Origin of the sequence: Pseudomonas sp. NFACC51, assembly GCF_900103575.1 — a bacterium.
Taxonomy (GTDB): Bacteria; Pseudomonadota; Gammaproteobacteria; order Pseudomonadales; family Pseudomonadaceae; genus Aquipseudomonas; species Aquipseudomonas fluorescens_Q.
The window spans coordinates 122,760-178,325 of record NZ_FMXH01000003.1; the positions used below are offsets into that span (position 1 = coordinate 122,760).

At 61.9% G+C, this 55,566-nt stretch carries 53 protein-coding genes, 1 other RNA gene and 1 pseudogene (2 of these 55 running past the window's edge); 32 read left to right on the forward strand and 23 right to left on the reverse strand.

Annotated elements, in window-relative coordinates:
• From BLT00_RS07420 to BLT00_RS07445, 7 genes and pseudogenes are all read left to right on the forward strand, one after another.
• Nucleotides 1–276 carry the final stretch of a LytR/AlgR family response regulator transcription factor gene (locus BLT00_RS07420; protein ID WP_003206780.1) on the forward strand. Its footprint begins 471 nt before the window's first position, so only the last 276 of its 747 coding nucleotides appear in the window; the start codon falls outside the window, past its left edge; it ends in the stop codon at nt 274–276.
• 137 nt (nt 277–413) lie between these two features.
• Complete coding sequence (gene hemC / locus BLT00_RS07425; protein ID WP_063323841.1) at nt 414–1,355, forward strand: hydroxymethylbilane synthase; 942 nt, start codon at nt 414–416, stop codon at nt 1,353–1,355.
• Nucleotides 1,352–2,098: pseudogene (locus BLT00_RS32105) on the forward strand (uroporphyrinogen-III synthase); the annotation flags it as partial. The gene hemC and the pseudogene BLT00_RS32105, both read left to right, overlap by 4 nt.
• Before the next feature lie 36 nt (nt 2,099–2,134).
• Complete coding sequence (locus tag BLT00_RS32110; RefSeq protein WP_256571678.1) at nt 2,135–3,268, forward strand: uroporphyrinogen-III C-methyltransferase; 1,134 nt, start codon at nt 2,135–2,137, stop codon at nt 3,266–3,268.
• Nucleotides 3,265–4,512, forward strand: a complete 1,248-nt coding sequence (locus BLT00_RS07435; protein ID WP_072343040.1) for a heme biosynthesis protein HemY — start codon at nt 3,265–3,267, stop codon at nt 4,510–4,512. Before BLT00_RS32110 ends, BLT00_RS07435 begins: the two co-directional genes overlap by 4 nt.
• 396 nt (nt 4,513–4,908) lie before the next feature.
• Nucleotides 4,909–5,451: a disulfide bond formation protein B gene (locus BLT00_RS07440; RefSeq protein WP_092148226.1), complete on the forward strand. Its 543-nt coding sequence runs from the start codon at nt 4,909–4,911 to the stop codon at nt 5,449–5,451.
• Between the two features lie 174 nt (nt 5,452–5,625).
• Nucleotides 5,626–6,084 carry an Rsd/AlgQ family anti-sigma factor gene (locus BLT00_RS07445; protein ID WP_003206770.1) on the forward strand — a complete coding sequence of 153 codons (459 nt, stop codon included), beginning with the start codon at nt 5,626–5,628 and terminating at the stop codon, nt 6,082–6,084.
• A gap of 59 nt (nt 6,085–6,143) precedes the next feature.
• Here the strand turns inward: BLT00_RS07445 and BLT00_RS07450 are convergent, their stop codons facing one another.
• Nucleotides 6,144–6,809, reverse strand: coding sequence for an FKBP-type peptidyl-prolyl cis-trans isomerase (locus BLT00_RS07450; RefSeq protein ID WP_092148223.1), 666 nt, complete (start codon nt 6,807–6,809; stop codon nt 6,144–6,146).
• Between the two features lie 191 nt (nt 6,810–7,000).
• On the opposite strand from BLT00_RS07450, the gene BLT00_RS07455 reads away from it, so the two are divergent.
• Nucleotides 7,001–8,161 (forward strand): AlgP family protein, encoded by a 1,161-nt coding sequence (locus BLT00_RS07455; RefSeq protein WP_092148220.1) that lies wholly within the window; start codon nt 7,001–7,003, stop codon nt 8,159–8,161.
• Here the strand turns inward: BLT00_RS07455 and BLT00_RS07460 are convergent.
• Entirely contained in the window at nt 8,158–8,622 is a 465-nt protein-coding gene (locus BLT00_RS07460; RefSeq protein ID WP_072343028.1) for a TIGR02444 family protein, read from the reverse strand. The genes BLT00_RS07455 and BLT00_RS07460 overlap by 4 nt on opposite strands.
• Nucleotides 8,623–8,672: 50 nt before the next feature.
• Between BLT00_RS07460 and BLT00_RS07465 the strand changes: the two genes are divergently transcribed.
• The 3 genes from BLT00_RS07465 to rhtB all read left to right on the forward strand — a co-directional run bounded on the left by BLT00_RS07465 (nt 8,673) and on the right by rhtB (nt 11,899).
• Nucleotides 8,673–10,583 carry an ATP-binding cassette domain-containing protein gene (locus BLT00_RS07465; RefSeq protein ID WP_092148217.1) on the forward strand — a complete coding sequence of 637 codons (1,911 nt, stop codon included), beginning with the start codon at nt 8,673–8,675 and terminating at the stop codon, nt 10,581–10,583.
• Nucleotides 10,583–11,164, forward strand: coding sequence for a mechanosensitive ion channel family protein (locus BLT00_RS07470; RefSeq protein WP_092148214.1), 582 nt, complete (start codon nt 10,583–10,585; stop codon nt 11,162–11,164). Before BLT00_RS07465 ends, BLT00_RS07470 begins: the two co-directional genes overlap by 1 nt.
• 102 nt (nt 11,165–11,266) lie before the next feature.
• Complete coding sequence (gene rhtB, locus BLT00_RS07475; RefSeq protein WP_092148211.1) at nt 11,267–11,899, forward strand: homoserine/homoserine lactone efflux protein; 633 nt, start codon at nt 11,267–11,269, stop codon at nt 11,897–11,899.
• Between the two features lie 143 nt (nt 11,900–12,042).
• Here rhtB and BLT00_RS07480 read toward each other — a convergent pair whose 3' ends face one another.
• From BLT00_RS07480 to BLT00_RS07495, 4 genes are all read right to left on the reverse strand, one after another.
• Entirely contained in the window at nt 12,043–12,786 is a 744-nt protein-coding gene (locus tag BLT00_RS07480; protein WP_092151245.1) for a penicillin-binding protein activator LpoB, read from the reverse strand.
• A 3-nt stretch (nt 12,787–12,789) separates the two neighbouring features.
• Nucleotides 12,790–13,377 (reverse strand): penicillin-binding protein activator LpoB, encoded by a 588-nt coding sequence (gene lpoB, locus BLT00_RS07485; RefSeq protein WP_072343012.1) that lies wholly within the window; start codon nt 13,375–13,377, stop codon nt 12,790–12,792.
• A 206-nt stretch (nt 13,378–13,583) separates the two neighbouring features.
• On the reverse strand, nt 13,584–13,955 hold the full coding sequence (locus BLT00_RS07490; protein WP_003206754.1) for a YcfL family putative periplasmic lipoprotein: 372 nt from the start codon (nt 13,953–13,955) through the stop codon (nt 13,584–13,586).
• Nucleotides 13,956–13,973: 18 nt separating this feature from the next.
• Nucleotides 13,974–15,368 (reverse strand): COG3014 family protein, encoded by a 1,395-nt coding sequence (locus BLT00_RS07495; RefSeq protein ID WP_092149204.1) that lies wholly within the window; start codon nt 15,366–15,368, stop codon nt 13,974–13,976.
• Between the two features lie 315 nt (nt 15,369–15,683).
• Here BLT00_RS07495 and BLT00_RS07500 point away from each other — a divergent pair, with 315 nt between their 5' ends.
• Both BLT00_RS07500 and BLT00_RS07505 read left to right on the forward strand, forming a co-directional pair.
• Nucleotides 15,684–17,582, forward strand: coding sequence for a cytochrome c/FTR1 family iron permease (locus BLT00_RS07500; protein WP_092149198.1), 1,899 nt, complete (start codon nt 15,684–15,686; stop codon nt 17,580–17,582).
• A gap of 109 nt (nt 17,583–17,691) precedes the next feature.
• The gene (locus tag BLT00_RS07505) at nt 17,692–18,147 is read left to right on the forward strand and encodes a YaiI/YqxD family protein (protein WP_060740113.1); all 456 of its coding nucleotides are present in this window, start codon (nt 17,692–17,694) and stop codon (nt 18,145–18,147) included.
• Between the two features lie 54 nt (nt 18,148–18,201).
• Here the strand turns inward: BLT00_RS07505 and elbB are convergent, their stop codons facing one another.
• A complete protein-coding gene (elbB, locus tag BLT00_RS07510) occupies nt 18,202–18,870 on the reverse strand; it encodes an isoprenoid biosynthesis glyoxalase ElbB (RefSeq protein ID WP_092149195.1) in 669 nt (222 codons plus the stop codon).
• Between the two features lie 123 nt (nt 18,871–18,993).
• On the opposite strand from elbB, the gene BLT00_RS07515 reads away from it, so the two are divergent.
• Complete coding sequence (locus BLT00_RS07515; RefSeq protein ID WP_092149192.1) at nt 18,994–20,229, forward strand: sterol desaturase family protein; 1,236 nt, start codon at nt 18,994–18,996, stop codon at nt 20,227–20,229.
• Here BLT00_RS07515 and BLT00_RS07520 read toward each other — a convergent pair.
• Complete coding sequence (locus tag BLT00_RS07520) at nt 20,210–20,833, reverse strand: DedA family protein (protein WP_003206742.1); 624 nt, start codon at nt 20,831–20,833, stop codon at nt 20,210–20,212. The two genes, BLT00_RS07515 and BLT00_RS07520, sit on opposite strands and share 20 nt — an antisense overlap.
• A gap of 205 nt (nt 20,834–21,038) precedes the next feature.
• Between BLT00_RS07520 and hemB the strand changes: the two genes are divergently transcribed.
• Entirely contained in the window at nt 21,039–22,052 is a 1,014-nt protein-coding gene (gene hemB, locus BLT00_RS07525) for a porphobilinogen synthase (RefSeq protein WP_063323855.1), read from the forward strand.
• Nucleotides 22,053–22,069: 17 nt separating this feature from the next.
• Nucleotides 22,070–24,286, forward strand: a complete 2,217-nt coding sequence (gene ppk1, locus BLT00_RS07530) for a polyphosphate kinase 1 (RefSeq protein ID WP_063323856.1) — start codon at nt 22,070–22,072, stop codon at nt 24,284–24,286.
• 147 nt (nt 24,287–24,433) lie between these two features.
• Here the strand turns inward: ppk1 and ppx are convergent, their stop codons facing one another.
• The 5 genes from ppx to BLT00_RS07555 form a co-directional block, all read right to left on the reverse strand.
• Entirely contained in the window at nt 24,434–25,936 is a 1,503-nt protein-coding gene (gene ppx, locus BLT00_RS07535; RefSeq protein ID WP_092149189.1) for an exopolyphosphatase, read from the reverse strand.
• 250 nt (nt 25,937–26,186) lie between these two features.
• Nucleotides 26,187–26,921 carry an amino acid ABC transporter ATP-binding protein gene (locus BLT00_RS07540; protein ID WP_092149186.1) on the reverse strand — a complete coding sequence of 245 codons (735 nt, stop codon included), beginning with the start codon at nt 26,919–26,921 and terminating at the stop codon, nt 26,187–26,189.
• The gene (locus tag BLT00_RS07545) at nt 26,908–27,558 is read right to left on the reverse strand and encodes an amino acid ABC transporter permease (protein WP_003206735.1); all 651 of its coding nucleotides are present in this window, start codon (nt 27,556–27,558) and stop codon (nt 26,908–26,910) included. Before BLT00_RS07545 ends, BLT00_RS07540 begins: the two co-directional genes overlap by 14 nt.
• On the reverse strand, nt 27,555–28,235 hold the full coding sequence (locus BLT00_RS07550; RefSeq protein WP_003206733.1) for an amino acid ABC transporter permease: 681 nt from the start codon (nt 28,233–28,235) through the stop codon (nt 27,555–27,557). The genes BLT00_RS07545 and BLT00_RS07550 overlap by 4 nt, the downstream gene beginning before the upstream one ends.
• 21 nt (nt 28,236–28,256) lie before the next feature.
• Entirely contained in the window at nt 28,257–29,042 is a 786-nt protein-coding gene (locus tag BLT00_RS07555) for a transporter substrate-binding domain-containing protein (RefSeq protein ID WP_014340791.1), read from the reverse strand.
• Nucleotides 29,043–29,296: 254 nt separating this feature from the next.
• Here BLT00_RS07555 and BLT00_RS07560 point away from each other — a divergent pair, with 254 nt between their 5' ends.
• From BLT00_RS07560 to BLT00_RS07590, 7 genes are all read left to right on the forward strand, one after another.
• On the forward strand, nt 29,297–30,004 hold the full coding sequence (locus tag BLT00_RS07560; RefSeq protein WP_092149182.1) for a FadR/GntR family transcriptional regulator: 708 nt from the start codon (nt 29,297–29,299) through the stop codon (nt 30,002–30,004).
• 121 nt (nt 30,005–30,125) lie between these two features.
• A complete protein-coding gene (gene trxA, locus BLT00_RS07565; protein ID WP_063323860.1) occupies nt 30,126–30,455 on the forward strand; it encodes a thioredoxin TrxA in 330 nt (109 codons plus the stop codon).
• Between the two features lie 241 nt (nt 30,456–30,696).
• Nucleotides 30,697–31,956: a transcription termination factor Rho gene (gene rho / locus BLT00_RS07570; protein WP_003206716.1), complete on the forward strand. Its 1,260-nt coding sequence runs from the start codon at nt 30,697–30,699 to the stop codon at nt 31,954–31,956.
• Nucleotides 31,957–32,092: 136 nt separating this feature from the next.
• Entirely contained in the window at nt 32,093–34,048 is a 1,956-nt protein-coding gene (locus tag BLT00_RS07575) for an acyltransferase family protein (RefSeq protein ID WP_092149179.1), read from the forward strand.
• A gap of 79 nt (nt 34,049–34,127) precedes the next feature.
• Nucleotides 34,128–35,594: a 4-hydroxy-3-polyprenylbenzoate decarboxylase gene (gene ubiD, locus BLT00_RS07580; RefSeq protein WP_063325203.1), complete on the forward strand. Its 1,467-nt coding sequence runs from the start codon at nt 34,128–34,130 to the stop codon at nt 35,592–35,594.
• Nucleotides 35,594–36,562 carry a CDP-6-deoxy-delta-3,4-glucoseen reductase gene (locus BLT00_RS07585; protein WP_092149175.1) on the forward strand — a complete coding sequence of 323 codons (969 nt, stop codon included), beginning with the start codon at nt 35,594–35,596 and terminating at the stop codon, nt 36,560–36,562. Before ubiD ends, BLT00_RS07585 begins: the two co-directional genes overlap by 1 nt.
• A 291-nt stretch (nt 36,563–36,853) precedes the next feature.
• Nucleotides 36,854–37,522 carry a gamma-glutamylcyclotransferase gene (locus BLT00_RS07590; RefSeq protein WP_063323863.1) on the forward strand — a complete coding sequence of 223 codons (669 nt, stop codon included), beginning with the start codon at nt 36,854–36,856 and terminating at the stop codon, nt 37,520–37,522.
• On the opposite strand, the gene glpT is transcribed toward BLT00_RS07590, so the two are convergent.
• Complete coding sequence (gene glpT / locus BLT00_RS07595; RefSeq protein WP_092149172.1) at nt 37,498–38,847, reverse strand: glycerol-3-phosphate transporter; 1,350 nt, start codon at nt 38,845–38,847, stop codon at nt 37,498–37,500. The two genes, BLT00_RS07590 and glpT, sit on opposite strands and share 25 nt — an antisense overlap.
• A gap of 340 nt (nt 38,848–39,187) precedes the next feature.
• Here glpT and BLT00_RS07600 point away from each other — a divergent pair, with 340 nt between their 5' ends.
• Entirely contained in the window at nt 39,188–39,775 is a 588-nt protein-coding gene (locus BLT00_RS07600; RefSeq protein WP_256571680.1) for an energy transducer TonB, read from the forward strand.
• 50 nt (nt 39,776–39,825) lie between these two features.
• Here the strand turns inward: BLT00_RS07600 and BLT00_RS07605 are convergent, their stop codons facing one another.
• On the reverse strand, nt 39,826–40,803 hold the full coding sequence (locus tag BLT00_RS07605) for an NADPH:quinone oxidoreductase family protein (protein WP_063323866.1): 978 nt from the start codon (nt 40,801–40,803) through the stop codon (nt 39,826–39,828).
• A gap of 150 nt (nt 40,804–40,953) precedes the next feature.
• Here BLT00_RS07605 and BLT00_RS07610 point away from each other — a divergent pair, with 150 nt between their 5' ends.
• Entirely contained in the window at nt 40,954–41,370 is a 417-nt protein-coding gene (locus BLT00_RS07610) for a flagellar basal body-associated protein FliL (protein WP_063325204.1), read from the forward strand.
• Nucleotides 41,371–41,437: 67 nt separating this feature from the next.
• On the opposite strand, the gene BLT00_RS07615 is transcribed toward BLT00_RS07610, so the two are convergent.
• The 4 genes from BLT00_RS07615 to BLT00_RS07630 all read right to left on the reverse strand — a co-directional run bounded on the left by BLT00_RS07615 (nt 41,438) and on the right by BLT00_RS07630 (nt 46,772).
• Nucleotides 41,438–42,556, reverse strand: coding sequence for an ABC transporter permease (locus tag BLT00_RS07615; RefSeq protein WP_092149166.1), 1,119 nt, complete (start codon nt 42,554–42,556; stop codon nt 41,438–41,440).
• Entirely contained in the window at nt 42,556–45,279 is a 2,724-nt protein-coding gene (rbbA, locus tag BLT00_RS07620; protein WP_092149163.1) for a ribosome-associated ATPase/putative transporter RbbA, read from the reverse strand. The genes BLT00_RS07615 and rbbA overlap by 1 nt, the downstream gene beginning before the upstream one ends.
• A complete protein-coding gene (locus BLT00_RS07625) occupies nt 45,276–46,241 on the reverse strand; it encodes an HlyD family secretion protein (RefSeq protein WP_092149160.1) in 966 nt (321 codons plus the stop codon). The genes rbbA and BLT00_RS07625 overlap by 4 nt, the downstream gene beginning before the upstream one ends.
• 81 nt (nt 46,242–46,322) lie before the next feature.
• Nucleotides 46,323–46,772 carry an EVE domain-containing protein gene (locus BLT00_RS07630; RefSeq protein WP_092149158.1) on the reverse strand — a complete coding sequence of 150 codons (450 nt, stop codon included), beginning with the start codon at nt 46,770–46,772 and terminating at the stop codon, nt 46,323–46,325.
• 194 nt (nt 46,773–46,966) lie between these two features.
• Between BLT00_RS07630 and BLT00_RS31815 the strand changes: the two genes are divergently transcribed.
• Nucleotides 46,967–47,113 carry a hypothetical protein gene (locus BLT00_RS31815; RefSeq protein ID WP_092149156.1) on the forward strand — a complete coding sequence of 49 codons (147 nt, stop codon included), beginning with the start codon at nt 46,967–46,969 and terminating at the stop codon, nt 47,111–47,113.
• A gap of 35 nt (nt 47,114–47,148) precedes the next feature.
• Here BLT00_RS31815 and BLT00_RS07640 read toward each other — a convergent pair whose 3' ends face one another.
• The 4 genes from BLT00_RS07640 to BLT00_RS07655 all read right to left on the reverse strand — a co-directional run bounded on the left by BLT00_RS07640 (nt 47,149) and on the right by BLT00_RS07655 (nt 48,602).
• Nucleotides 47,149–47,754: a 5-formyltetrahydrofolate cyclo-ligase gene (locus BLT00_RS07640; RefSeq protein WP_063323871.1), complete on the reverse strand. Its 606-nt coding sequence runs from the start codon at nt 47,752–47,754 to the stop codon at nt 47,149–47,151.
• Between the two features lie 114 nt (nt 47,755–47,868).
• Nucleotides 47,869–48,048: non-coding RNA, 6S RNA (ssrS, locus tag BLT00_RS07645), on the reverse strand.
• 30 nt (nt 48,049–48,078) lie between these two features.
• A complete protein-coding gene (locus tag BLT00_RS07650) occupies nt 48,079–48,396 on the reverse strand; it encodes a cell division protein ZapA (RefSeq protein WP_003177364.1) in 318 nt (105 codons plus the stop codon).
• Nucleotides 48,393–48,602 (reverse strand): TIGR02449 family protein, encoded by a 210-nt coding sequence (locus BLT00_RS07655; RefSeq protein WP_003177365.1) that lies wholly within the window; start codon nt 48,600–48,602, stop codon nt 48,393–48,395. Before BLT00_RS07655 ends, BLT00_RS07650 begins: the two co-directional genes overlap by 4 nt.
• A gap of 129 nt (nt 48,603–48,731) precedes the next feature.
• Here BLT00_RS07655 and BLT00_RS07660 point away from each other — a divergent pair, with 129 nt between their 5' ends.
• From BLT00_RS07660 to BLT00_RS07685, 6 genes are all read left to right on the forward strand, one after another.
• Nucleotides 48,732–49,286 (forward strand): YecA/YgfB family protein, encoded by a 555-nt coding sequence (locus BLT00_RS07660; protein WP_072342955.1) that lies wholly within the window; start codon nt 48,732–48,734, stop codon nt 49,284–49,286.
• A gap of 25 nt (nt 49,287–49,311) precedes the next feature.
• On the forward strand, nt 49,312–50,646 hold the full coding sequence (pepP, locus tag BLT00_RS07665) for a Xaa-Pro aminopeptidase (RefSeq protein WP_063323873.1): 1,335 nt from the start codon (nt 49,312–49,314) through the stop codon (nt 50,644–50,646).
• Nucleotides 50,643–51,830 (forward strand): 2-octaprenyl-6-methoxyphenyl hydroxylase, encoded by a 1,188-nt coding sequence (gene ubiH / locus BLT00_RS07670; protein WP_063323874.1) that lies wholly within the window; start codon nt 50,643–50,645, stop codon nt 51,828–51,830. Before pepP ends, ubiH begins: the two co-directional genes overlap by 4 nt.
• Before the next feature lie 67 nt (nt 51,831–51,897).
• The gene (locus BLT00_RS07675) at nt 51,898–53,115 is read left to right on the forward strand and encodes a 2-octaprenyl-3-methyl-6-methoxy-1,4-benzoquinol hydroxylase (RefSeq protein ID WP_175456251.1); all 1,218 of its coding nucleotides are present in this window, start codon (nt 51,898–51,900) and stop codon (nt 53,113–53,115) included.
• 227 nt (nt 53,116–53,342) lie between these two features.
• Complete coding sequence (locus BLT00_RS07680; protein ID WP_063323876.1) at nt 53,343–54,347, forward strand: extracellular solute-binding protein; 1,005 nt, start codon at nt 53,343–53,345, stop codon at nt 54,345–54,347.
• Between the two features lie 224 nt (nt 54,348–54,571).
• Nucleotides 54,572–55,566, forward strand: partial view of an ABC transporter permease gene (locus BLT00_RS07685; RefSeq protein WP_063323877.1) — the 5' portion only. 622 nt of this gene lie beyond the right edge of the window; only the first 995 of its 1,617 coding nucleotides appear in the window; it begins with the start codon at nt 54,572–54,574; its stop codon lies beyond the right edge, outside the window.

The window sequence follows — 55,566 nt, forward strand, 5'->3', positions numbered from 1 at the left end:
GTGGTCTATTTCATTGCCGACCACAAATACGTGACCTTGCGCCATGAGAGTGGCGAGGTGTTGTTGGATGAGCCTCTCAAGGCCCTCGAAGACGAGTTCGGCGAACGTTTCGTACGCATCCACCGCAACGCCCTCGTGGCCCGCGAGCGGATCGAGCGTTTGCAACGCACCCCCCTTGGGCATTTCCAACTGTTCCTCAAGGGCCTCAATGGCGACGCGCTGATTGTCAGCCGGCGACACGTGGCCGGCGTGCGCAAGATGATGCAGCAGCTTTAATGCGGCGGTCCAAGGCGTTCGATGCGTTTCAATTCGAGGATTTGGCGGCCAGGGAGGCCTTAGGGTCGTGATTCAAATCAAAGCGGTTTTGGCTGAGCTGTTATTATCTGCCGTATCTTTTAAGTACGGATTGATCCATGTCCCCTCGCGAGATCCGCATCGCCACCCGTAAAAGTGCCTTGGCCCTCTGGCAGGCCGAATACGTCAAAGCCCGCCTGGAAGCGGCCCATCCCGGCCTGATCGTGACCCTGGTGCCCATGGTCAGTCGCGGTGACAAGCTGCTGGATTCGCCGCTGTCGAAGATCGGCGGCAAGGGCCTGTTCGTCAAGGAACTGGAAACCGCGTTGCTGGACAACGAAGCCGACATCGCCGTGCATTCGATGAAAGACGTGCCCATGGACTTCCCCGAAGGCCTGGGCCTGTTTTGCATCTGCGAGCGGGAAGACCCCCGCGATGCGTTCGTCTCCAACACGTTCTCCAGTCTTGACGCACTGCCCGCCGGGAGCGTGGTGGGTACTTCCAGCCTGCGTCGCCAGGCACAGTTGCTGACTCGCCGCCCGGACCTGCAAATCCGTTTCCTGCGCGGTAACGTCAATACGCGCCTGGCCAAGCTCGATGCCGGTGAGTACGACGCGATCATTCTCGCCGCCGCCGGCCTGATCCGCCTGGGCTTTGAAGATCGCATCACCTCGGCCATCAGCGTCGACGACAGCCTGCCGGCCGGTGGACAAGGGGCGGTGGGCATCGAGTGCCGTAGCGCCGACAGCGACATCCATGCCTTGCTGGCGCCGCTGCACCATGAAGACACCGCTACGCGGGTATTCGCCGAGCGCGCCCTTAACAAACACCTCAATGGCGGTTGCCAAGTGCCGATCGCCTGTTACGCCGTGCTGGAAGGCGAACAGGTCTGGTTGCGTGGCCTGGTGGGGGATCCCAACGGTGGCCGGCTGCTCAGCGCCGACGCCCGGGCGCCGCGCCACGATGCCGAGGCGTTGGGCGTGCGGGTGGCCGAGGATCTGTTGAGCCAGGGCGCCGCCGACATCCTCAAGGCCGTCTATGGCGAGGCCGGCCACACGTGACGGGTTGGCGGCTGCTGCTCACCCGGCCGGCGGACGAGTCGTCGGCGCTGGCGGCTGTCCTGGCCGAAGCGGGGATCTACAGCAGCAGCCTGCCCTTGCTGGATATCGAGCCGGTCCCGCTGTCCGATGCCGGGCGGGCGATACTCCAGGTGCTGGACCAATACTCTGCCGTGATCGTCGTCAGCAAACCGGCCGCACGCCTGTGCGTCGAGTTGCTGCGCCAATACTGGCCCCAGCCTCCAGACCAACCATGGTTCAGCGTGGGGGCGGCCACCGGACAGATTCTCGTCGATGCCGGCCTCACGGTGTTTTATCCCGATAACGGCGATGACAGCGAAGCCTTGCTGGAACACCTGGTCTTGCGCCAGGCTGTTGCGCGGCCCGACCCCAAGGTTTTGATCGTGCGCGGTGAAGGCGGGCGTGGCTTGCTGGCAGAGCGTTTGCGCGAGCAAGGTGCTAGTGTCGATTATCTGGAATTGTACCGCCGCCACTTGCCCGATTACGGCGAAGGGGCGTTGCCGGCGAAAGTCGAAGCGGAACACTTGAACGCACTGGTGGTCAGCAGTGGGCAGGGCTTCGAGCATCTGCAGCGGCTGGCCGGCGATGCGTGGCCGGCCTTGGCGCGGTTACCGTTGTTTGTTCCAAGCCCAAGGGTTGCCGAGATGGCGCGTGCCGCCGGGGCCCGAACAGTTGTGGATTGTCGTGGCGCCAATGCCGCGGCTTTGCTGGCGGCGTTACGGGAACACTCCGTGCCGTTTTCTAATGCAAAGGATGGATACGTGAGCGAAACAGCCTTGCCAAAAGAAGATCTAGACCAGCCAGCGATCGATGCGCCGGTTGAAACTCCGCCCCCGGTGGCGCCGCGTCGCGGCAACGGGTTGGCCATAGTTGCATTGCTGCTCGGGGCCGCTGGCGTGGCCGTGGGCGGTTGGGGCGTGTGGCAGGTGCGTCACCTGCAAACCAATAACCAGCAGCAGTCCGCCCAGGTCCAGGCACTGAATGACCAGGCCCAGAGCCTCAAGCTCAACGAGCAACGCCTGAGCGAGCGCCTGGCGCAATTGCCTCCGGCCGAAGAGCTGGAGGGGCGGCGGCGCCTGGTGGCCCAGTTGCAAAGTGACCAGCAGCACCTGAACCAGCGCCTGGAAACCGTGCTCGGTGCCAGCCGCAAGGATTGGCGCCTGGCGGAGGCCGAGCACTTGTTGCGCCTGGCCAGCCTGCGTCTTTCCGCCCTGCAGGACATCAACAGTGCCCAGGCGCTGGTCCAGGGGGCTGACGAAATCCTGCGCGAGCAGAACGACCCCGGTTCGTTCGCCGCCCGCGAGCAACTGGCCAAGACCCTCGCCGCGTTGCGCAGCACCGAGCAACCGGATCGCACCGGGCTGTTCCTGCAACTGGGCGCCTTGCGTGACCAGGTCCTGGAGCTGACCGAACTGGCGCCCGAGTACAAGGACCGCGGTGAATCCTTGCTGGGCCTGACCGCCGACGGCGATGGCGCCAGTCGTTGGGCGCAGTGGTGGGACCAGATCTCGCGCTATATCCGTATCGACTTCAACGCCGATGAAAATGTTCGTCCGCTGCTGGCCGGGCAAAGCCTCGTGCAAGTGCGCCTGGCCTTGAGCCTGGCGCTGGAGCAGGCGCAGTGGGCCGCCCTCAATGGTCAGGCGCCGGTCTACACCCAGGCGCTGACCGAGGCTCGGGACGTGTTGAAGAACAACTTCAACCAGGACAACCCGCAAAGCAAGATCATGCTCGAGCGCGTGGTCGAGCTGTCCAAGCAGCCGGTGACGGTGGTTACCCCGGACCTGACGGGCACGCTGAGCAGCGTCCAGGCTTACCTTGAGCGCCGCAACCTCAATGCCCAGGAATCGGTCAAGCCGTTGCCCGCGCCTGGCGCGCAGGAGGCCACGCCATGAAGCGTCTCTACGTGATTCTGTTCGTGGTCATCGCTGCCGCTGCCTTGCTGGGCGTGGCGATTGCCGAGCATTCGGGTTACGTGCTGGTGGCGTACAAGAACTTCCGTTATGAAGCTGGCCTTTGGGTCACCCTGGCGCTGGTGGCGGTGCTCTGGCTGGTGTGGCGAGGCCTGAGGGCACTGATCGGGCTGGTGACTACGTCGAGCGGCGTGGTCAACCCGTGGTCGCGGCGCAACCGCAGCCGGCGGGTGCAAGTGGCGATCGAGCACGGCCAGTTGGACCTGGCCGAAGGTCGCTGGGCCAGTGCCCAACGACACCTGCATCGTGCTGCCGAAGCCGAGCGCCAGCCGCTGCTGTATTACCTTGGTGCCGCCCGTGCGGCCAACGAACAAGGTCTCTACGAACAGAGCGACAGTTTGCTCGAGCGCGCCCTGGAGCGTCAGCCCCAGGCGGAACTGGCCATTGCCCTTACGCACGCGCAACTGCAGACGGACCGAGGCGACACCGACGGCGCGTTGACCACGCTCCAGGCCATGCATGAGCGGCATCCCCATAACGTCCAGGTCCTGCGCCAACTGCAACGACTGCATCAGCAGCGCGGCGACTGGTCGGCATTGATCCGGCTGTTGCCGGAGCTGCGCAAGGACAAGGTCCTGCCACCCGCTGAACTGGCGGAACTGGAACGTCGTGCCTGGGGTGAAAACCTCACCCTGGCAGCCCACCGTGAGGAGGACGGCAGCGTCGGTTTGCAGTCGCTCAATCGCGCCTGGCAACAACTGACCTCCGCGCAGCGCCAGGAGTCCGCGCTGGTGCTGGCCTATGCCGAGCAGTTGCGTCAGTTGGGAGCCCAGGTCGAGGCCGAAGAGGTACTGCGAAGTGCGCTCAAGCGTCACTATGACAGCCATCTGGCGCGCCTGTACGGGTTGGTTCGAGGCAATGATCCGATCCGCCAGTTGCAAACGGCCGAAGGCTGGCTCAAGGATCATCCGGCGGATCCAAGCCTGCTGCTGACCCTGGGGCGCCTATGCCTGCAGAACAGTTTGTGGGGCAAGGCGCGGGACTATCTGGAAAGCAGCTTGCGCGTCCAACGCAACCCCGAAGCCTGTGCTGAACTGGCGCGATTGCTGGCGCAACTGGGCGATGCCGAGCGCAGCAACCAGTTGTTCCAGGAGGGATTGGGGCTGCTGGACGAGCGCCTGCTGGCCGCACCGTTGCCGGTTCCGGCTCAGGTGTTGTCCACTTGAGAGGGGCATGACTCATTCTTGAAAATGGTATGAACCCTTGTGGCGAGGGGATTTATCCCCGTTGGGCTGCGAAGCGGCCCTTTGAAGCTTGGGCTCGATGAAAATCTGATACAGCACGCACGGCGCCAGGCTTTAGGGCTGCCTCGCAGCCCAGCGGGGATAAATCCCCTCGCCACAGGTTCAGTGCCGTCCACGAGCGAAGGGTTGCGAATACCACCCTGGTTTTGGGGCTTTGGTCATGCCGTCAGTAAAGTCCTACAGCCCATCGCGCTGTATCCTCTTTGGCCTGTCGGGAATTCCCTACATCCCTGGTGAAGTGTCTGCGCGGGCCTGCCTTGAAAGGCCCGAGGGCTTTCCTCTACCGTAACTGCTTGTCTCTTCTGTTACGGAACCGCCATGTCTTTGGCCAGCTCACGCTTCTTGTTTTTCATGGCTTCCATCGCCGCAGCCCTGGCTTTGGGCATTGCCACTTATCTGGAGTATTCGGTCGGCCTGACGCCTTGCAGCCTGTGTGTCTTGCAGCGGTTGTGCCTGACGCTGTTCCTGGTGAACAGCCTTGTGGCATGCGTACACGGTCCAGGCCAAAGAGGCAGTCTCTTCTATGGTGCGGCAGGGTTGGTTTTTGCGACGGGGGGAATGACCCTGGCATGGCGTCAGGTCTTGATGCAAAGCCATTCGTTCGAGCCGTTTCCTGATTGTGTTGCCCAGCCCAAGCTGATGGATTCGTGGTGGTGCGCGTTGCATCGCGTCCTCGACGGCGCGGTCGATTGCGCGAATATCACCTGGACGCTGTTCGACCTGAGTATCCCCGAATGGAGCCTGTTGTTCTTTCTCGCGGTGTCCAGCGCGATGGCCTATCTACTGCTGCGCCTTGCCTGGAGTGCTCTGGTACGACCGCTCAGCGGCGATACGTCGCAGATGCTCCGGGCCGTGGATTAAACACTTGTATGAACTTTATCTCCTGCGTACCTTGAAGCCATTGTCGTGCGGGCATAATCTGGCCCGCACGTGTTATTGGAATTGTGCCGCTCGATCATGTTGTGTCTGGCTTGTCCCTGATCATCAGGCGTGCACAGGCTGCGAGTGGCATGACCCACAAGGGAAGAAATCACCATGCTCGAAAGTTGTCAGAATGCTCAGGAACGCTGGGGTGGGGTGCATCTGCTGATCGATCGCTGGTTGCAGGAGCGTCACGAACTGGTTCGGGCCTACGATGCCCTCGGCGATAAGCCTGAAGCGCTGAGCGAAAGCCGCAAACCCTTGCAGGAGTTCTGCGGTGTGCTGGTCGACTATGTGTCTGCCGGTCATTTCGAGATATACGAACAACTGACGGGCGAGGCCAAGGCCTTCAACGACAAGCGCGGCCTGGAACTGGCCGAGCAGATCTACCCGCGTATCGACGTCATCACCGAAAAGCTGCTGGCGTTCAACGACCTGTGCGATGAAGGCAAGTGCGTAGCGGAAAAATTCAAGGAGCTGGGCGGCTTGCTGCACGAACGTTTCGAACTGGAAGACTGCCTGATCGAAGTGCTGCACAACGCTCACAAGGAAGAAGCCGCGGTCCAGGCCTGAGGGTTTCGCGGTCATGAAAAAACGGTGCGCAGTGCGCACCGTTTTTTATTGAGTCGGCGTCAGGTCGTCGCGCCCAGCAATTCGATTTCAAACACCAGTGGCGTGAATGGTGGGATCACATCTCCCGCCCCTTCAGCGCCATAGGCCAGGGTCGACGGAATCACCAACCGCCATTTTGCGCCTACCGGCATTTGCGGCAATGCACTGCGCCAGCCGTCAATCACGCTGTCGAGGTTGAACCATTGTGCCTGGTGGTTGGAATCGAATACGGTGCCGTCCGGCAATCGACCGGTATACAGCACCTGGACCTTGCCGTGAGGGCCGGCTTTCGCGCCGTGGCCTGGCTTGATCTCGGTCAGCAGGATGCCGTCTGCGAGTTGCTGGACGCCTGGACGGTTCTTTTCTTCATTGAGAAATTTCTGCTCCGTTTTCAACGCGGCTTCGATCTGTGGCGTTGTCGATTGCGAATTCAGTCGTGCCTGGTGCTCGGCCAGGATCTGTTCGATGCGTTCATCCTTGAGGGCCAGCGGCTTGCCCAGGTAGGCCTGTTGCAAGCCTTCGACCAAGGCTTTGATCTGCAGGTCCGGCACGTCCTGGCGCAGGCGTTCGCCGAGGCTTGCGCCCAGGCTGTAAGCCAAATCGTGGGCATCGTTTGCGCTGGTTTTTTCAACGGCCTGGACCGTGGAGCAAACCATGCACAGGAATAAAAACAGGTGACGCGACATGTGTGCTCTCCGGCCTCGAATCGAGGAATTATGCCAGTGCCGATATCTATAGAGGTGGATTGCCAAGGCACTGGCGCAGAAGATTTTTCGTCCCTTGCAACGCAACGTCTTGTGTACTGTCAACATGCCCTAGCGGCGGTTGAAGCAGAGGTCTAGTATGAGCCGCACTCACGTCAGTCAGGAGGTAAACCATGTCGGCCACCAAGAAGCCTGTAAACACTCCGTTGCACTTGCTCCAACAACTCTCGGGCAGCCTGCTCGAACATCTGGAAAATGCCTGCTCCCAAGCCCTGGCTGATGCTGAAAAACTGCTCGCCAAACTTGAAAAACAACGCGGCAAAGCGCAGGAAAAACTGCACAAGTCGCGCACCAAATTGCAAGACGCAGCCACCGCTGGCAAGGCCAAGGCGCAAGCCAAGGCCAAAGATGTCGTGAAAGAACTCGAAGACCTGCTTGATGCCTTGAAGGATCGTCAGTCCGAGACCCGCGCCTACATTCTGCAACTCAAGCGTGATGCCCAGGAAAGCCTGAAACTGGCCCAGGGTGTCGGTCGCGTGCAAGAAGCCGCAGGCAAGGCGCTGACGCTTCGTGCAGCCAAGCCTGCCGCTGTATCGGCCAAGAAGCCGGCGGCTAAACCCGTCGCGGCAAAAGCTCCGGCCAAAGTCGCTGCCAAGCCTGCGGCGAAAGCACCGGCCAAAGCTGCCAGCAAGCCAGCTGCCAAATCGGTCGCTGCCAGTGCTGCAAAACCTGCGGCAAAAAAACCAGTTGTCAAAGCTGCGGCCAAGCCCGCCACAAAAACGGCAGTTGCAAAACCTGCTGCCGCCAAGCCTGCTGTAAAAGCTGCTGCTAAACCGGCCGCTAAACCTGCGGCAAAAGCTGCAGCCAAACCTGCCGCCAAACCTGCCGCTAAAACCGCCGCCGCAAAACCTGCTGCCAAAGCTGCGGTAAAAGCCACCGCAAAACCTGCTGCCAAACCAGCAGCGAAGCCTGCGGCAACCAAAACGGCTGCGGCCAAGCCCGCTGCGAAAACGGCTGCCAAGCCTGTCGCTGCCAAAGCCCCCGCCAAAGCGGCGGCTAAACCCGCTGCCAAACCGGCTGCGGCCAAGCCTGCTGCTGCGAAGCCAACGGCTGCCAAACCAGCCGTCGCGAAGCCCGCTGCCGCCAAACCAGCCGCCAAGCCGGCCGTGAAAAAGCCAGCCGCTGCAAAACCTGCGACTGCGCCAGCCGCCAAGCCAGCGACACCGGCTCCGACCACGGCACCGGCTCCAGCCGCCAGCACTCCGGCCGCGGCGACCAGCCCATCCGCCGCCGTTGCGCCGAGCATCAGCAGCACCCCAACCAGCGCTTCCTAAGTGCCGGACACCGCGACGCGCAGCTGATGCAGCGCGTCGCGGCTCGCTGGCCCGGCATTCGCCGCCAGCCCTTGCAGCCATTGCGCTGAATCGTTCTGTTGTGTCCCAGGCCAATCCTTGGCCAGCGCTTCCAATCGCTCCAGCAATTGCCGTTCGGCCGCCAGCTCCAGCTGCTTGACCTGCTCGCGCAGGCCATTGAGTGCCGTGTCCTGGAGGGCGCTGGTTTTCCATTGGCTGCGAAGCGTGCGCAGTGGCCGCACCACCTCGGCATCCCAGGGCTCGGCCAATAGTCGAAGCTGCCGCAGCCTGTGTTCATTGCAGGCCACGCCACGCTGCGCCAGCCACAGGCCACACAGCAGCAGGCAGACGTTGGCGCCGGCGTCTTGTGATGCCAGGCACGCAGGCTCTACGCCAGGCTTGGCATAGAGGTCGAGGGAAAAGCTCCACAGGTCTGGGGACATCGTGCTACTCGCGCCAGTTGCGAGCGAAGCTGGTAGACTCCGCCGCCATTATGATCCGACTTCAGAACCTGACTTTACAGCGTGGCCCGCAACGTCTGCTAGAAGACGCCGAGCTGACCCTGCACGCCGGCCACAAAGCCGGCCTCATCGGTGCCAACGGCGCCGGCAAATCGAGCCTGTTCGCCTTGCTGCGAGGCGAGCTGCACCCGGACTCGGGTGATTGCCTGTTGCCGGCTGATTGGCGCATCGCCCACATGCGCCAGGAGGTCGACACCCTCGAGCGTCTGGCGGTGGACTACGTGCTCGATGGCGACCTGCGCCTACGCCAGGTGCAACGCGACCTGGCGGCGGCCGAAGCGGCCCACGACGGTGCCGCACAGGCCCGTCTGCACGCGGAACTCGACAGTGCCGACGGCTACACCGCCGATGCCCGTGCGCGCAAATTGCTCGCCGGCCTGGGCTTTACCAATGAGCAGATGGATCGTCAGGTCGGGGACTTCTCCGGTGGCTGGCGGATGCGCCTGAACTTGGCCCAGGCCTTGATGTGTCCTTCGGATCTGCTGTTGCTCGATGAGCCGACCAACCACTTGGACCTCGACGCCATCATCTGGCTCGAAGACTGGCTCAAGAGTTACCCGGGCACGCTGCTGCTGATTTCCCACGACCGTGATTTCCTCGACGCGGTGGTGGATCACGTGGCCCATGTCGATCAGCGCAAGCTCACCTTGTACCGTGGCGGCTACAGCGCCTTCGAACGCGCGCGTGCCGAACGCCTGGCCCAGCAACAGCAGGCCTACGAGAAGCAGCAGGCGCAACGTGCGCACATGGAAAGCTACATCGCCCGCTTCAAGGCCCAGGCCACCAAGGCCCGCCAGGCCCAGAGCCGGATCAAGGCATTGGAGCGGATGGAAGAGTTGTCGGCGGCCCACGTCGATTCACCGTTCGATTTTGTCTTCCGCGAATCGACCAAGATTTCCAGCCCGTTGATCGACCTGTCCGACGCGCGCCTGGGGTATGGCGACAAGACCGTGCTGGAGAAGGTCAAGCTGCAACTGACCCCGGGTGCGCGGATTGGTCTGCTGGGCCCCAACGGTGCCGGTAAGTCGACCCTGATCAAGAACCTTTCCGGCGAACTCGAGCCTCTGGCCGGGCGCCTGACCCGGGGCGAGAACACGGTGGTCGGCTACTTCGCCCAGCATCAGCTCGATTCCCTGGACTCCAAGGCCAGCCCGCTGTTGCACCTGCAACGCCTGGCACCGACCGAGCGCGAGCAGACCCTGCGGGATTTCCTCGGCGGTTTCGATTTCCGCGGGGCGCGCATCGACGAGCCGGTGCTGAATTTCTCCGGTGGCGAAAAGGCACGCCTGGCGTTGGCACTGATCGCCTGGGGCCGGCCGAACCTGTTGCTGCTCGACGAACCGACCAACCACCTGGACCTGGAAATGCGCCTAGCCTTGACCATGGCCTTGCAGGAATTCAGTGGCGCGGTGCTGGTGGTGTCCCACGATCGGCATTTGCTCAAGAGCACTACGGATAATTTCTTCCTGGTGGCCGACGGCAAGGTCGAGGAGTTCGACGGCGACCTGGAAGACTACGCCCGTTGGCTGGTGGAATACCGCCAGCGCAACGCGCCGGTCAGCAGCACGCCGGTCAACCCGGACAAGACCGACAAGAAAGCCCAGCGCCAGGCCGCCGCCGCATTGCGCCAGCAACTGGCGCCGCACAAGCGTGAGGCCGACAAACTCGAAGCCGAGTTGGGCAAGCTGCATGAAAAACTGCAAAAGATCGAAACCAGCCTTGGCGACAGTGGTCTCTACGAGGCGGCGCGCAAAGATGAGTTGCGCGACCTGCTGGCCGAGCAGGCCAAGCTGAAAATTCGGGAAGCGGAACTCGAGGAGGCTTGGATGCAAGCGCTGGAACTGCTGGAAAACCTGCAAGCGGAGCTGGAGGCGTTGTCCTGATGGAAGCGTTGGCGTTGCCTATACCCGTCATGTGGATCGAGCCGATCTGGCTGGGTGTGCAAATCCTGCTGATCCTGTTGGTGGGATATGTCGCCCAGCGGTTCGTTGCGCGTGCGCTCACGGGCCTCGGCGAGCGCTACCCACTGCCGACGCAATTGGTGATCATCCTGCGCGGTGTGCTGCGCTGGCTGATCATGGGCAGCGCCGTACTGGTGGCGCTGGAGCGCCTGGGTGTCTCGGCCACGGTACTCTGGACGGCGATCTCGGGTTTCGTGGCGGTGGCGGCGGTGGCGTTCTTCGCCATCTGGAGCGTGCTGTCCAACCTGTTCTGCGCCGTGTTGATCTACACCGTCGGACCGTTTCGCCTGGGCGATGTGGTCGAGCTGGTGGACACCACCGACAAGCCTGGCATCAAAGGACGCGTGGTGGCGATCAATCTGCTGTACACCACGCTGATCGAACCCGAGGAACTCGGCACCGGCAGTGCCATGGTGCAAGTACCCAACAGCCTGTTCTTCCAGCGTTCGGTACGGCGCTGGCGTGGCAGCGAAGCGTTTCCGGTGGGTGGGTTCGTCGAATAATCCGGCCTCGCCGATTGGCTTTTTTTTGCAAAAAAGCGATGGTCAATCCTTCAGCGGCGCATTAGCTTAGTCGTTTTCGACGAATTCGAGCCGAGGTGTGCAATGGTGCTGGAAACATGGCTGGCGTTTTTCGCCGCCTGTTGGGTGATCAGTCTTTCCCCGGGCGCCGGTGCCATTGCATCGATGTCCAGTGGCTTGCGCTACGGGTTTTGGCGCGGTTACTGGAATGCCCTGGGCCTGCAACTGGGCCTGGCGCTGCAAATCGTGATCGTCGCCGCCGGTGTTGGCGCTATCCTCACGGCCTCGGCCACCGCGTTCTATGCGATCAAGTGGTTCGGCGTGGCCTATCTGGTTTACCTGGGTATCAAACAGTGGCGAGCCATCCCTGGCGATATCAGCGATGACTCCGTCGTGCGGCCCATCGGTAACCCTTTGGCGCTGGTGTTTCGTGGCTTCCTGGTCAACATCAGCAACCCCAAGGCGCTGGTGTTCATGCTGGCGGTGTTGCCACAGTTCATCAATCCCCATGCACCATTGATCCAGCAATACCTGATCCTGGGCGTCACCATGATCGTCGTCGACCTCATCGTCATGGCCGGGTACACCGGGTTGGCGTCCAAAGTCCTGCGGCTGTTGCGTACACCGAAGCAGCAACGGCGGATGAACCGCACGTTTGCTGGCCTGTTCATCGGGGCGGCGGGCTTGCTCGCGACGATTCGCAAGGCTGCGGTGTAACCGGCTTATACACAACACCTGTGGCGAGGGAGCTTGCTCCCGCTCGGTTGCGCAGCGACCGCAAGATCTTGGGGCCGCTTCGCGACCCAGCGGGAGCAAGCTCCCTCGCCACAAAAAGCGTCTCTACTATCCAGCGGCGTGGCTCAGCGCAAGATCACCGGCGCCGTATCCCGTGGCAGGTTATTGCGCTGCATCGGCTCGCCGGGCTGTTGATAGCTCGGGCCGCCGAGCTGTTCGCTCAGTTGCCGCGCCACGTCTTCCCCCAGGGCCTTGGACACATCGCGCACCACCCGCGGCCGGTTGAGGCTGATGCGCACGTCCCGGTGGTTCAACAACTTGGTGTCCTGGCCTTCGCCCATGGCCGTAAAGGCCGAGGTGATTTCGTAGGTCTTGGTGTTGATCAGGCTGAAGTCTGCCACCAAGGTCAGCGCCAGTACGGCCGAATAGCTGTCGGTATTGGCCAGCTCGTTGATGTCGCGGGTGAAGTCGATGTCCGACACCGTGCCGAACAGCACATAGTCGGCACCCTTGAAGTTCCCGGCCTTGATGCGCTTGATCACGTCATAGACGTCGCCCTTGGACGACGCGGTGTGCGGGGTGCCCTGCACCAGCTGGAACATCCCGCTGCGCAGGATCTCGCCCTTGATGTCGCCAGTGAACTTGCGCAGTTCGCCCTGCTCGATATAGCTGCTGGTGGCTTCCATCTCGTCGTAGCTCGAGGAAGCGCTGGCGCTGTAAGGGTTCGCCTGGAAGTTGCTCTGCGCTGAGACGGTGTGGATGTATTCCTCCACCCGCTCCTGGTATGCAAGGTCGGTCACTGCGACTTTCGGGGCCGCCTGCGCGCCAAATGCGCAGGCCAGGGCCATGATGCCTATCCATGTGCGCATGGCTTAACGCTCCGTGGTCTTGCGGATTTCTTTTTCGTCCATCCACTCGGCCAGACCGCTTTCGACGTCGATCAATTGCAGGCTGAATTTGTAGAAGACGTCCTTGTAGTCGCTGCTGCGCTTGACGATCGAGCTGATGGAGCCTTCGAGGCGGTACTTGGCAGCGATCATGTTGCCGGTCTTGGCCACGGTGCTTTTCTTGTACAGGCCGCTCTGGTTCTGCAGCTTGAGCTGATCGACCTGGCTGTCCATGGCGGTGTTGTCGCTGGCGAAGCGAGCAGCGCCGGTCTTCATCAGCTGGGTCTTGATGCTGGTGGTGATTTCACGGGTGTCGATGTATTCGCTGGTCTTGTTCTTCACGTCATAGACCTGGACCACCGGGCGACCCTGCAGGATGCCGGACTGGGCCAGGGAGCGGGTCATGGACTCGGCGATCATTTGCAGGTCGGTGGAACCGAACTCGTTGGTCACGGTTTCCACGGCCTTGGTGTCGCCGTAGCTGATGTTCTTGTTGCCCAGGACCGGCGAGTTGTTGGCGCAACCGCTGACCAGCAGGGCGGCGAGGGCGATGGAGGAAATGCGTACGAACATGGGGATGCTCTCGAAAGCTGAATGAAATGGGGCTAAGGCTTGATGCCGATCAGTAAAGGAACTTGTGCCGGCGATCCCCGTGGCGAGGGAGCTTGCTCCCGCTGGGTCGCGAAGCGGCCCCAAGATCTTGCGGTCGCTGCGCAACCGAGCGGGAGCAAGCTCCCTCGCCACAGGTCTGGTGTTGGCTTGACCGACCGGGATCAGGCTCAAGGGGTATTGATTTCCAAACGGAAATCCACCGCCTTGGGGGTCGGTGCGATGGCCGGCAGGAAGCTGGTCTGTTCGCCGTACAGCGTCAGGCTTTTCCAGGTTTCTTCCTCGGCGATCGGAAAGCCTTCCGGCCCGAGCCAGGCAAAGCGGTAATACATCGTCTTGTTGTTGTAGCTGGTATTGCTCAACTGGACATTGACGGTCATGTAGCCGTTTTCCCGGGCCACGCGCATGGCGCCGACCACAATGTTCTTGGTCTTGCCCATCGCCACGACCTTGCTGGCGGCGCTGCCCGGCTCCGGTGGTGGCGGGGTGGCGCAACCGGCCAGCAAGGCCAGGGCGCCGACGGCGATCAGTTTTAAACGCATGTGAACAAGACTCCGTTCTTAAGGTTGCTTGAGGGCAATGGCAGTCGGGTTGGCGCTGGGCATCACCTGGGCAGCCAGGCCACCGGCGAACACCTGGTTACCCACCGCACGCAGGCTGATGACCTGGTAGCGCTGGTCGACGGTGACCTTGACCACCGAGCCGCCCACCGCGCTTGGCAAGGTGACCTGGTGCTCGCCTTTCTTCAGGCGCAGGCGCACCACCTGGGTGTAGTCGGGCAGGGTGCGCCAGGTTCGGGTATCGGCACCTTCGAGTACGGCCGAGGTGAGGCCGACGGCCAGGCCGGCCAGCGGATTGGTGTCGTTGATCTGCTTTTGCGCCACGCCACGGGTGACGGCGCGCACGGTGGTGCGCAGGATGATGCCCGGCATGTCGTCGCGCAGGGCCCGACGGGACATGGCGGTGGTGCTGTTGAGTTGGGTCAGGTCCAGCTGGCGGCCGTCGACACCGATCTGGCCGAAGGTGGCCGTGGAAGTGTCGGGCTTGATCAGTGGGAACGACAACGGCGTGATGACCAGGTTGCCGCTGATTGGCAAAGGCAAGGGAATGCGGATCGAGTCCCGGGACGGCGCCAGGCCACTCTGCACCACGATCAGGATGTCGCTGTCGTCGCTCTTGGCGGCGGGCTTGTCGAGGTCACGCAGGGCCTGCTCCAGCAGCGGTGTGTTGGGGCGCAGTTCGGCGGCCTTGCGATAACCCGGTGCGGCCAGGTCCTTTTCACCCAGGGCTTCGTAGACGAAACCGGCCAGGTAATGGCTGAACGCGCTCTGGTAACTGTTCTTGAGGCTGACCACTTCCGGGGCATCGAGGCTGGCCACCGGGTAACCCTGAAGGTCCTTGTATTCGGTCTTGACCCCTTGTTTCTCGGCTTCTTCCTCGCGCTTGAGGTATTCCTTGTCCCGCAGGTCGGCGATCACCGCTTCGCGTTCGTGGGTCTTCTTGATCTGGGTCCGTGCGCCGTCGAAGTCATTCACCGCCAGCAGGTTCAGGGCCATCTGCGTGGTCAGCATGACCTTTTCGTAGTCGTAGCCTTCGTAGCGGCGGACTTTATCGTTGACCAGGAAACTGCCGAACTGGGCCAGGTACTTGGCCGTGTCGAGCTTGACCGCATCTTCCCACTGGGCAACTTGTTGGTCGGCGCTGTTCCAGGCGGTCTGGCTGCCGGACAGGTCGCCCTTGGCGCGCAGCAGCTCACCTTTCTCGAAGTAATACAGCAGGTCCTTGTCCTGGCTGGTGTTGTTCTTTTCCAGCAGCGTCAATGCGGCGTCGACGTTGCCGGAAGCCAGTTGCTGGTTGGTCTGGGCCAATTCGCTGTCGTAGTTGCGAAAGGCCGAACAGCCGGACAACAAGGTGATCGCACCGAGGGCGATCGAAAAAACGGCACGGGATGCCATGAACATTTCTTCCCTGAGAAACAGCCGGGGTGTGCGGGTCGGGCTGGGGCGATCCCACGGACAAGCGTTGGTACGCTGTCGGTTCCTCATAAAAAGAGGAGCTTTTATGCCATCGAATGATAAGAAGGCGGCGGGATTATAAACATGGCTCTTGGCTATGTAATGGCTTTTCAGTGTCTAAATGCCGTTTTTGTGACATCACCTCCAAAGCATGAAAATCCGATGAAAATCGGCTCCCAAGTCATATCCGCCCTTGAGCCGAAGCCATTGGAAGTGAACAATGTGTTACTTCTTATTACCAACTGAGAGTCATTCATGACTGTGCCGTTCCGTTTCCTGGCCTGGCTTCTACTGCCATTGCTCGCTTTGTGCAGCACTGCGCTGCAGGCCGACCCCCTCGAGAGTGCCCCCCAGGCGCTGCATTTGTTGGATTACATCGGGGCGGATTACCCGGCGACGGTCGAGGCGGGCAAGGTCATCGACGAGGCGGAGTACCGCGAGCAGCTGGAATTTACCCAAGCGCTGGAAGGGTTGGTCGCCGGGTGGCCGGCCAAGCCAGAAAAGACTGAGCTGGTCCAAGGCATCGGCACCCTGCGCACGGCGATCACCCAGCGCCAGGACGGCGGCGATGTTGCGCGCCTGGCGCGGCAACTGGGGGCCAAGCTGGCGGTGGCATATGAAGTCAGCCAGGCACCGGTCATCACGCCCGACCCCACCCGCGGCGCGCCGCTGTATGCGCAAAATTGCTCGGTGTGCCACGGAGCCAACGGTGCCGGCGACGGTCCTGCCGGTGTCGGCTTGGAACCGCCGCCCGCCAACATGCGGGACGCCCAGCGCCTGGATCGCCTGAGTCTCTATGCGATCTACAACACCGTCGGCATGGGCATCGAAGGCACGGATATGCCGGCCTTCGCCGATCAGCTCGACGACCGTCAGCGCTGGGACCTGGCGACCTACATCGCCAGCTTCAGCGCGGACCCGGCCGCCGCCAAAAGTGAACAGGTCTTCAACCTCGCTGACCTGGCGCGCCAGACCCCGGCCGAAGTCCTCGCCGCACAAGGCCCGGCAGCGGCGGCGACGTTCCGTGCCCAGCGTGCCCAGCCGCCGCAAGTGCAACGTGGCCCGGCGCAGTTGCTCGACTACACGGCGGCCACCCTGGATAAAAGCATCGCGGCGTACCGTGCCGGTGATCACGACCAGGCCTATGACTTGTCGGTAGCGGCTTACCTGGAAGGTTTCGAGCTGGTGGAAAGCTCGCTGGACAACGTCGATGCCAACGTGCGCAAGGACACCGAAAAGTCCCTGATGGCCTACCGTCAGTCGTTGCAGGACGGTTTGCCGGTGGAGCAGGCGGTACAGCGTCTGGACGCGGCCAAGGCCAAGTTGAAGGAGTCCGCCGGCCTGCTGGGTGGCGATGGCTTGAGCTGGTCGCTGAGCTATATCTCCGGGTTGCTGATCCTGCTGCGTGAAGGATTGGAAGCGATCCTGGTGCTGGCGGCGATCCTGGCGTTCCTGCGCAACACCGGCCAGCAGTCGGCGGTGCGCAGTGTCAACGTCGGTTGGGGGCTGGCGCTGGTGGCCGGCCTGGCGACCTGGGGCCTGGCGGCGTATGTGATTGACGTCAGCGGTGCCCAGCGTGAGCTGCTTGAAGGCGCGACGGCGTTGTTCGCCAGTGTGATGGTGCTGTGGCTGGGTGTGTGGATGCATGACCGTCGCCACGCAGCGGCCTGGCAGGACTACATCAAGAGCAGCCTGGTGGGCGGCGGGGGTCGGTTTGGTTTTGCGATCCTGGCGTTTTTCTCGGTCTATCGCGAGCTGTTCGAAGTGATCCTGTTCTACGAAACCCTGTGGTTGCAAGCGGGCCCCGCCGGGCACAACGCGGTGCTGGCCGGCGGCGCGACGGCGCTGGTGTTGTTGGTGGGGTTGGCCTGGGTGATCCTGCGCGGCTCGGCGAAACTGCCCCTGGCGCTGTTTTTCAGTATCAACGCCGGGTTGTTGTGCGCGCTGTCGGTGGTATTCGCCGGTCACGGCGTGAAGGCGTTGCAGGAAGCCGGGATCTTCGGCACCCATCCGGTGGCATTCTTCGAATTCGACTGGCTGGGCATTCATGCCGATGCCTATTCGCTGGCCGCTCAAGTGGTGGCGATCCTGGCGATCATGGTGCTGTATGGGCGCAGTTGGGTGGTGGAGAAGCGTCGGGTCCAGGTTTCCTGAAAAGCGTTCGCTGCGCTCATTATCGCGAGCAAGCTCGCTCCCACAGGATGTAGGCTGTCCTTGTGGGAGCGAGCATGCTCGCGATGCATTTTAAAGAGGAGCAACCCTAATGCGCGTATGGATCGACGCCGATGCCTGTCCCAAGGCGGCGAAAGAACTGGTGGTCAAGTTCGCCCTGAAGCGCCGGTTCGAGGTGGTGCTGGTGGCCGGTCAGCCGCAGATCAAGCCGGCCCTGGCTTGTGTGAAGCTGATCGTGGTACCCAGTGGCCCTGATGCGGCGGACGATTACCTGGTGGAACATGCCGTGCCGGGTGAGTTGGTGATCTGCAGCGACGTGCCCTTGGCCGACCGGTTGGTGAAGAAGGGCGTCGCGGCCCTGGACCCGCGCGGCAAGGAGTTCGATGCGCAAAACATGGGCGAGCGGCTGGCGGTGCGCAACCTGTTCACTGATCTGCGTGAACAGGGCCACATGGGCGGCGGCCCGGCGGCCTACAGCGAGCGAGACAAGCAGGGGTTTGCCAATGCCCTGGATCGGATCCTGACGCGCCTGACCCGATTGCCTTGAATCATGCCCAAACCTCTGTGGGAGCGAGCTCCCACAGGGTTAGTGGTGGTGGGGTCAGGCGTCGTTCTCGTGCGTCAATTCCAACACCCGATCCACCAGTTTGTTGATGCCGGAAGCCGCTTCGCTGATGTTCTGCGCCAGCATGTAGGCCGGGGTGCTGACCAGTTTGCGCGCTCGGTCTTCAACGATGTCGGTGACGGTGCACTCTTCGTGAGTACCCCCCATTTTGGTCACAGCGGCGGCAGTGTCGACGTCGTTGCCGATGGTGCAGACCACGCCCGGGCCGTAGATTTTCGCCGCCAGGGCCGGGGAGATGCAGATCAGCCCGACCGGTTTGCCGGCCTCGGCAAAGGCCTCGGTCAGCGCGAGGACCTCTGGCTGGACCGTGCAAGCCGCGCCTTCGACGGCAAAGTTGGAGAGGTTTTTCGCCGAGCCAAAACCACCAGGTACGATCAGGGCGTCGAAATCCTCGGCCCTGGCTTCACGCAAGTCCTTCACGTTGCCCCGGGCGATCCGCGCCGATTCCACCAACACGTTGCGGCTCTCGGGCATTTCCTCGCCGGTCAGGTGATTGATCACATGCAACTGGGCAATGTTGGGGGCGAAGCACTGGACGTGAGCCCCACGCTGATCAAGACGCAGCAAGGTGATCACGCTTTCGTGGATCTCGGCGCCGTCATAGACGCCACAGCCGGAAAGGATCACTGCAATTTTTTTGCTCATGGGCTTTTCTCCAGATTCATGGCGTTAAATGTCTACTAATTTGTCACTCGTTGCCATAGGGGGATCGGCCAGCTACACCTAATCTGCCGACTATCTCCCTGCCTCGCATGCCCGGGTTGCGTCATGAACTTCATCCTGTATGCCGTGCCGTTCTTCTTCGTGCTGATCGCCGTCGAGTTGCTGGCCGATCGCTGGCGGGGCGTGAGCCACTACCGTGTGGCCGACGCGATCAACAGCTTGAGCACCGGCGTGCTGTCGACCACAACGGGCCTTTTGACCAAAGGCGTGGGGCTGGTGACCTATGCCTTTGCGTTGAAACACCTGGCTATCATCGAGCTGCCTGCCGACCGGGCCTGGACCTGGGTGGTTGCCTTTGTGCTCTACGACTTCTGCTACTACTGGCTGCACCGCATGGGCCATGAACGCAACATCCTCTGGGCCGCTCATTCGGTGCACCACCAGAGTGAGGACTACAACCTTTCCACGGCGTTGCGCCAGACCAGTACCGGGTTCCTGTTGAGCTGGATCTTCTACGTCCCGCTCGCCGTACTGGGTGTGCCACTGGTGGTCTTCGTCAGCGTTGCGGCGTTGAATCTGCTGTACCAGTTTTGGGTCCACACCCAGCACATTCCCAAGCTCGGCTGGCTGGAGTGGTGCTTCGTGACGCCGTCCAATCATCGTGCCCACCATGCACAGAACCCTCTCTACATGGATCGCAACTACGGCGGGGTGTTCATTATTTGGGACCGTCTGTTTGGCACCTTCCAGGAAGAAGACGTCAACGAACCAGTGATTTTCGGCGTGACCACGCCGCTGGAGAGCTGGAATCCGTTGTGGGCCAACCTGCAGTTTTATGCGCAGCTGTGGGCCGATGCCAGGCGGGCCGGGCGTTGGTGGGACAAGCTGCGGATCTGGTTCATGCCCACCGGTTGGCGTCCGGCGGACGTCGCGGCCAGGTACCCGCTGAACAAGTCGGACTTGGGCCTGTTCCGCAAATTCGACGTGCCGTTGGATGTTCGCCAGCAGTGGTACGTGGGGCTGCAGTTCTGCGCCTACATTGCCTTGGGCAGTTATCTGATGAACCTTGAAGCCAGCCTGCCGGTCGTCGCCCTGATGCTGGGTTGGGGCGCGGTGGCGTTCGGTCTGTTCGTGTTGGGCGTGGCCCTGGAGAATCGCCCGTGGGCGTTGCGGCTGGAGCTGTTGCGGCTGGCCTCGAACGTGCCGCTGGTATGGCTGGCGCCACTGGCCGGGTTGTGGCCGGCCAACCCTGTGGCCTGGGCCGGGCTGCTCAGCTACAGCCTGCTCAGCGGCATCGGGCTATATTGCTGCCGTACCCGGTTTACTCGGTTGGCGTCGTAGGTTCGCCGGACCTGGCTTGCTCCAGGCGCTCGGCTTCGAGGACTTTCCTGGCCAGGCGCGCATTCTTGATGCGTCGGCGCAGCCACAAGACCAGGCCCAGCACCAGCAGTGCGCCGAGTACCCACAATTCATACTTCTTGATGCTGCCCAGCATGCCTTCGAGCACTGCGCCAAAGTGGTACGCGGCCGCAGCCAACGCCGTGGCCCAGATCGCCGCACCGATGCCGTTGAGCAGCAGGTAGCGACCCGGCGGATAGCCTGACAGACCGATCGCCACCGGCATCACCGTGCGCAGGCCATAGACGAAACGGAAGCTCAGGACCCAGATGTCCGGATGCCGGCGGATGTGCTCCAGCGCCCGATCCCCCATCAACTGCCAGCGTGGCTTGCGGGCCAGCAGCTTGCGCCCGTGCTTGCGTCCCAGGAAATACCACAGCTGATCGCCCGCGTAGCTGCCGCAGAACGCCACGACGACCACCAGGTTGATGTCCATGTAGCCACGGAACGCCAGGAAACCTGCGAGCACGAGGATAGTTTCGCCTTCGAAGAACGTGCCGATAAACAGGGCCAAGTAGCCGAAGTCATGCAGAAATTGTTGGAGCATTGTCTGGGTGCTGGCGAAATGAACGCGCAGCCTAACCCTTCAGGCACATTCAGGAAAGTATCGAAATGTGTCTCGACGTGAACAATTCCTACAATGACAATAACTGCGACGACAGGACGCAGGTGCACATAACTGTAATGTCTTCGTCATAATGGGCGCTTATAACTGTCACGCTCGCCCGTCAGCACGGGCTCAGGAGTCTGCCGTGAGCTTTACCCCCGCCAATCGTCTGTTCCCTGCTACCCGCCTGCGTCGCAACCGTCGTGATGAGTTCTCTCGTCGGCTGGTACGTGAAAACGTGCTGACCACCAATGACCTGATCCTGCCGGTATTCGTGCTGGACGGTGAGAACCGTCGCGAAGCGGTGGCGTCGATGCCCGGGGTGGAACGCCTGACCATCGACCTGCTGCTCGAAGAGGCCGCCCACTGGGTCGAACTGGGCATTCCGGCGCTGGCGCTGTTCCCGGTCACGCCGCCGACACTCAAGTCCCTGGACGCCGCCGAAGCCTGGAACCCGGAAGGCATCGCCCAGCGCGCGACCCGCGCCTTGCGCGCGCGCTTCCCGGAGCTGGGGGTGATCACCGACGTGGCGCTGGACCCGTTCACCACCCACGGGCAGGACGGTATCCTCGATGAAGAAGGCTACGTGCAGAACGACATTACCGTCGATGCACTGGTCAGGCAGGCCCTGTCCCACGCCGAGGCCGGCGCCCAGGTCGTGGCGCCGTCGGACATGATGGACGGGCGCATCCAGGCGATCCGCGAAGCCCTCGAGGTGGCCGGTCACGTCAACGTGCGGATCATGGCCTACTCGGCCAAGTACGCCAGCGCCTATTACGGTCCGTTCCGCGACGCGGTCGGCTCGGCCCTGAACCTGGGCAAGGCCAACAAGGCTTCTTATCAGATGGACCCGGCCAACAGTCAGGAAGCCTTGCACGAAGTGGCGGCTGACTTGTCAGAAGGGGCAGACATGGTCATGGTCAAGCCTGGCATGCCCTACCTCGACATTCTTTGCCGGGTCAAAGACGAATTCAAAGTGCCGACCTTTGTTTATCAGGTCAGCGGCGAATACGCGATGCACATGGCCGCGATCCAGAACGGCTGGTTGGGCGAAGGGGTGATCCTGGAGTCCTTGACCGCTTTCAAGCGCGCAGGGGCTGATGGCATCCTGACTTACTTTGCCGTGCGCGCCGCCCAATTGTTACGAGAGCAGAAATAGCCTCCCAGGAACTTGCGATGAATACCGAAGGACTCTCCGAAGTTGCCGTAAAAGACGCTCAACCCGTGGTCGAGCAGATTGCCGAGACACCGCCGACGCTGGAGCCTGCTGCCCCAGCTGTCGTCGAGCCCGCACCGGCCCCGGCGATTGTGATTCCCAACCTGGATGACAGCAGCCTGTACATCCATCGGGAGCTGTCGCAACTGCAGTTCAACATCCGCGTGCTGGAGCAGGCGCTGGACGAGTCCTACCCGCTGCTGGAGCGGTTGAAGTTCCTGCTGATCTTTTCCAGCAACCTGGATGAGTTTTTCGAAATCCGCGTCGCCGGGCTGAAGAAGCAGATCACCTTCGCCCGTGAACAGGCCGGTGCCGACGGCCTGCAACCGCACCAGGCCCTGGCGCGCATCAGCGAGCTGGTCCACGGCCATGTGGACCGGCAATACGCGATTCTCAACGATATCCTGTTGCCGGAGCTGGAAAAGCACCAGGTGCGCTTCATCCGCCGGCGCTACTGGAACACCAAGATCAAGACCTGGGTGCGCCGCTATTTCCGCGACGAGATCGCACCAATCATCACGCCGATCGGTCTCGATCCGACGCACCCGTTCCCGCTGCTGGTCAACAAGAGCCTGAACTTCATCGTCGAGCTGGAGGGCATCGACGCCTTCGGTCGCGATTCCGGCCTGGCGATCATTCCGGCGCCACGCCTGCTGCCGCGGATCATCCGCGTGCCGGAGGACGTCGGTGGCCCTGGCGACAATTATGTGTTCCTGTCGTCGATGATCCACGCCCATGCCGATGACCTGTTCCAGGGCATGAAGGTGAAAGGTTGCTACCAGTTCCGCTTGACGCGTAACGCCGACCTCTCGGTGGACACCGAGGACGTCGAAGACCTGGCCCGCGCCCTGCGCGGCGAGCTGTTCTCCCGTCGCTACGGTGATGCGGTGCGCCTGGAGGTGGCCGATACCTGCCCGAAACACCTGTCCGATTACCTGCTCAAGCAGTTCAACCTGCATGAGACCGAGTTGTACCAGGTCAACGGCCCGGTCAACCTGACCCGACTGTTCAGCATCACCGGCCTGGACAGCCATCCGGAGCTGCAATATCTGCCGTTCACGCCGCAGATCCCGAAACTGCTGCAAAACAGCGAGAACATTTTCAGCGTGATCAGCAAGCAGGACATCCTGCTGCTGCACCCGTTCGAGTCGTTCACACCGGTGGTCGACCTGCTGCGCCAGGCCGCCAAGGATCCCCACGTCCTGGCGGTGCGCCAGACCCTGTACCGCAGCGGCGCCAACTCGGAAATCGTCGATGCCCTGGTGGACGCGGCGCGAAACGGCAAGGAAGTCACGGCAGTGATCGAGTTGCGCGCGCGCTTCGACGAGGAATCCAACCTGCAACTGGCCAGCCGCCTGCAGGCGGCGGGTGCGGTGGTCATCTATGGCGTAGTCGGCTTCAAGACCCACGCCAAGATGATGCTCATCCTGCGCCGTGAAGCCGGTGAGATCGTGCGCTACGCCCACTTGGGCACCGGCAACTACCACGCTGCCAACGCCCGCCTGTACACCGACTACAGCCTGCTGACCTCTGACGATGCCTTGTGCGAAGACGTCGGTAAGCTGTTCAGCCAGTTGATCGGCATGGGCAAGACCCTGCGCATGAAGAAACTGCTGCATGCGCCGTTCACCCTGAAAAAGGGCATGCTCGACATGATCGCCCGGGAAACGCAGTTCGCCTTGGACGGCAAACCGGCCCATATCATTGCCAAGTTCAACTCGCTAACCGACCCGAAGATCATTCGTGCGTTGTACAAGGCCAGCCAGTCGGGCGTGCGCATCGACCTGGTGGTGCGTGGCATGTGCTGCCTGCGGCCGGGCATTGCGGGGGTGTCCCACAACATTCATGTACGCTCGATCATCGGGCGCTTCCTGGAGCATACGCGGGTGTTCTACTTCCTCAACGGCGGTGAGGAGCAGATGTTCCTGTCCAGTGCCGACTGGATGGAGCGCAACCTCGACAAACGGGTCGAGACCTGCTTCCCGGTGGAAGGCAAGAAGCTGATCCTGCGGGTCAAGAAGGAGCTGGAAAGCTACCTCACCGACAACACCCACAGCTGGAGCCTGCAGTCGGATGGTCGCTACATCCGCAACACCCCGACCGGCAACCAGAACCCGCGCAGCGCCCAGGCGACGTTGCTGGAGCGCTTGAGCAGCCCGGTGTTGGCGGTTCGTTAAAAAATCGGTGGAGGGGGGCAGGCTCGGCTTTTTGTGGCGAGGGAGCTTGCTCCCGCTGGAGGGCGAAGCCCTCCCAAGACTTGGGGCCGCTTCGCAGCCCAGCGGGAGCAAGCTCCCTCGCCACAGAGATCTGGGTTGTGGCGGGGCTTAGTGAATGTTCAGCACAATCCCGACCCGGGTGAGCCAGTCGGCTTCCTGGGCGAAGTCGGCCTGGGTCAGCTGGTTTTCTTCCAGCCATCCGTCGGGGAACATCACGTCCAGTTGATCGCCGTCGGCATGCAGGGCGACCTGGGGCATTTCCTGGGTGCCACGGATGTGATGGAACAGGATCGCGAAGCGCAGCAGCACGCACAGGCGAATCAGCTTGATGCCGTCATCGCCGAACTCGGCAAACTTATCCTTGGGAATATTGCGTCGGTGGCCGCGCACCAATAGCGCGAGCATTTGCTGGTCTTCCCGGGAGAAACCTGCCAGGTCCGAGTGCTCGATCAGGTAGGCGCCGTGCTTGTGGTAGTGATAGTGGGCGATGTCCAGGCCCACTTCATGGACCTTGGCGGCCCAGCCCAGCAATTCGCGCCAGACCCCGTCGTTCAAGTCCCAGTCATCGGCCACCTGGTCGAAGGCATGCAGTGCCTTGCGTTCGACCCGTGCGGCCTGCTCCAGGTCGACGTGATAACGCTCCATGAGCGAGCCCAGGGTGCGCTCGCGCACGTCTTCGTGATGATGACGCCCCAGTAGGTCATACAACACGCCTTCGCGCAGGGCGCCTTCACAGTGGTCCATGCGGTGCAGTTCGAGGGCGTCGAAAATCGCCTCGAGGATCGCCAGGCCCGCGGGGAAAATCGCCCGGCGGTCGGGCTTGATGCCTTCGAAGTCGATCTTGTCGGCATCGCCGAGCTTGAACACCCGTCGCTTGAGCCAGGCCAAGCCCTCGGCATTGACCTCGCCGGTGCCATGCCCGCCGGCCTTGAGGGCCAGGCCAATGGCGCGAATGGTGCCCGAGGAGCCAATGGCTTCATCCCAGGTCAGGCGGTGCAGGGCGTGCTCGATGCTCATGATCTCCAGGCGCGCCGCCGTATAGGCCTGGGCATAGCGGGCCGGGGTGATCTTGCCGTCGCGGAAATAACGCTGGGTGTAGCTCACGCAGCCCATCTGCAGGCTTTCGCGCAGCAGCGGTTCGAAGCGCTGGCCGATGATGAATTCGGTACTGCCGCCACCGATGTCCGCCACCAGGCGCTTGCCTGGGGTGTCGGCCAAGGTATGGGAAACGCCCAGATAGATCAGGCGAGCCTCTTCACGGCCGGAAATGACTTCTACCGGATGCCCGAGGATTTCTTCAGCACGGCGGATGAACTCGCCACGGTTGCGCGCCTCGCGCAGGGCGTTGGTGCCCACGATCCGCACCGCGCCCAAGGGCATACCATTGATCAGTTGGGCAAACCGCTTGAGGCAGTCAAGCCCGCGCTGGATGGATTCTTCGCTCAGCTGGCGTTCTTCGTCGATACCGGCGGCCAGTTGGACTTTCTCGCCGAGCCGCTCAAGAATGCGGATTTCCCCGTTCTGGGCCTTGGCGACGACCATGTGGAAACTGTTGGAGCCCAGGTCTATGGCGGCGATCAGGGACAGATTCTTGGCTTGGGATGGCGGCATGGTCAAAAAGTCTCGGTCGATAACCTTACCATCCTGCCACGATCGACCGCCTACGCCAACGCACCTGAACCAAACCCTTGAGCCAGAGCAGTTCCCTGTGGCGAGGGAGCTTGCTCCCGCTGGGCTGCGAAGCGGCCCCAAAGCCATTCAACGCGGTCCATCAGGAAAACTCGGCTGGCCGGTTTTACGACTGCTGCGCAGCCGAGCGGGAGCAAGCTCCCTCGCCACAAGAGCTTTTTGGCTGAGAAAATCAGGCCGGCTCGACGGTCCCGATAAAGTTCGCCAGCTCCGCCGTCTGCGGATTGGCAAACAATATCTTGGGATCCCCCACCTCATGCACCTTGCCCTGGTGCATGAACACCAGTTTGTCGCCGACCTCCCGGGCAAAACGCATTTCATGGGTGACCATGATCAGCGTCATGCCTTCCTTGGCCAACTGCCGCACCACGCTGAGCACTTCATTGACCAGCTCGGGGTCCAGGGCCGAGGTGATTTCGTCGCACAGCAGCACTTTCGGCGACATCGCCAGCGCCCGGGCGATCGCCACCCGCTGTTGCTGACCGCCGGACAAGCGGTCGGGGAAGGCATCGAATTTATCGCCAAGCCCGACTCGTTCCAGCATCTGCCGCGCCAGCACGGCCGCCTTGGCCTTGGGCACTTTTTGCACTACCTGTGGCGCCAGCATGACGTTCTCGCCGACCGTCAGGTGCGGGAACAGGTTGAACTGCTGGAACACCATCCCGACTTTTTGGCGCAGGCTGCGCAGGTCGGCGCGGGCCGCATCGAGGTATTCGCCGTCGACTTCGATCACGCCATCATTGATCGATTCCAGGCCATTGAGAGTGCGCAGCAAGGTGGATTTGCCCGAGCCGCTGCGGCCGATGATCGCCACCACCTGGCCTTCCTCGACACTCAGGTCGATGCCCTTGAGCACGTGATGATCGCCGTAGTATTTATGCAGGGCGGTAATTCTAAGCAGAGGCATGCAGTCTCCTTTCCAGGTAGCGCGCACTGAGGGACAAGGGGTAGCAGAGCAGGAAATAACCGAGGGCGACCAGGCCATAGACCATGAACGGCTCGAACGTGGCATTGGCGAGCATGCCGCCGGTCTTGGTCAGTTCGGTAAAGCCGATGATCGACGTCACGGCCGTGCCCTTGACCACTTGCACCGAAAAGCCCACGGTCGGCGCCACGGCGATGCGCAGGGCCTGGGGCAGGATGACGTAGCGCAACTGCTCCAGCGGGTTGAGGGCCAGGCTCGCCGAGGCTTCCCACTGGCCGTGGGAAATCGAGTCGACACAACCGCGCCAGATCTCCGCCAGATAGGCGCTGGTAAACAGTGTCAAGGCAATCGCCGCCGCCATCCACGGCGAAATCTCCACCCCGGCCAGGGCCACGCCGAAGAACACCAGGAACAGCTGCATCAACAGCGGTGTGCCTTGGAACAGCTCAATGTAGGTCCGGGCGATGTTGCGGGGCAGGGCGCTCTTGGAGATGCGCAACACCATGATCAGCAAACCGATCACGCCGCCACCGATAAACGCCACCAGCGACAACGCCAGGGTCCATTGCAGGCCGGTGAGCAGGTTGCGCACCACGTCCCAGAAAGTGAAATCGCTCATCGGCCGCTCCCGTTGCTGCTCTTGTACAGGCAGCGGCGGCCCACCCAGTTGAGGAACTGGCGGATCAACAGCGCCATGCACAAGTAGATGAGCGTGGTCAGCGCATAGGTTTCGAAGGCGCGGAAGTTACGTGACTGGATGAAGTTGGCGGCAAAGCTCAACTCCTCGGTGGCGATCTGCGAACACACCGCCGAGCCGAGCATCACAATGATGATCTGGCTGCTCAACGCCGGCCAGACCTTGCCCAATGCCGGCAGCAGCACAACGTGGCGGAAGGCCTCGAAGCGGCTCATCGCCAGGGCCGCGGCCGCTTCCAGTTGCCCCCGCGGGATCGCCTGGATGCCGGCGCGGATGATCTCGGTGGAATAGGCGCCGAGGTTGATCACCATCGCTAGCACCGCCGCCTGCCATTCGGAAATCTGCAGGCCCAGGGACGGCAAACCGAAGAAGATGAAAAACAGCTGCACCAGGAACGGCGTGTTGCGGATCAACTCCACGTAGACGCCGAAGATCGCCGCGAACGGGCGAATGTTCCACGCCCGCACCACGGCCCCGACGATGCCTAGGCTGACCCCGAGCAACGTACCGATGGCCGTCAGTTCCAGGGTGAACAGCGCGCCGCGCAACAGCAGCTCGGTGTTTTGCACCACCGGCAGAAAATCGAACTGATAAGCCATGCTCAGCCTCTCAAGCGACGGTCAGAGATCGGCCGGCAGCGGCTGCTTGAGCCAGGTCTGGGAATTTTTCTCCAGGCTGCCATCGGTCTTGGCGGTCGCGAGGATCTGGTTGACCTTGTCCAGCAGCGCCGGCTCGTTCTTGTTCACGCCCACGTACACCGGCGAGTCCTTGAGTTTCACCTTCAGGGCCGGAACACGCTTGGGGTTGCGTTCGCTGATGGCGACCATCACCACGTTGCCACTGGCGATCAGGTCCACCTGGCCGGCCAGGTAGGCGGCGATGGTCGAATTGTTGTCTTCGAAGCGCTTGATGGTGGTGCCTTCGGGGGCGACCTTGGTCAGCTCGATGTCTTCGATGGCGCCACGGGTGACGCTGATGGTCTTGCCCTTGAGGTCGTCCAGGTTGTTGATGGCGGCGTCAGGCGGACCGAACACGGCCAGGTAGAACGGTGCGTAGGCGCTGGAGAAGTCGATGACTTTTTCCCGCTCCGGGTTCTTGCCCAGGCTGGAAATCACCAGATCGACCTTGCCGGTGGTCAGGAAGGGGATGCGGTTGGTGCTGTTGACCGGTGTCAGTTCAAGCTTGACCTTGAGCTGGTCGGCCAGCAGTTTTGCGGTGTCGATGTCCAGGCCGCGGGGTTTCATGTCCGGGCCTACCGAACCGAATGGCGGGAAGTCCTGGGGCACGGCGACCTTGAGGGTGCCACGCTTGACCACGTCTTCCAGGCCATCGGCGTGGGCGGGTAGCTGACAGAGCATCAGGCTGGCAAACAGAGCTGTGAGCAGGGCGCTGCAACGCTGAATCATGGCGAATCTCCGCAATCGGTGATGTGATTTCTGCGTTCGGACAGAGCACAGGCCATGCCAAGGCGACTTTTCAGCGGCCCAAGCCGCGGTTTTGCTGGCGGAGGGCGGTCTTACTGGTCTGAACAGTCGCGGCGTTTTTCGCACCGTTATCGGGCGTCGGTATTTGTCGCCGAACCCTGCTGGGGCACGACTTGCCGGGCGCGGCGAATAGCTTTACAACTAGCCGCTCACTGGCTCGGTTCGTCTAAAAAATCATGAATTCCATCGCTCGCGCCGTTCCTGAAGTGGCCCTGCAAGCCATTCGCAAACTGATCGTCGATGAAGGCTTCGGCCCGGGCGATGCGCTGCCGTCGCAACGGGACCTGGCGCTGCAACTGGGGGTGAGTCGGGCGTCGCTGCGCGAAGCGCTGTCATCCCTCAGTGCCCTGGGCATGATCAGCGTGCAGCCGGGCAAAGGGGTCTTCGTGCAGGCACCGGTAGAGGCTCCACGCAGCGAATCGGCGCCGGGCTGGCCGTTCGCGGCCCAGGCCTCGCCAGTGGATATCTTCCAGTTGCGCTACGCCCTGGAGGGTTTCGCGGCGGGGCTGGCGGCGGTGACGCTCAGCGCCGATGAGCTGGACATGCTGCAAGACAATGTCGAAGCCATGCGACGGGAATTGAAGATCGGCGATTTCGACGCCGCCGCGCGGCTGGATTTCGAATTTCATCGGCGCATCCTGCTGGCCAGCGGTAATCAGGCGATGCTGAGCATTCTCACCGCCAGCGCCGAGATCTTCCTGGAAAGCCAGAAACTACCGTTCATCAGGGCGGAGCGGGCGATGGAAACGTGGCAGGAGCATCGCAAGATCCTCCGCGCCTTGGCTCGCCGCGCTTCGGGCGCTGCGCAAAAAGCCATGCAGGAACATGTACGTAACGCGGCGTTGCGTACCGGGATTGCCTTCGTCGCCCCCGTCGCTTCGTGAGTTGAGCTATACCCAAATACGTCTTTCGTCATAGCGAGACTCAATCAACTGCGGCTTCCTGAACCCGGGAAGGGCCGCTATCATGGGCCACGTTTTTTTGCTGACAACCCCGGAGATTTCCATGAGCAGCGATCTGATCAAACACGTTACCGACGCTAACTTCGACGAAGAAGTACTCAAGGCCGAAGGCCCGGTACTGGTCGACTATTGGGCAGAGTGGTGCGGTCCGTGCAAAATGATCGCCCCGGTCCTGGACGAAATCGCTACCACTTATGAAGGCAAGCTGACCGTTGCCAAGCTGAACATCGACGAAAACCAGGAGACTCCGGCCAAGCACGGCGTACGCGGTATCCCGACCCTGATGCTGTTCAAGAACGGCAACGTCGAAGCCACCAAAGTGGGTGCGCTGTCGAAGTCACAACTGGCTGCTTTCCTCGACGCCAACATCTAAGCGCCGAATGCCACTGAAAAAGCCCCGCAAATCGCGGGGCTTTTTCGTTATTCGGGGCTAGACGCTTGCAAACCCAGGTGGTACATTCGGCCCCGCACTGGTTTCTCCATTGCCCCCTGCAAGCCGTCGCCGACGCTCTCCTTTCGAATAAGTACGCGATCCTGTCGCCTTCTCCGCGGCGCGGCCTCATTAAGCCAAAAGCTTAATTTCCCCCCTCCATAAATGATTACGTCATTCCTATATGAATCTGACTGAACTCAAGCAAAAGCCGATTACCGAACTGCTCGAATTGGCCGAACAGATGGGCATAGAAAATATGGCCCGTTCGCGCAAGCAGGACGTGATTTTCTCCCTGCTCAAGAAGCACGCGAAAAGCGGCGAGGAAATCTCCGGTGATGGCGTGCTGGAGATTCTCCAGGACGGCTTCGGCTTCCTTCGCTCCGCAGACGCTTCCTATCTCGCCGGCCCGGACGATATCTACGTCTCGCCGAGCCAGATCCGTCGCTTCAACTTGCGCACCGGTGACACCATCGTTGGCAAGATCCGCCCTCCGAAGGAAGGCGAGCGTTACTTCGCCCTGCTCAAGGTCGACACCATCAACTTCGACCGTCCGGAAAACGCGAAGAACAAGATTCTCTTCGAGAACCTGACCCCGCTATTCCCGACCGTGCGCATGAAGATGGAAGCCGGCAACGGTTCCACCGAAGACCTCACCGGTCGAGTCATCGACCTGTGCGCACCCATTGGCAAAGGCCAGCGTGGCTTGATCGTGGCGCCGCCGAAAGCGGGCAAGACGATCATGCTGCAGAACATCGCGGCCAACATCGCCCGTAACAACCCTGAAGTTCATCTGATCGTGCTGCTGATCGACGAGCGTCCGGAAGAAGTGACCGAGATGCAGCGCACCGTGCGCGGCGAAGTGGTCGCCTCGACGTTCGACGAGCCGCCGACCCGCCACGTGCAGGTTGCCGAAATGGTGATCGAGAAGGCCAAGCGCCTGGTCGAACACAAGAAGGACGTAGTGATCCTGCTGGACTCCATCACTCGTCTGGCCCGTGCCTACAACACCGTCATCCCGAGCTCTGGCAAGGTGCTGACCGGTGGTGTCGATGCCCACGCGCTGGAAAAACCGAAGCGTTTCTTCGGCGCCGCGCGAAACATCGAGGAAGGCGGTTCGCTGACCATCATCGCCACCGCGCTGGTTGAAACCGGCTCGAAGATGGACGAAGTGATCTACGAGGAATTCAAGGGCACCGGCAACATGGAGCTGCCTCTGGATCGTCGTATCGCCGAGAAACGTGTCTTCCCGGCCATCAACATCAACCGTTCCGGCACACGCCGCGAAGAGTTGCTGACCGCCGATGACGAATTGCAGCGCATGTGGATCCTGCGCAAGCTGCTGCATCCGATGGATGAAGTCGCCGCCATCGAGTTCCTGGTCGACAAGCTGAAGACGACCAAGACCAACGACGAGTTCTTCCTGTCGATGAAACGCAAGTAACACCCAGCACGTTTCAAAAAAGGACGCCCCGAACAGGGGCGCCCTTTTTTTTTCGTGGCTTTGTATCAAAAAAGACAACTTTACCAAGCCGGTAGTGTCCGTGCTTGCATCATCTTGTAAAACGACAAGGATCGTTATGCGCACGTTCGGCAGCCGCCGTGACATCGACGGTTTGAGGGCCCTGGCCGTTATTCCTGTGGTGCTGTTTCACTTCGGCTTCAGCACATTCAGTGGTGGCTTTGTCGGTGTTGACGTTTTTTTCGTCATTTCCGGTTTCTTGATAACCAGCATCCTGTTTCGCGAGATCAGTGCGCAGCGTTTCAGCTTCGTCGATTTTTGGGCGCGCCGTGCCCGGCGCATCATTCCGGCCTTGAGCGTGGTGCTGGTGGCAACGCTGGCCCTGGGCTGGTTGCTGCTGACGGCCAAGGATTTTTCGGAGCTGGGTAGGGCGGTTCGTTATCAGGCGCTGTTCATTTCCAATATCTTGTTCATGCGTGAGGACGGTTACTTCGAGCCCGCGTCGGACCTCAAGCCCTTGCTCCACACCTGGTCCCTGGCGGTTGAAGAGCAGTACTACATCTTCTTTCCGCTGTTGATGGTGTTGTTGATGCGCCACGTTCGCCATTGGCGCTGGATGCTGTTTGCCGTGCTGCTGGTTTCTTTCGGACTGAATGTCGCCTCTATCGACCGCAAGCCTGACTTCGTCTTCTTTTCGCTGCCGACACGGGCCTGGGAATTGTTATGCGGCGCAATGCTCGCGGTGTGGCCTGCATCGAAACAGCCGGTGAGACCATGGCTCTGTCAGCTCGCGGGTGTGGCCGGGCTGGCTGCTGTCCTGGTGGCGGTTTTCACTTTTGACAAGGCCACTCGATTTCCGGGTTGGGCCGCCTTGCTGCCGGTGCTTGGCACCACTGCGCTGATCTGGTCCGGTGCCCAGGGTTCGACCTGGGTGGCTCAGGCACTCAGTGCCAGGGCACTCGTCTGGGTTGGCCTGCTGTCCTATTCCTTTTATCTGTGGCATTGGCCGGTCTACGTCTATGCCAATGCCATTTCGATCGACGGTATCCAGGCTTGGGAGGCGGCGGGCTGGATTCTGCTGGCACTGGGCCTGGCCTGGTTGAGCTGGCGTTTCGTCGAGCTTCCGTTTCGTGAAAAGCGTGTACTGGCCGCACGCAAGCCGATGCTGGCCGCCGGTTTGCTGGCGATGGTTGCCCTGGCGGTGACGGGGTCAGTGGTGCGCTCGGCCGATGGTTTTCCCCAGCGCCTTACGGGCAAGGCCCTGGAATATGCTCAGGCGCGAGAGTGGCGGGCCGGGCAAATGAAATGCATGTTAGCGAATTCGGACAAGAACCTGGACAAGGCGTGCTTGATCGGCAGGAACAAAGAGGCGTCGGCGACTCAACTGTTTTGGGGCGACAGCCATGCCGCCGCATTGTTGCCGGCGATTGAAACCGGTGCTGCCCCCGAAGGGCGCCCGGTATGGCTCTACAGCTTGAGCGGTTGCCCGCCGATCCTGAGCGACGCCCCCCGACAGCGATGCAAGGACTTTAACGAACGGACCATGGATCAGGTTCGTCGCCTGCAGATCAGCGACGTGGTGCTCGCGTCCAACTGGAGTCTTTACGTCTACGGTCGTGAGAACGGTGATAAAGAGTTGTTGCTCAACCCTCGCGACAATACCGCCGAGGCCGAAACACGTCTGGCCGCGGCGCTCAAGGCGCGAGTGGCAGCGATAAGGGCAGCAGGCGCGCAAGTCTGGTTGTTCAAGGAGGTACCGTTGCAGCACAAGGGCGTTGTCAGCCGGTTGGTGAGCCTGGCCCGGGTCGGGCGTTCGACCGAGGGCTTGGGGCGCCCGCTTCAGGAGCACTTGTCCCGCCAGCGTTTCCTGAGTGGGTTGTTCGACTCGATGAGCGCCGCCGACCCCGGCGTGCATGTCATCGACCCTACCCCGCTGATGTGTGCGGGCCAAGTCTGCAGCATCGTGGTCGGTGGGTATATGCAATACAAGGACGAGGATCATCTGTCTGACATCGGCAGTGCCCGGCTGAGCCCATTGTTTGCGCCGGTGCTGGTGGGTACAACCGACAATTGATCGCTGCTGCGCACGCACGGGCTGCTGTTTGGGCGTTAGAGCAGGTAGGATGTACGCCTATTTTCGGGGTGGCATCTCAATGAAATTCAAGGATCTTCGGGATTTCGTGCAGCAACTGGAGCAGCGCGGCGAGTTGAAACGCATCCAGATTCCCATCTCTCCAGTGCTGGAGATGACGGAGGTCTGCGACCGCACGCTTCGGGCCAAAGGCCCGGCGTTGTTGTTCGAAAACCCCACGGGCTACGACATTCCGGTGCTGGGCAACCTGTTCGGCACGCCGGAGCGCGTGGCTCTGGGCATGGGCGCCGAAGCGGTCAGCGAACTGCGCGAAATCGGCAAGCTGCTGGCGTTCCTCAAGGAACCCGAGCCGCCGAAAGGCCTGAAGGACGCTTGGTCCAAGCTGCCGATTTTCCGCAAGATCATTTCCATGGCGCCGAAAGTCGTCAAGGACGCTATCTGTCAGGAAGTGGTGATCGAGGGCGACGATGTCGACCTGGCCATGCTCCCTGTGCAGACCTGCTGGCCGGGCGATGTAGGGCCACTGATCACCTGGGGCCTGACCGTCACCAAGGGCCCGAACAAGGATCGCCAGAACCTGGGCATCTATCGTCAGCAGGTAATTGGTCGCAACAAGGTCATCATGCGCTGGCTGAGCCATCGGGGCGGAGCACTGGACTACCGCGAGTGGTGTGAAAAACACCCCGGCCAGCCATTCCCGGTGTCGGTGGCCCTGGGCGCGGACCCGGCGACCATCCTCGGCGCAGTCACGCCCGTGCCCGACAGCCTTTCCGAATATGCGTTCGCCGGCCTGTTGCGCGGCAACCGCACCGAACTGGTGAAGTGCCGCGGCAACGACCTGCAAGTGCCGGCCACCGCCGAGATCATCCTTGAAGGGGTGATCCATCCCGGCGAAATGGCCGATGAAGGGCCGTACGGCGACCACACCGGTTACTACAACGAAGTCGACAGCTTTCCGGTGTTTACCGTCGAGCGCATCACCCATCGGATCAAGCCGATTTACCACAGCACCTATACCGGCCGTCCGCCCGATGAGCCGGCCATTCTCGGCGTGGCGCTGAACGAAGTGTTCGTGCCCATCCTGCAAAAGCAGTTTCCGGAAATCACCGATTTCTATTTGCCCCCGGAAGGCTGTTCGTATCGCATGGCCGTGGTGACCATGAAGAAGTCGTATCCGGGGCACGCCAAGCGGGTGATGCTCGGTGTCTGGTCGTTTTTGCGACAGTTCATGTACACCAAGTTCGTTATCGTCACCGACGACGATATCAACGCACGGGACTGGAACGACGTGATCTGGGCCATTACCACGCGCATGGACCCCAAGCGCGACACGGTGATGATCGAGAATACGCCGATCGACTACCTCGACTTCGCCTCGCCAGTGTCCGGCCTGGGGTCGAAAATGGGGCTCGATGCCACGCATAAATGGCCCGGTGAAACCACTCGTGAGTGGGGCCGGGTTATCGTCAAGGATGAAGCCGTTACCCAACGGATCGATGCCATCTGGAATCAGTTAGGAATAGATTGATGCGTGTAACCTTGCAGCCTTCCGGGGCGGTGCTGGAGATCCGGCCCGCCGAGCGGATTCTCGATGGCGCGCGGCGCCTGGGCTATGAATGCCCGCAAAGTTGCCGCAACGGCAACTGCCACGTCTGCGGCGCGTTGTTGGTGGAGGGCCGTGTGGAACAGGCGGGCGAGGTGCGCGATCACGGTGAGATCTTCACCTGCATCGCCGAGCCGCTGGAGGACTGCGTGGTGTTGTGGGATGGCGTGCTGTCGCCGGGTGAGCTACCGGTACGCAACCTGGCGTGCCAGGTGGTCGAGTGCGCCGACGTGGGGGGCGATGTCTGGCGAGTGCGCCTGCGTGCGCCGGCCGGCAAGCCGCCGCGCTATCACGCCGGGCAGTACCTGATGATCGAACGGGAAAACGGCGAAAAATCGGCCTTCTCCCTGGCCTCGGCGCCGCATTCGGGGCGCGAGCTGCAATTGCACGTGTTGGTGCGCGAAAGCAGTGCACAAGCCCTGCTGGAGCAGCTGCGGCGCAACCCCAGCGTGCGTATCGAGATGCCTTTTGGCGACACGCATTTGTCCGAACTGCCCGACGGCCCGTTGGTACTGATCGCCGCCGGAACCGGCATGGCGCAGATGCACAGCCTGATCGAGCATTGCCGGGCGGCGGGTTTCAAGCACCCGGTGCACCTGTATTGGGGCGTGCGGCGGCCGGAAGATTTCTATGAAATCGAGCACTGGGACGAATGGAAAAAACTGCCGAACCTGTTCCTGCACAAAGTCGTCAGCGACTTGTGCGGCTGGGAAGGGCGCTGCGGCATGCTCCATGAAGCGGTATGCGAGGACATCAGCGATCTATCCGGCGTGCACGTCTACGCCAGCGGCTCGCCGGCCATGATCTACGCCACGCTCGATGCACTGGTCGAAGCCGGAATGGACGCCCATCAAATGCGTGCGGATGTCTTCGCCTATGCGCCGCGTACTTAAAAACTCACCCGAATCCCGTGGCGAGGGAGCTTGCTCCCGCTCGGTTGCGCAGCGACCGCAAGTTTTTTAGGGCTGCTTCGCAGCCCAGCGGGAGCAAGCTCCCTCGCCACGGGTCATATATCGCCCGATATACCTATTCGATATTTAGCTCATGAGCCAGATGCCGCTATGGTATATGCCAGCGCCCCGAGCATTCATGGCATCTAATTTGCCTTGGTTCTGCCAAGCGTCAGTGTCATGACGGCGCACCATCCAGCTTGATGAATTGCGAGGAGCCCTACGCTACCGGCCATGACCGCTATCGAATCCGCCATTACCTGTGCCTTGTACCCGCCAAGGCTCGACCTGGGCCCGCAACTGACCCGTGAGCAATTGCTCGCCTCGATGCAATTGACCATGAGTCTCCACCAGGGCGGTCCGGTCTGGCTGTTCGCATACGGTTCATTGATCTGGCGGCCCGAATGCACGGCGGTGGAGCGGATGCGCGGCCGGGTCCATGGTTACCATCGCGGTTTGTACCTGTGGTCCCACGAGCATCGCGGTACACCGGAGTTGCCGGGGCTGGTGTTCGGGCTGGATCGCGGCGGCTCGTGCAGCGGTTTCGCCTACCGATTGCCGGAGGAGAATCTCGAGGATTCGCTGTTTGCCCTGTGGCAACGCGAGATGCCGGTCCCGTCCTATCGCCCGCATTGGCTCAGTTGCCGTCTCGAGGATGGCAGCCGGGTGCAAGCCTTGGGGTTTGTACTGGAGCGACACCTGCCCAGCTATGCCGGCAACCTGCCGGACCATGTGCTGAGCCAGGTATTTGAAAGCGCCTGTGGGCGTTATGGCACCACTCGCGATTATGTCGAGCAGACCATCCACGCCCTGCGCAGCCACGCCATGCCAGACCGGAACCTGGAGGCGCGGCTCAAGCGCTGTAAATCAGCGCTGGATCAGGCGACCGCTTCGCGGCTCTGACTGGCGATTTGCTTGTGCCACAGGGTTGGCGCGAGGAAGGCCATCGCCAGCAGGCAAGCACCGATCAACAACACAAAACCGCCGTCCCAGCCAAAATGGTCCACGGTATAACCCATGGCGGCACTGGCCGCGACCGAACCACCCAGGTAACCAAACAAGCCGGTGAAGCCTGCGGCGGTACCGACTGCTTTCTTCGGGGCCAGTTCCAGTGCCTGCAAACCGATCAGCATCACCGGGCCGTAGATCAGGAAACCGATGGAAACCAGGGCGATCATGTCGACGGTCGGGTTGCCGGCCGGGTTCAGCCAGTACACCAGCGTCGCTACGGTCACCAGGGCCATGAACACCATGCCGGTCAGGCCACGGTTGCCACGGAAGATCTTGTCCGACATCCAGCCGCACAGCAGCGTGCCGGGAATGCCCGCCCACTCGTAGAAGAAATAGGCCCAGGAGCTCTTGTCCACAGTGAAGCCCTTGGCTTCCTTGAGGTAGGTCGGCGCCCAGTCCAGCACGCCGTAGCGCAGCAGGTAGACAAACACGTTGGCCATGGCGATGTACCAGAGCATTTTGTTGCGCAGCACGTATTTGACGAAGATTTCCTTGGCGCTGAATTCGTTCTCGTGACTGGCGTCGTAGCCTTCCGGGTAGTCGTTCTTGTATTTCTCGATCGGCGGCAGGCCCACCGATTGTGGGGTATCGCGCATGGTCACGAAGGCGAACACTGCAACGGCAAGCGCTACTGCAGCCGGCACATAGAATGCCGCGTGCCAGTCATTGAACCAGCCCATCCCCAGCAGGAACAACGGGCCGATCAGGCCGCCGCCGACGTTGTGCGCCACGTTCCACACCGACACCACACCGCCGCGTTCTTTCTGCGACCACCAATGCACCATGGTCCGTCCGCTGGGTGGCCAGCCCATGCCCTGGGCCCAGCCGTTGATGAACAGCAGGATGAACATCATGGTCACGCTTGACGTTGCCCAAGGCGCGAAACCGAACACGAACATCACCCCCGCCGAGACCAGCAAGCCGAAGGGCAGGAAGTAACGCGGGTTGGACCGGTCGGACACCAGGCCCATCAGGAACTTCGACAGCCCATAGGCGATGGCGATGGCCGACATGGCCAGGCCCAACTGACCACGGGTGTAACCTTCGTCGATCAGGTACGGCACGGCCAGGGAGAAGTTCTTGCGCAACAGGTAATAGCCGGCGTAGCCAATGAAGATCCCGGCGAAGATCTGCCAGCGCAGGCGTCGGTAGGTGCTGTCTATTTTTTCTTCAGGCAGGGACGCCTGATGAGCGGCAGGGCGAAAGAAAGCAAACATTCAAGGGCTCCAGGTTCTTGTTATGACTGCGGATGCGAATGTTACAGTTTCGTTACCGAAAATATCATTGGTTCTTATCGTTTAAACAGCGAAATTTTTATGATCGAATGTTCTTAAACGAACATGTCGCTCAGGTATTGGCGAAAGCTGTTGTAGGAAATGTCGCCACAGGCTTTTTTCATGCGGTGCATCGGTGGCTAGGGGGCAGGACAGTGGGAAAGGTCCTTCACCCAAATGGGAAGTCTCGCTATTTAGCCCCAGGGCCGCGCCCTCTACCCTCTATGTCTTTGCCAGGTCTGGCATTCAGGTGAGGGGTGAGGGCATGAGGTGGTGTGTCGTGATGCTGTTGTTGTGCTTGTCCGCTACGAGCGGGGCGACGGATGTGTTGTTGGTGCCCGAGCACAATCCCAAGCCGGACTACCCGACGGCCCTGCACCGGAAGGGCGTCATGGGTGTGGTCCGGGTCGGCTTCACGGTGCATGCCGATGGTCGTGTCGATGAAGTCGCAATCCTGCGCAGCGATCATCCGGATTTCGCCGAGGCCGCACGGAAGGCCGTGAGGCAATGGCGCTTCAGGCCGTGGACGGTGGACCACGAGCATCCGGCGCAGACGCACGTCGTAGCGCCCTTCGAGTTCCGCCTGGATGGCTTGCCACTGGATGCCAACAAGTGGATCAAGACCTGGAAATGCTCGGTCATCAATTCGCATGCCAGGGGACAGCCGTGGGTAGAGGATTTACTCCCGTTCCGTTACACCCGCAGTTACTTGTCCAATGTGTTTTTTGTGAAACAGCTGCCGGATGTGGAGCGTTTGGCCTTGATCGCCCGGTTCAACAGGCTCCTGCCTACGATCGTGCAGCGTTGCGGGAGTTTTCCTGCGGCACGGTATGTGCGGATGCTGCCGCAGGAGATTCGCGAGTTGCTTTAGTGCGGCTCAATAGCGGTCCGGCGCTTGAGGTCCTGACCGCTTTGACGCATTCAACGCACCTGCACAACCACCTTCCCCACCGCCTTGCGCTGCCCCAGGTCATTGATCGCCTGCGCCGCATTGCTCAGCGGGTACACCTGCGACACCAGCGGCTTGAGCTTGCCTTCGGCGAACCAACCGAACAATTGCTGGAAGTTGGCGGCGTTGTCCTGGGGCTGGCGCTGGGCGAAGGAGCCCCAGAACACGCCCACCACGGCGGCGCCCTTGAGCAGGGCCAGGTTCACCGGTAACTCGGGGATGCGTCCGCTGGCAAAGCCCACCACCAGCAACCGGCCGTTCCAGGCGATGGCGCGGATGGCCTGGTCGAACAGGTCGCCACCCACCGGATCGTAGATCACATCGGCGCCCTGGCCGTCGGTGAGGCGCTTGATTTCATCCTTCAGGCTGGTTTCGTTGTAGTTGATCAATTCGTCGGCGCCGGCCGCCTTCGCCACGGCGAGTTTTTCGGCGCTGCTGGCAGCCGCGATTACCCGGGCGCCCATGGCCTTGCCGATCTCCACCGCCGCCAGGCCGACACCACCGGATGCGCCGAGCACCAGCAGGGTTTCGCCGGCTTGCAGGTTGGCCCGTTGCTTGAGGGCATGCATTGAGGTGCCATACGTCATGCTGAAGGCGGCCGCGGTGTTGAAGTCCATGGACGCAGGGATCGGCAACACGTTGTAGCCAGGTACCGCCACCTGTTCGGCAAAGCTGCCCCAGCCAGTCAGCGCCATCACCCGGTCGCCGACCTTCAAGTGGCTGACTTTCTCTCCCACGTCGCTGACGACGCCCGCCGCTTCGCCGCCGGGGGAGAACGGGAAGGGTGGCTTGAATTGGTATTTGCCCTCGATGATCAGCGTGTCAGGGAAGTTCACCCCGGCGGCATGCACGTCCAGCAGCACTTCGTTCTTCTTGGCGATGGGGCTGGCGACGTCTTCCAGCACCAGCGATTCGGCGGGGCCGAATTCTTTGCACAGCACGGCTTTCATCAGGGCTATTCCTTTGGGAGTGATGGCCGATAAGTGTAGGTGTGAGAGACAACGGGTCAACGAGCATGCCCTGCCCTGATAGCCGGCCATAAGCTTGTGCTTGAACGGCGGGGCGGTATGCTGGGCCGCAAACCGGATGAGGAATCAATTGTGAAAGCGTGGATCATGTTGATGCTGGCCCTGTCGTTGCCTGTGGCAGCGATGGCCGAAGAGGGCAAGGAAGCGAAGGAGGGTGAGGCGCCGAAGGTCAGCTACATCACCCTCAGCCCGCCCTTTGTCGGCAACTATGGGCTCGACGGTTCGGCGAAGTTGAGGGTCTACAAGGCCGATGTGGCCCTGCGCGTGACAGGAGATGCCGCAGCAGCGGCGGTCAAGGCCAATGAGCCGTTGATTCGCAACCAGTTGGTGGCGCTGTTCGCCCAGCAGACCACCGAGACCATGAACAACCTTGAGGCCAAGGAAAAGCTGCGTCAGGAAGCGTTGAAGCAGACCCAACAGGTGATGAACGACGAAACCGGCAAGCCGATGGTCGATGACCTGTTGTTCAACAACCTGATCATTCAGTAAACCGGCTCGATTGCAGCCTTTGGCAGTGCCCGGATCTCCTGGCGCTGCCCAAGGCTGCTTTTTTTCGTCAAGACGCCAGGCTCTTCCGAAACCGGGCCAGGGCGATTGCAAAGAACAAAAGTCCGATGGCCGCCAGTGCCAGCAGGTCCGGCCAGATCACCCCAGGGCCGGCATCTCGGAACAGGATCGCCGCGCTGAGGCTGACGTAATGCGTCGAGGGCGAGCCTTGCATCACCCATTGCAACCATTGCGGCATGCTGTCCAGCGGTGTACTGCCGCCCGACAACAGCAGCATCGGAATGATAACCAGGATCGCCAGCAGGCCGAATTGCGGCGTCGAACGGGCGAGGGTGGCGAGGAAGATGCCCAGTGAGGTGCTGGCGAACAGGTAGAGTGCGGTCACCAGCAGGAAGAGCACCATGGAGCCGGCGAGTGGAACCCCCAAGGCGAACTTGACGATGATTTCCAGCGATGCCCAGGTGCACAGCACCACCACCAGCAGGTTGCTCCAGATTTTCGCCAGCATGATTTCCAGTGCCGTCAGCGGCAGCACCAGCAAGTGGTCGAGGGTGCCGTGCTCGCGCTCGCGCAGCAGCGCGGTCCCCGTCAGGATGATGGCCAGGATCGTGATGTTGTTGACGATCTGGATCACCGCCAGGAACCAGCCACCTTCCAGATTGGTATTGAACAGCGAACGCGTGGTCAGCCTCACGGGCGTTGCTTCGCTCGTTTGTGCCTGGCCGGCGTAGGTGGTCAGTTCCTGTTGGAAAATCCGTCCGATGTAGCCGGCGCCCATGAACGCCTGGCTCATGGCCGTGGCGTCGACGTTGAGTTGCAGCGTCGGTTCGCGCCCGGCGAGCAGGTCGGCCTGGAAGTTGGCGGGCACGTTGATGACAAAGGTGTAGCGGCCACTGTCCATGACCTTGTCCAGTTCGGCATAGGGCAAGGCCACTGGGTTCTGGAACTCCGGCGGTTGCAGGAGCTGGGCCAATTGGCGCGAAAGATGGCTCTGGTCTTCGTCCACTATTGCAACACTGGCGTTGTGGACGCCGATTACCGAACCTGCGGCCGGCATGTAGATCGCCACGGTGAAGGCGTAGCCCAAAAACAGCAGCAGAACGGAGTCGTACCGCAGGCTGGTCAGTTCCTTGAGCCCCAGACGCCAGATATGTGAAAGCGTGTGCATCAGGCCTCCTGCTTTTTCAGCATGATCAGGCTGAGCCCGGTGAAACCCAGGAAAAAACCGCCCAGCGCCAGGCATTGCGGCCATAGCTGGCGCAGATCCAGGGCCTTGGTGAAGGTGCCGACGGCGATATCCAGGAAGTAACCGGCGGGAAACAACTGGCCCATCACCGCAGCGGCACCCTCCAGGGACGAACGCGGCACGATCAACCCCGAAAACTGGATGGTCGGCAGGCTGGTGATAATCATGGTGCCGAGGATCGCCGCGATCTGGGTACGGGTGAACGCCGAGATCAGCAGCCCCATGCTGGTGGTCGCCAGTACATAGAGCAGGCCGCCGATCGCTAGCGTCAGGCCGCTGCCCTTGAACGGCACACCGAACAGCCAGCGGTTCATCGCTGTCAGCAGGGCGAGGTTGATCAGGCTGACCGCCAGGTAGGGCACTTGTTTGCCGAGCAGGAACTCCAGTCGGGTCAGCGGCGTGGCGTAGAAGTTGGTGATCGAGCCCAGTTCCTTCTCCCGCACGATGCCCAGCGCCGTCAACATGGCCGGAATGAACGCCAGGATCAGCGCCATGACCCCAGGCCCGATGGCGTTGACGCTGACCACGTCCTGGTTGTAACGAAAGCGCGTCTCCAGCGTCGCACCGGGTTGCCGGTTGGGCGCGCGGCTGCTGAGTTCAGCCAGTTGCTCAAGGTTGGCCTGGTGCACGGCCTGGACGTAGTTGCGACTGGTCTCGGCTCGAAACGGTATGCCGCCGTCCAGCCAGGCGCCCACCGTTGGTTGGCGGCCGGCGTAAAGGTCACGCCCGAAACCGGGGGGGATTTCCAGGGCCAGCTTGATCTCCGAGCGCTGCAAGCGTCGATGCAGCTCCTTCGCGTCGCTGATGATCGGTTGCTCCTCGAAGTAGCGCGAGCTACGGAACGCTTCCAGGTAGGCACGGCTTTGCGGGCTCTGATCCTGGTCATACGCGGCGAAGGCCAGTTTCTCCACATCGAGGGAAATACCGAAGCCGAAGACCACCATCATGAACAAGGCGCCCAGCAAGGCGAATGCCATCCGCACCTTGTCGCGCAGCAGCTCCTTGCCTTCCCGGCTGGCGACGGCCCACAGGCGCCCGAGGCTCAGGCCGCGCCGGTCCCGGGGGGCGTCGGCACTGTCGAGGGGCACGGGGGCGGCGTCTTGCTGCGTCTCGCCCTGGGCTTTCTCCAGGCAGGTGACGAACGCGGCTTCCAGCGTCTGGCCGTTGAACTGCGCCTGCAAGGCTGCCGGCGTGTCACAAGCCAGGACCTTGCCGGCGTGCATCAGCGAAATACGATCGCAGCGCTGGGCCTCGTTCATGAAGTGCGTGGAAAGAAAAATCGTCACGTCCTGTTCGCGAGACAGCTCGATCAGCAGTCGCCAGAAATCATCCCGCGCAGCCGGGTCGACACCCGAGGTCGGTTCATCGAGGATCAGCACTTCCGGGCGATGCAACACCGCCACCGCCAGGGACAAACGCTGGCGCAGTCCCAGTGGCAGGGCGCCGGAAGGCTGGTCCGCCAGCGCTTGGAGATTGAAGCGCTGGATCAGTTCGTCGATGCGCTGGCGACTGTCCGTCGTGGGCAGGTCGAAGAGTTTGGCGTGCAGTTCCAGGTTCTGGCGCGCACTCAGTTCGCCGTACAGCGAAAAGCTCTGGGACATGAAACCCACCCGCTTGCGGGTGGCGAGATCCTTGGCGTTGACCGGGTTGCCCAGGAGCCGGGCACTGCCTTCGCTGGCGGGGATCAGCCCGGTCAGCACCTTCATGGTGGTGGTCTTGCCGCAGCCGTTGGAACCCAGGAACCCGAAGATCTCACCGCGACCAATCGCGAAACTGACCTTGTCGACGGCGGTGAAATCACCGAAGCGCAAGGTGAGGTCGTGGGCTTCGATGGCAATGTCGGCGGTGTTGGCGCTCCTGGGGGGGATCACCAGCGGCTCGACATCGCGGCCGCTGTCGCCCTGGAAATGGGTGAAGGCCGAGTCGAGCTTGCCGTCTGGCGTGACTGTAGCCAGCTCGGCACTCAAACCCTTGGCGATCAAGCGACCGTTGTCGAGCATCAGGCAATGCTCGAATTGTTCGGCCTCTTCCATGTACGCGGTGGCGACCAGGAGGGTCAGTTGCGGGCGTTGCCGACGCACGTCTTCTATCAGTTCCCAGAAGCGACGCCGGGACAGCGGGTCCACGCCGGTGGTGGGTTCGTCGAGAATCAGCAGGTCCGGTTCATGGATCAGTGCGCAACACAGGCCGAGCTTCTGTTTCATGCCGCCGGACAGTTTGCCCGCCGGGCGATCGGCAAAACGCTGCAGATCGGTGGCCAGCAGCAAAGTGCCCATGCGTTGTTCGCAGTCTGTCCGGGATAACCCGAACAGCGTGCCGAAGAAGCGAATGTTCTCGCGTATCGACAGGTCCGGGTAAAGGTTGCCCCCCAACCCTTGGGGCATGAAGGCAATGCGTCGGTAGAGGGTGTTGCGATGGCGTCGGTCGTCGATCGAGGCGCCGAGTACGTCCAGTTGGCCGTGCTGGAGTTTCTTCACCCCGGCAATCAGCCCCAGCAGGCTCGACTTGCCGGCACCGTCCGGGCCGATCAGACCGCAGCGAGTGCCGGCGGGCAGGCTGAAGGCGATATCGCTCAGCGCCACCTGCTGGCCGTAGCGGTGTTCCAGGCCCGAGGCGCGCAATGCCTCGCCGGCGGGGGCGCTCATTGCAAGTTGGCCGGCCAGTCGATGGGGGCGGTGCGTACATAGCCGGCGCCTGGCATGCCGGGTTTGGCCTGGGGCACTTCGCCGGGGCGGGTCAGGCGTACTTTGACGCGGAACACCAGTTTCTGGCGCTCATCACGGGTTTCGACTTCTTTCGGGGTGAACTGGGATTTGGCCGCGACGAAACTGACCTTGGCGGGTAGAGGTCGCTCGGGCAGGGCGTCGAGCAACAGTCGCGCTTCATCGCCCACCGCCAGTTTCCCCGCCACCGACGCCGGCAGGTAGAGGTTCATGTATTGGTCGTTCGGATCGATCATCAGCAACACTCGACCGCCGGCGCCCAGCACTTCACCTGGCTCGGCCAGGCGCAACTGGATCACGCCGTCGAGCGGTGCCCGCAACGTGCTGTCATCTATTTCACTGGTGAGTTGGGCCACTTGGGCCAGGGTCGCGCCGATGGCCGCATTCGCCGCCGATACCTGGGCCCGGGCGGCGTTGACCGCGGCGTTGGCGGTGTCGACGCGGGCTTGCTGCTGGTCGATGACCTGGCCGCTGGCGTAACCGCGCTTGAACAGTTCCTGGGTCCGCTTCAGCTCCTGGTGAGCGAGCAATTGTTCGCTCTGGCGCAACTGCACGTTGGCTTCGGTGGCGGCAAGGTTCTGCCGGGCCCGCGCGACTTCGGCCTCGGCCTGGTTGCGCTGGGCCTCCAGGGTGCGGGTGTCCATGCGCGCCAGCACCTGGCCCTTGATGACGTTGTCGCCTTCGTCGACCTGAACTTCGGCCAGGCGTCCGGGGGTCTTGCTGGCGATCTGGACCTCGGTGGCCTCAAGGCGACCGTTGCCCATGCTCAAGCCTTCCGGCAGGCGATCGTGGCGCGATTTCCAATAGCCGAAACCGCCGGCGGCCAGCAAAACAGTCATCAAGGCGAGGGCAAAAAAGCGAGAAGTACGATGGTTTGTCGACATGTCCGGCATCCTGCGGCTATAGCATTGAAGTCTGCCTGATCAGCGAACGACCCCGCTTGATATCCATCAACTCATTGGCGATCAGCGCAGCGCCATGACCGCTGCCCATTGTTCGGGTGTGACGGGCATCACCGACAGTCGCGAGCCTCTTTGCACCAGTGGCATTTCAGCCAGGGCGGCCTGTTGCTTGAGGTAGTCGAGCTTCAGCACGTGGGGAAACGTTTCGACGTGGGCCACGTCGATCGCGGTCCAGGGGTTTTTTTCCGGACCGGCCTTGGGGTCGAAGTAATGGCTGTCGGGTTCCAGCGCCGTTGGGTCAGGGTAGGCGGCACGGACAATCCGGCCGATCCCGGCAATGCCTGGCTCGGGGCAACTGGAGTGATAGAAAAAGAACATGTCGCCCACCGCCATGGTTCGCAGAAAGTTACGCGCCTGGTAGTTGCGAACCCCGTCCCAGCGTGCCTGGCCGAGCTCTTCCAAACCTTGGATGGATAATTCGTCGGGCTCGGATTTCATCAGCCAATAGGCCATGATTGCTACTCCTTGGCGGTGTTGAAAAAATAGTTCAGCGATTTTATGACAAACCGACAGTCGGTTGACGCCAGAGTTTGCGTGTCGGGGCCGGTTGCCGCAAAATGCCGGCCTTCCAAGCTTGACGCTGCTGCACGGCCAATAAGAAAACCGCTGCTGTCATCGTGTGTGATATGCCTTGAGGGGGGCAATCGATGAAACGCAAACCGGATTTGTTGTGGATCCTGGTCATTCTGTTCGGTCTGGGTGTCGTGACCACGGGTTACGCCCAAAGCCTGTGGGCCAACAAGACAGACGCGCCGGTGGAAATCACCCAACCCGCGGCATCGTTCAAACGCTGAACCCACTTTCCTGGCGCCGCTGATGATCGCGGCGTCTACCCCGCGATATACCAATGCCTGTCGCTGACCGTTCCCTGCAGCGGTACGTCCCAGCTTGCCTGCGCCAATCGTTCGACTTTCTGGCATTCATGGGCCAGCCCCAGCAGCGTTGGCTTGCGCCACTGCTTGCGTCGCGCCAGATACGCCAGGCTGCGGTCATAAAAGCCGCCGCCCATGCCCAGTCGACCACCCGCATCGTCAAACCCCACCAATGGCAACAACACCAGGTCCAGCGTCCAGACCTTGCGTTGCCGGGCGATGTTCTTGCGCGGCTCAGGAATACGAAACCGGTTGGGCTGCATTTTTTCGCCGGGGTGGATGCGCTGGAACACCATCTTGGTCTGCGGCCATGGGCTGAGCACAGGCAGGTAAGTGGCCTTGCCCCGGCGTTGGGCTTCGCGCAGCAGCAGGCGCGGATCGATCTCGCCGTCGTTGGGCAGGTAGAGGGCGATGTGCTGCGCACGGCGAAACAGCGGATGCTGGGCCAGTTGCTTGAACAGCCCGTGGGCGGCTTGCCGTTGCTGGGCGGGCGTCAGGGCGCGACGGGCCTGGCGCAGCAGGCGTCGAAGTTGCGGGCGGGGCAGCAGCGCAGGTTCGGTCATATCAGTGCTTCACGCAGTGGCGATGCCACAGCGTAACCGCAAAACAGGCTGCTCAGAAATGCCTGCGCCAGAAACGGCAATGCCAGTCCATATGGACTGGCATTGCCTGGAGTCAGGCTCCCCGGATGAACCGCTGTCGGCTTAGCCCTTGAACCCGAAAGTTCAAGGTGGAAGTTGCAGGGGGCGTTAAGGCTTTCCGTCAAGCGGACATGCACACCGGCCCCAACGTGCAACCCCCGTGGTTGTGCGTATCGGCTCAGGGACATCACCAACTGGCAAGCACCCCAGGGAGTGAGGCGAGTATACCCCAGGCAGCCTCGCGAATCAGCCCTTGCTGACGTCTGGATCGGTGGCGAGCACCAGATCCACCCGGTCGAGCAGGTCGCGCACCTGTTCACGGGTCGAGCCGCTGACCTGCAGGTCCGGCGTATCCTGGCGATGCAGCAGGTCGTGGGTGATGTTCAAGGCGGCCATCACGGCGATGCGGTCGGCGCCGATGACTTTGCCGCTGCTGCGGATCTCGCGCATCTTGCCATCCAGGTAACGGGCGGCGCTCACCAGGTTGCTACGCTCTTCCTGGGGGCAGATGATTGAATATTCTTTGTCGAGGATCTGCACGGTAACGCTATTGCTTGAACTCATGAGTCTTGCTCCAGGGCCTTGAGGCGCGAAATCATCGATTCGACCTTACGCCGGGCGATTTCGTTTTTTTCAATGAGGTGCGCGCGTTCCTCGCGCCAGGTTTTTTCCTGAGCTAATAGGAGTCCGTTTTGGCTCTTAAGTTGCTCGACCCGGTCAATTAGCAGTTCGAGTCTGGCCATCAGCGCTTGCAGGTCGGTGTCTTCCATTGTGTCCACTGAAGATTGTGTCTGATGGAGGGTATGAGTCGCACAGCCTCTGATAGTCTTGGCGAGTCTGTCGATGTAGGATACAAGGCCTCCATTCTAGACATAGCGCCGTCTGGCGCCTAGCTGCCCATGCCCATTCAGAATTCCCCGTATCAAGCATTCGCCACCCTGCTGAGCACCAGCGGTCATCCTGTCTCGCCTGCCGAACTGCATGGCCTGCTGCTCGGTCGCAGTTGCGCCGGCGCCGGGTTCGATGCCGACGGCTGGTTGGCCGACGCCGCAGAACTGCTGGAAGGCGAGCCGGCGGACAACGTCCGCAACGCGCTTATCGGCCTGCAGGAAATGGTCAAGGGCGAGCTGACCAGTGACGACATGACCGTCGTCCTGCTGCTGCCCACTGACGACGCGCCCTTGGCTGAACGCGCCGCTGCTCTGGGCCAGTGGTGCCAGGGCTTCCTCGCCGGCTTCGGCCTGACCCGCCGCGAATACGCCTTGAGCGAAGAGGCGAAGGAAGTGTTGCAGGACTTGGCCGCGATCTCCCAGGTCCAGGATGCCCTGGAAGAATCCGATGACGGCGAAAGCGACTACATGGAAGTGATGGAGTACCTGCGGGTCGCGCCATTGCTGCTGTTCACCGAGACCAAGAAAACCGATGCAGCGGCCGCCAAGCCGTCCTTGCATTAATTTTTAGAGGGAACACCGTCTGCCCATGATTCATATCCCGAAATCGGAATACAGCCGTCGCCGCAAGGCCCTGATGGCGCAGATGGAACCCAACAGCATCGCAATCCTGCCCGCCGCCGCTGTTGCGATCCGCAACCGCGACGTCGAGCACGTCTACCGCCAGGACAGCGACTTCCAGTACCTCAGCGGCTTTCCCGAGCCGCAAGCGGTGCTGGTGCTGATGCCGGGCCGCGCCCATGGCGAATACATCCTCTTTTGCCGCGAGCGCAACGCCGAACGTGAGTTGTGGGATGGCCTGCGCGCCGGCCAGGAAGGGGCGATCCGTGACTACGGTGCCGACGACGCGTTTCCCATCACCGATATCGACGACATCCTGCCGGGCCTGATCGAAGGGCGCGACCGGGTGTATTCGGCCATGGGCAGCAACCCGGAATTCGACCGGCACCTGATGGAGTGGATCAACGTGATTCGCTCCAAGGCCCACCTCGGCGCCCAGCCGCCGAACGAATTCGTTGCCCTGGATCACTTGCTGCATGACATGCGCCTGTATAAATCGGCGGCAGAAGTGAAAGTGATGCGCGAAGCGGCGCGGATTTCCGCCCAGGCGCACATTCGGGCGATGCAGGCGGCGCGTCCGGGGCTGCATGAGTTCAGCCTGGAAGCCGAGCTGGACTATGAGTTTCGCAAGGGCGGGGCAAAAATGCCGGCCTATGGCTCGATCGTCGCGGCGGGGCGCAACAGCTGCATCCTGCACTACCAGCAGAACGACGCGCTGCTCAAGGACGGCGACCTGGTGCTGATCGACGCCGGCTGTGAAATCGACTGCTACGCCAGCGATATCACCCGTACCTGGCCGGTCAGTGGCAAGTTTTCACCCGAGCAGAAGGCGATCTACGAAGTGGTGCTGGCTGCCCAGGAAGCCGCGTTTGCCCAGATCGCGCCGGACAAACACTGGAACCAGGCCCACGAAGCGACGGTGCGGGTGATTACAGAGGGGCTGGTGCGCCTTGGGCTGCTGGAGGGTGAGGTGGATGCGTTGATCGCCAGCGAAGCCTACCGGGCGTTCTACATGCATCGCGCTGGCCACTGGCTGGGCATGGACGTGCATGACGTGGGTGAATACCGCGTTGGTGGCGAGTGGCGGGTGCTTGAGGTCGGCATGACGCTGACGGTGGAGCCGGGCATCTACATCAGCCCGAACAACCGCAGCGTCGCGAAAAAATGGCGCGGCATTGGCGTGCGCATCGAGGATGACGTGGTAGTGACCAGAACCGGTTGTGAAATCCTGAGCCACGGCGTACCGAAGACGGTCGCCGACATCGAGGCCCTGATGGCCGCTGCCCGGACGCAAGCGGCATGAGCCGGGTCAATCTGGCGATCGTCGGCGGCGGCCTGGTCGGCGCGAGCCTGGCGCTGGCCCTGCAGGCCGGTGCCAAGGCCCGGGGCTGGAAGATCATGCTGATCGAGCCCTTCGCTCCCGGCAACGCCTGGCAACCGAGCTACGACGCCCGGTCCTCGGCATTGTCCTACGGTGCCCGGCAGATTTATCAACGCTTGGGTGTCTGGCAGGAGATTTCCCGCCGCGCCGAACCAATCAAACAGATCCATGTATCCGACCGCGGGCGGTTTTCCACCGCGCGTCTGTCGGCTATGGAGGAGGGCGTGCCGGCGCTGGGCTACGTGGTGGAAAACGCCTGGCTCGGCCAGTGCCTGTGGCAAGGCCTGGACCCTGAGGTGGTCAGTTGGCGCTGCCCGGCGCAGGTCACCGGCATGGAACCGCTGGTCGGCGGTTATCGCCTGACCCTCGACGACGAAACCACCCTGGAATGCGACCTTGCCGTACTGGCCGATGGCGGCCGCTCCGGCCTGCGTGAACAGTTGGGTATCGGCGTGCGCAGCCGACCCTACGACCAGAGTGCCTTGATCGCCAACATCACCCCCAGCGAAGCCCACAATGGCATGGCCTTCGAACGTTTCACCGATGACGGCCCGATGGCCTTGTTGCCGCTGCCGGAGAATCGTTGCGCGCTGGTCTGGACCCGCCAGGGCATGGACGCACAACGGCTGGCGGCCCTCGACGAGCGCAGTTTCCTCAGCGAATTGCAGGGCGTGTTCGGCTATCGCCTGGGCACCCTGAAACAGGTGGGCGTGCGACATCTGTACCCGCTGGCGCTGGTGGAGGCCGAAGAACAGGTCCGTCCGCACCTGGCGATCCTGGGCAACGCCGCCCACAGCCTGCACCCGATTGCCGGGCAGGGGTTCAACCTGTCCCTGCGCGATGCCCAGGCCCTTGCCGATGCCCTGCTCGACAGTGAAAGCGAGCCAGGGGATTTTGCCGTGTTGCAAGCCTATCGCGAGCGCCAGCGAATGGATCAGGTCCTTACCGTGGGCTTCTCCGACCAAGTCACGCGGCTGTTCGCCAGCAACCTGCCGTTGGTGTCCCTGGGCCGTAACCTCGGCCTGTTGGGTCTCGACTTGCTGCCGCCGGCCAAGCGTTGGTTCGCCCGTCAGGCCATGGGGCTGGGGACGCGTCCCGATGCTTGAGGCCGGGGCTGTCATTTCTTTTCAAGGGCGACCGATGTCGCCAGCAAAACAGGCTTAGAGCATGGAATTGCGTGCAGATCTGCTGATTGTCGGCGCCGGTATGGTCGGCAGCGCCCTGGCGCTGGCGTTGCAGGACAGTGGCCTGCAAGTGCTGTTGCTCGACGGCAGCCCGATGAGCGTCAAACCCTTCGATCCCCAGGCCGCGTTCGAGCCCCGAGTCAGTGCCTTGTCGACGGCCAGCCAGCGGATCCTCGATCGCCTGGGCGTCTGGGACGGCATCACCGCCCGACGCGCCAGCCCCTATACCGACATGCACGTCTGGGACGGCAGCGGCACCGGGCAGATCCATTTCTCGGCCGCCAGCCTGCACGCCGAGGCGCTTGGGCACATCGTTGAAAACCGCGTTGTGCAGGACGCCTTGCTGGATCGACTGCATGACTGCGACCTGGGCCTGCTGGCCAATGCCCGGCTGGAGCAGATGCGTCGTTCCGGTGACGACTGGCTGCTGACCTTGGCCGATGGCCGCACGTTGCGCGCGCCCCTGGTCATCGCGGCTGACGGCGCGAATTCCGCTGTGCGCCGCCTGACTGGCGTTGCCACGCGCGAATGGGATTACCTGCACCACGCCATCGTCACCAGCGTGCGCAGCGCCCGGTCGCATCGAATGACGGCCTGGCAGCGTTTCACCGACAACGGTCCGCTGGCGTTCCTGCCACTTGAGCGTGACGGTCAGCACGATTGGTGCTCGATTGTCTGGTCCACCACCCCCGGTGAAGCGCAGCGCTTGATGGCGCTCGATGAAACTGAATTCTGCAGCGAACTGGAACGAGCCTTCGAAGGCCAGCTCGGTACGATACTGAGTGCCGACCCGCGCCTGTGCGTGCCGCTGCGCCAACGACATGCCAAGCGCTATGTGGCCGAAGGGCTGGCGCTGATCGGCGACGCGGCCCATACCATTCATCCGTTGGCCGGGCAGGGCGTGAACCTGGGCTTCCTCGACGCCGCCGTGCTGGCCGAAGTGCTGTTGCAGGCGGCTGGGCGTGGCGAGCGACTGGCGGACGTGAAGGTGCTGAGCCGCTACGAGCGGCGACGCATGCCCCATAACCTGGCGTTGATGGCGGCGATGGAAGGTTTCGAGCGGTTGTTCCAGGCCGATCCATTGCCAGTGCGCTGGTTGCGTAACACCGGGCTGAAACTGGTAGACCGCATGCCTGAGGCCAAGGCGTTGTTCGTGCGCGAGGCGCTGGGGTTGATTGGGGATTTGCCGGATCTGGCCAAGGCCTGAGATGTGGGTTGGGGCTCATGGCCCTGTCGCGGGCAAGCCTTGCTCCCACAGGTGTGCAACTTGGGACGAGCTTTGTGGGAGCAAGGCTTGCCCGCGATGACGGACGCAAAAACACTGCGCATCTCAAAGTTGCAACATTTGGAAATGTGTCCACCCACTGTTCGATTGAGTTGCCAAATGTGAGTCCTTATCATTTGCGCTTCGTTCACAATCCAGAGACCGCTACCATGTTGGCAACCAAGCGCCTGCTGTCCGCCCTCGCCTTGACCCTGATCGGCTCCACTGCCGTACAGGCCGCCGATGAGGTGGTGGTCTACTCCTCGCGTATCGACGAACTCATCAAACCGGTCTTCGATACCTACACCAAGGAAACTGGCGTGTCGGTGAAGTTCATCACCGACAAGGAAGCGCCGCTGATGCAGCGGATCAAGGCCGAAGGCGAGAACGCCACTGCCGACCTGCTGCTCACCGTCGACGCCGGCAACCTCTGGCAGGCCGAGCAAATGGGCATTCTCCAGCCGTTCACGTCGCCGGTGATCGACGCCAACATCCCGTCCCAATATCGCGCCTCTTCCCACGCCTGGACCGGCTTGAGCCTGCGGGCGCGAACCATTGTCTACTCCACCGAGCGGGTCAAACCCAGCGAATTGACCACCTACGAAGCGCTGGCTGGCAAAGAGTGGGAAGGCCGCCTGTGCCTGCGGACCTCGAAGAAGGTCTACAACCAGTCGCTGACCGCCACGCTGATCGAAACCCACGGTGCGGAAAAAACCGAGGAGATCCTCAAGGGCTGGGTCCGGAACCTGTCCACCGACGTCTTCTCCGATGACACCGCCCTGCTTGAGGCAATCAACGCCGGGCAATGCGACGTCGGCATCGTCAATACCTATTACTATGGCCGCCTGCACCAGCAGAAGCCGGACCTGAAGGTGAAGCTGTTCTGGCCGAACCAGGCCGACCGTGGGGTGCACATCAACCTCTCGGGGATTGGCTTGACCAAGCATGCACCGCATCCGGACGCCGCGAAGAAGCTGGTGGAGTGGATGACCACGCCGCAAGCGCAAAGCATCTTCGCCGACGTGAACCAGGAATTCCCGGCCAACCCGAAAGTCGAGCCGTCCAAGGAAGTAGCGGCCTGGGGCAAGTTCAAGGCCGATACCCTGCCAGTGGAAGTGGCGGGTAAACGCCAGGCCGAAGCCATCCGCATGATGGATCGCGCTGGCTGGAACTAAGACGAGCTTGTGCTCCTGATGGTATGTGGCGAGGGAGCTTGCTCCCGCTGGAGGGCGAAGCCCTCCCAGAAGATCTGCTGGGATCTATCTCAAGGGCCATGATCCAGGGCCTGGGGCTACTTCGTAGCCCAGCGGGAGCAAGCTCCCTCGCCACAGGGGCAATTTGTCAGCGATGATATTTGGGCACACATTGCGCGGCACAATCATTTAAACGAGAGCTCCCCTTGGCCCACCCCGTCCAACGCCGCTGGTATCCCCTGGTCTTCGCCATCGCCGCGCTGGTCCTGCTGCCCCTTAGCGTCTTGCTGTTGTCCTGGCAGAGCATCGACCAACAGATATGGTCCCACCTGTGGGATACGCAAATGCCGCGCTTGTTGGGCAACACCCTCACGTTGATCCTTGGCGTGGGTGTCGGGGTGACGTTGCTGGGTGTCAGTCTCGCCTGGCTCACCAGCCTGTGTGAGTTCCCCGGGCGACGCTGGCTCGACTGGGCGTTGATGCTGCCGTTTGCGATACCGGCCTACGTGTTGGCGTTTGTCTTCGTTGGCCTGCTGGACTTTGCCGGCCCCGTACAGACGCTCATGCGCGAATGGTTCGGCAGCGGCCTGCGCCTGCCCCGGGTCCGTTCCACCGGTGGGGTGATCCTGGTGCTGGTGCTGGTTTTTTACCCTTACGTCTATCTGCTGGCGCGCAGTGCATTCCTGGCCCAGGGCAAGGGCTTGATGGAAGCGGCGCGGGTGCTCGGGCAGTCGCCGTGGCAGGCTTTCTGGCGCGTGGCGCTGCCGATGGCCCGGCCGGCCATCGGTGCGGGCGTGGCGTTGGCGCTGATGGAAACCCTGGCGGATTTTGGCGCGGTGTCGGTGTTCAACTTCGACACCTTTACCACCGCGATCTACAAGACCTGGTATGGCTTCTTCAGCCTCTCCAGTGCTGCCCAACTGGCCAGCCTGCTGTTGCTGGCGGTGATGCTGGTGGTCTACGGCGAACGCCGGGCTCGTGGTGCCCACCGAGCCAGTAACGAACGTCCCCGAGCCAAGGCTTTGTATACGTTGCGCGGTCTGAAGGCCGCGGCAGCCAGCAGTTGGTGTTTCCTGGTGTTCGCCTGTGCCTTTGTCATTCCGGTGCTGCAATTGGTGGTGTGGTTCTGGCAACGCGGTCGTTTCGACCTGGACGAACGTTATGCCGGGTTGATCGTCCACACCCTCTACCTGGGCGGCCT

What these genes read in the sequence shown, in the direction of transcription:
- hemC (WP_063323841.1), top strand. Translation starts at nt 414, where the DNA reads ATGTCCCCTCGCGAGATCCGCATCGCCACCCGTAAAAGTGCCTTGGCC.
- BLT00_RS07435 (WP_072343040.1), top strand. Translation starts at nt 3,265, where the DNA reads ATGAAGCGTCTCTACGTGATTCTGTTCGTGGTCATCGCTGCCGCTGCC.
- BLT00_RS07440 (WP_092148226.1), top strand. Translation starts at nt 4,909, where the DNA reads ATGTCTTTGGCCAGCTCACGCTTCTTGTTTTTCATGGCTTCCATCGCC.
- BLT00_RS07445 (WP_003206770.1), top strand. Translation starts at nt 5,626, where the DNA reads ATGCTCGAAAGTTGTCAGAATGCTCAGGAACGCTGGGGTGGGGTGCAT.
- BLT00_RS07450 (WP_092148223.1), bottom strand. Translation starts at nt 6,809, where the DNA reads ATGTCGCGTCACCTGTTTTTATTCCTGTGCATGGTTTGCTCCACGGTC.
- BLT00_RS07455 (WP_092148220.1), top strand. Translation starts at nt 7,001, where the DNA reads ATGTCGGCCACCAAGAAGCCTGTAAACACTCCGTTGCACTTGCTCCAA.
- BLT00_RS07460 (WP_072343028.1), bottom strand. Translation starts at nt 8,622, where the DNA reads ATGTCCCCAGACCTGTGGAGCTTTTCCCTCGACCTCTATGCCAAGCCT.
- BLT00_RS07465 (WP_092148217.1), top strand. Translation starts at nt 8,673, where the DNA reads ATGATCCGACTTCAGAACCTGACTTTACAGCGTGGCCCGCAACGTCTG.
- BLT00_RS07470 (WP_092148214.1), top strand. Translation starts at nt 10,583, where the DNA reads ATGGAAGCGTTGGCGTTGCCTATACCCGTCATGTGGATCGAGCCGATC.
- rhtB (WP_092148211.1), top strand. Translation starts at nt 11,267, where the DNA reads ATGGTGCTGGAAACATGGCTGGCGTTTTTCGCCGCCTGTTGGGTGATC.
- BLT00_RS07480 (WP_092151245.1), bottom strand. Translation starts at nt 12,786, where the DNA reads ATGCGCACATGGATAGGCATCATGGCCCTGGCCTGCGCATTTGGCGCG.
- lpoB (WP_072343012.1), bottom strand. Translation starts at nt 13,377, where the DNA reads ATGTTCGTACGCATTTCCTCCATCGCCCTCGCCGCCCTGCTGGTCAGC.
- BLT00_RS07490 (WP_003206754.1), bottom strand. Translation starts at nt 13,955, where the DNA reads ATGCGTTTAAAACTGATCGCCGTCGGCGCCCTGGCCTTGCTGGCCGGT.
- BLT00_RS07495 (WP_092149204.1), bottom strand. Translation starts at nt 15,368, where the DNA reads ATGGCATCCCGTGCCGTTTTTTCGATCGCCCTCGGTGCGATCACCTTG.
- BLT00_RS07500 (WP_092149198.1), top strand. Translation starts at nt 15,684, where the DNA reads ATGACTGTGCCGTTCCGTTTCCTGGCCTGGCTTCTACTGCCATTGCTC.
- BLT00_RS07505 (WP_060740113.1), top strand. Translation starts at nt 17,692, where the DNA reads ATGCGCGTATGGATCGACGCCGATGCCTGTCCCAAGGCGGCGAAAGAA.
- elbB (WP_092149195.1), bottom strand. Translation starts at nt 18,870, where the DNA reads ATGAGCAAAAAAATTGCAGTGATCCTTTCCGGCTGTGGCGTCTATGAC.
- BLT00_RS07515 (WP_092149192.1), top strand. Translation starts at nt 18,994, where the DNA reads ATGAACTTCATCCTGTATGCCGTGCCGTTCTTCTTCGTGCTGATCGCC.
- BLT00_RS07520 (WP_003206742.1), bottom strand. Translation starts at nt 20,833, where the DNA reads ATGCTCCAACAATTTCTGCATGACTTCGGCTACTTGGCCCTGTTTATC.
- ppk1 (WP_063323856.1), top strand. Translation starts at nt 22,070, where the DNA reads ATGAATACCGAAGGACTCTCCGAAGTTGCCGTAAAAGACGCTCAACCC.
- ppx (WP_092149189.1), bottom strand. Translation starts at nt 25,936, where the DNA reads ATGCCGCCATCCCAAGCCAAGAATCTGTCCCTGATCGCCGCCATAGAC.
- BLT00_RS07540 (WP_092149186.1), bottom strand. Translation starts at nt 26,921, where the DNA reads ATGCCTCTGCTTAGAATTACCGCCCTGCATAAATACTACGGCGATCAT.
- BLT00_RS07545 (WP_003206735.1), bottom strand. Translation starts at nt 27,558, where the DNA reads ATGAGCGATTTCACTTTCTGGGACGTGGTGCGCAACCTGCTCACCGGC.
- BLT00_RS07550 (WP_003206733.1), bottom strand. Translation starts at nt 28,235, where the DNA reads ATGGCTTATCAGTTCGATTTTCTGCCGGTGGTGCAAAACACCGAGCTG.
- BLT00_RS07555 (WP_014340791.1), bottom strand. Translation starts at nt 29,042, where the DNA reads ATGATTCAGCGTTGCAGCGCCCTGCTCACAGCTCTGTTTGCCAGCCTG.
- BLT00_RS07560 (WP_092149182.1), top strand. Translation starts at nt 29,297, where the DNA reads ATGAATTCCATCGCTCGCGCCGTTCCTGAAGTGGCCCTGCAAGCCATT.
- trxA (WP_063323860.1), top strand. Translation starts at nt 30,126, where the DNA reads ATGAGCAGCGATCTGATCAAACACGTTACCGACGCTAACTTCGACGAA.
- rho (WP_003206716.1), top strand. Translation starts at nt 30,697, where the DNA reads ATGAATCTGACTGAACTCAAGCAAAAGCCGATTACCGAACTGCTCGAA.
- BLT00_RS07575 (WP_092149179.1), top strand. Translation starts at nt 32,093, where the DNA reads ATGCGCACGTTCGGCAGCCGCCGTGACATCGACGGTTTGAGGGCCCTG.
- ubiD (WP_063325203.1), top strand. Translation starts at nt 34,128, where the DNA reads ATGAAATTCAAGGATCTTCGGGATTTCGTGCAGCAACTGGAGCAGCGC.
- BLT00_RS07585 (WP_092149175.1), top strand. Translation starts at nt 35,594, where the DNA reads ATGCGTGTAACCTTGCAGCCTTCCGGGGCGGTGCTGGAGATCCGGCCC.
- BLT00_RS07590 (WP_063323863.1), top strand. Translation starts at nt 36,854, where the DNA reads ATGACCGCTATCGAATCCGCCATTACCTGTGCCTTGTACCCGCCAAGG.
- glpT (WP_092149172.1), bottom strand. Translation starts at nt 38,847, where the DNA reads ATGTTTGCTTTCTTTCGCCCTGCCGCTCATCAGGCGTCCCTGCCTGAA.
- BLT00_RS07600 (WP_256571680.1), top strand. Translation starts at nt 39,188, where the DNA reads ATGCTGTTGTTGTGCTTGTCCGCTACGAGCGGGGCGACGGATGTGTTG.
- BLT00_RS07605 (WP_063323866.1), bottom strand. Translation starts at nt 40,803, where the DNA reads ATGAAAGCCGTGCTGTGCAAAGAATTCGGCCCCGCCGAATCGCTGGTG.
- BLT00_RS07615 (WP_092149166.1), bottom strand. Translation starts at nt 42,556, where the DNA reads ATGCACACGCTTTCACATATCTGGCGTCTGGGGCTCAAGGAACTGACC.
- rbbA (WP_092149163.1), bottom strand. Translation starts at nt 45,279, where the DNA reads ATGAGCGCCCCCGCCGGCGAGGCATTGCGCGCCTCGGGCCTGGAACAC.
- BLT00_RS07625 (WP_092149160.1), bottom strand. Translation starts at nt 46,241, where the DNA reads ATGTCGACAAACCATCGTACTTCTCGCTTTTTTGCCCTCGCCTTGATG.
- BLT00_RS07630 (WP_092149158.1), bottom strand. Translation starts at nt 46,772, where the DNA reads ATGGCCTATTGGCTGATGAAATCCGAGCCCGACGAATTATCCATCCAA.
- BLT00_RS31815 (WP_092149156.1), top strand. Translation starts at nt 46,967, where the DNA reads ATGAAACGCAAACCGGATTTGTTGTGGATCCTGGTCATTCTGTTCGGT.
- BLT00_RS07640 (WP_063323871.1), bottom strand. Translation starts at nt 47,754, where the DNA reads ATGACCGAACCTGCGCTGCTGCCCCGCCCGCAACTTCGACGCCTGCTG.
- BLT00_RS07650 (WP_003177364.1), bottom strand. Translation starts at nt 48,396, where the DNA reads ATGAGTTCAAGCAATAGCGTTACCGTGCAGATCCTCGACAAAGAATAT.
- BLT00_RS07655 (WP_003177365.1), bottom strand. Translation starts at nt 48,602, where the DNA reads ATGGAAGACACCGACCTGCAAGCGCTGATGGCCAGACTCGAACTGCTA.
- BLT00_RS07660 (WP_072342955.1), top strand. Translation starts at nt 48,732, where the DNA reads ATGCCCATTCAGAATTCCCCGTATCAAGCATTCGCCACCCTGCTGAGC.
- pepP (WP_063323873.1), top strand. Translation starts at nt 49,312, where the DNA reads ATGATTCATATCCCGAAATCGGAATACAGCCGTCGCCGCAAGGCCCTG.
- ubiH (WP_063323874.1), top strand. Translation starts at nt 50,643, where the DNA reads ATGAGCCGGGTCAATCTGGCGATCGTCGGCGGCGGCCTGGTCGGCGCG.
- BLT00_RS07680 (WP_063323876.1), top strand. Translation starts at nt 53,343, where the DNA reads ATGTTGGCAACCAAGCGCCTGCTGTCCGCCCTCGCCTTGACCCTGATC.